Source organism: Proteus sp. CD3 (genome assembly GCF_008808075.1).
In the GTDB taxonomy this organism is placed as follows: Bacteria; Pseudomonadota; Gammaproteobacteria; order Enterobacterales; family Enterobacteriaceae; genus Proteus; species Proteus appendicitidis.
Map to the genome: position 1 here is coordinate 57,672 of NZ_CP019686.1, position 57,671 is coordinate 115,342.

Sequence of the window (57,671 nt, forward strand, 5' to 3'; positions counted from 1 at the left end):
AATCAGAGAACACAAAATGTGAGCAACGGATTAACGGAATATTGATATAGGATCGCAGAATATCTGTTCATCTCTGGCACAATAGCCCCTAATTTTATTTATAGGAGTCCGAACGTGTTTAATAAAATTCGTACCCACTTGGTTAAAGAGGGGCCTCGTTTTTTACGTTATCCCTTACAAGTCACCCCATTTGCTCTGCAACGCGATATTTTAGAACAGTTTTTAAGCTGGCAATTTCGTGAATCTTTAGCGGAAGGCGATTTGCACTTTCTAGAAAATAAATGGCTAAAAGTTGAGATAAGAGACTTACATTTACAGTGGTTTATCAGTGTTCGTGATGATAAATTAGTGGTTAGTCGCTTAGAAAAAGAAGATGTCAGCTTTAGTGGAAATGCAAATGATCTTATTTTAATTGCTGCGCGCAAAGAAGATCCTGACACCTTATTTTTCCAACGTCGTCTACAAATTGAGGGTGATACAGAACTCGGGTTATATGTTAAGAACCTGATGGACGCAATTGAATTAGACTCAATGCCATCTGTGTTGCGTTTTGGTTTATTACAACTGGCTGAGTTTGTAAAAAGTGGGCTTCAAGAAGAAACCGAAGACACTCTACACAGCCATGAACTGAGCTCAACTTCATGCTAATACGTGTTGAAATTCCCGTTGATATTCCAGCTATTGATAACCTTTTACGTCAAGCGTTTCCTACAGGTGCAGAAGCTGATTTAGTGGGACATTTACGAGAAGAGGGACTGCTGACATTAGGTATGGTCGCAGTAGATGATGAAGGCCATGTTATGGGTTACATTGGCTTTACTCCGGTTGATGTTGATGGTGTAGATTGCCAGTGGGTAGGGCTTGCACCTCTTGCTGTTGCACCTGATTTCCAGCGCCAAGGTATTGGACGCCAACTGATTAATGAAGGATTAGATAGCCTAAATGAATTTGGTTATGGCGCTGTGGTGGTGTTAGGTGAGCCAGAGTACTATCAAAAGTCAGGCTTTATTCCTGCAAAATCACAAGGGTTACATTGCAAATGGCCTGACACAGAAGAGGCATTTCAGTTCTATGCTCTCGATAATGGTAATGTTGAAAATATTCATGGTTTAGTGAATTTTTCGCCATTATTTGATGAGGTTTAGTCGAGCAGGTCGCTTATCGCGTTAAATATAACACAATGTCTGAAGGCTGGTCTTTGATCAGCTTTTCTTTTTGTGTTTTCTTCAATTGTTTTAATTGGTATTCAAGTTGAGAAGCGCGTTGTCGAGAGCCTATTTGGCAATGAAACTCTAATAACAAAGGTCCTTTTCCTTTGAGGGCTTTAGCGCCGGTTCCATTCTGGTGCTGAGTAAAGCGTCGCTCAACATTTGTCGTTATTCCGGTATAAAGATAGCCAAGACGATTTCTGACAATATAGAGTGACCACACTGTATCAGCCATCATTTTTTCCTTTTCGTGCTACTTTCTCTTTTGATAAATAATATTTCTTAATTTTTTAAGTGAGTAATTTATCGCGTTATCAAAATAAAATCTATTAGATATATCAATATGTTGTGAAATATTTGTGACAATAAGTTTTGTCATTTAAAAAATAACATTCAATTTTTTTGAAAATGAACAGCAATTATTGCTAATTTTAAAGTTAAACTAAAGCGCATAATATGATCCACATCACAGAGAGACACTCCGCGATAACTAACAAAATTAGAATTTATTTGGAGCATATTATGAAAAAATCTACATTAATCGCTGCTACATTAGCTTTAAGTGCTATTTCATTCGGTTCAATCGCATCTGATAGCGAATCAAAAAGCCCGTCAGTGAATGGTGAGTATATCACAATCACAGGTAACGATACTTTAGATGGTTTAACCACTAAGATTGCCCAAATCGCAAAAGATGAAGGTGCAAAAAGCTTTAAAGTTGTAGGCGCAACAGGTGATAATTACCTTACTGTAAATGCTGAAATTTATCGTTAATTTTAATTATTCTCGATAAATAACCTGTAATAAGAGACACGCGGTAAGACGCTCGTTTTGATGATATAATTATCAACTAAACAGCGTCTCTTTTTGTATCTATACAGGTTTATTATGTCTTCTTTAGATTCGATCAAAATAATTAAACAATATATTCGAAGCAACCATGTGTTTACCTTATGTACAACTCGTTCAGTAGGTGATATTTGGTGTGCAAATTGTTTTTATTGGTTCGATGAAAGCCAGATGAGACTTGTTTTTCTTTCTGAAAAGAAAACGCGTCATGCTCAAATGATGCAGGAAAATTTATTAGTTGCAGGGAGTATTAGTACGCAAGAAATTGCAGTATCTGATCTACAAGGTATTCAATTCACTGGCTCTGTTGCTTTACTGGCAGGTCAGGACGACATCAACGCAAGAAAACATTATTGTTTACGCTTTCCTGTCGCATTAGCCGCCATCCATGTACCTTTATGGGAATTACAATTACAAGAAATTAAGATGGTCAATAATCAGTTAGGTTTTGGGACTAAGCTGTATTGGCAGCGTGATTAAGCTGATTATCTTTTCTCACATTCCTTTTATTCCCAAAAATAATGATTCTTCTGTTCCCACCCTTTTAAAGACATACATGAAGTATAGAAGGTTCTTCTGTCTTCTTGATTAATGTCTTCAACATAGCTTTCTGTCATTGGTACGCGTTCAGTGTAGGTTTTTTTATCACCACAATGGTCTTTATCATCTTTACGACACGTCTTTTGCACATCACGATAAACAGTACGTTGTAGCACTTCTTTGCGGATAGGATAGCGAGTATTGGCATCGAGATCGCAAATTAGTTTTGCTTCTTGTAATGTGTAATCTGATGCACCTTTGGGTTCCCAAGTACTACTGCAACCCGAAAGTAAAATTATTGAAAACAAAGGGAAAAGTGCTAATTTCATATCAAATATCATCATAAAAAGAATAGTCAAGAGCGTTAATAATAAAACAAAACTAATTACTTTGACCATCTTTTTTGAAAATGATTCGCATTTGATAACGGGGGTGATTAAGTGAGAATGGTAAGAAAAAAGCCCATTATATAAATGGGCTTTTAAGGATCATTCAAATGATGAAAGATTTTTTTCTATCTCAGCATCTATTTCAGTATGCAGGAGATGTTTCGCACCGAGTTTCTTTTTCAGTTCAGTGCCTAGCTTCACGAGTTGTTCTCGATTCGCTTTAGACTGCTTTTTACCCCATTTTTTTAAATGGTAGTTCAGTTCATGATCTTCAGAAAAGCTTACATATTTATTATCACTTAAAGGCATACATCCTCCAGTTAATTCAATGTGTATTACTTCAATTTATGGATCACCTGATTACTACTACCACGCCACAGTAATGCGGGATCATAAAGTTCTTGTACGAACTTCCCATCAATCAGTACGTTAATAAAGTTAACGACTTCTTGCTGCTCTGGGGTTAAGTCAGCCAGTAAGTAGCCAGTCCAAACCCAAATATCTTTCTCAGGGCATTCCGTTTTAACGCGTTTTACCAATTTTAATATAGCAGAAAGATTTTGAGGGTGTAGCGGATCGCCACCTGAAAGTGATAATCCTTGTCGTTTAATACGGTCGTCTTGGAGATCCGCAATGATCTGATCTTCCACTTCTTGTGTAAACGGCTTGCCCGACGTTAATGACCACGTTGATTTGTTATAACAGCCGCGGCATTGGTGTATGCACCCTGAAACAAACAGGGTGCAACGTGTACCAGGACCATTTACCACATCAACAGGGTAATATTGATGGTAATTCACACTCTTAACCTAACTGACCATTTGCCAGATGTTTAACTCGACGTTTAACTTCTTCCTGTTTACCCGCATTAAATGGTCGTGAATCGGGGCTACCTAAATATCCACATACACGACGAATAACAGAGACTCTAGCAGGGTTGTGATTACCGCAACGTGGGCAAGTAAACCCTTTGCTAGTACAAGAAAATTCACCGGTATAGCCACAATCGTAACATTCATCAATTGGGGTATTTGTGCCGTAGTAAGGAACACGGGTATAGCTATAGTCCCATACATCCTCTAATGCTTTAAGGTTATGCTGTAAGTTTGGATATTCGCCGTAGCAAATAAAACCGCCATTTGCTAATGGGGGATAAGGTGCTTCAAAATCCAATTTGTCGTATGGATTGACTTTTTTCTCAACATCTAAGTGGAAGCTATTAGTGTAATAACCTTTATCCGTTACACCCGGTAAGATACCAAATTCAGCAGCATCTAAACGACAGAAACGGTCACATAAGTTTTCACTTGGGGTGCTGTAAAGGCTAAAGCCATAACCTGTTTCAGCTTTCCATTGGTCAGTGGCTTCACGTAGACGATTAATAATCGCCACTGCTTTTTCTCTTAAGGTTTCATCGTCAAAAACGTGTGTTTGAGTACCAAACAGTGCATTAATGGTTTCATGAACACCAATATAACCAAGAGAAATTGAGGCTCTGCCATTTTTAAAGATTTCAGCCACATTATCATCTGCTTTCAAGCGAACCCCGCAAGCACCTTCCATATAAAGGATAGGGGCAACACGCGCTTTGACGTTTTCTAAACGAGCAATACGTGTCATCAGTGCTTTTTTCGCTAATTCAAGGCGGTCATCAAGTAGTGACCAGAATGTCGCTTCATCACCTTGAGCTTCAATAGCAATACGCGGTAGATTCAGGCTGATAACGCCTAAGTTATTACGACCTTCGTGGATCATTTCGCCATTTTCTTCGTAAACACCTAAGAAACTACGGCAACCCATTGGAGTTTTAAATGATCCCGTCACTTTCACAACTTGATCGTAATTTAAGATATCGGGATACATGCGTTTACTTGCACATTCAAGAGCAAGTTGCTTGATATCGTAATTAGGATCACCAAACTTATGGTTTAAGCCATCTTTAATGGCAAAAACGAGTTTAGGGAAAACAGCCGTTTTACGGTTTTTACCTAAACCTGCCATACGGTTTTCAAGAATAGAGCGTTGAATTAAACGCGCTTCTTTTGATGTACCAAGACCAAAGCCAAAAGTGACAAATGGGGTTTGTCCATTAGCCGTATGCAGCGTATTGACTTCATACTCTAAAGATTGGAATGCGTCGTAACACTCTTTTTCAGTGCGTGCAGTGGCATAGGCTTCTTTGTCAGCGATCTGCCATTCTTCTGCCACTTTATAGTGTTTGTCATAACTTGATTTTACAAATGGCGCTAATACTTCATCGATACGGTTTATTGTTGTACCGCCATAAATATGGCTTGCCACTTGTGCAATAATTTGTGCAGTTACTGCTGTTGCTGTTGAAATAGATTTAGGGGGTTCTATTTCCGCATTTCCCATTTTAAAGCCATTGTTTAACATGCCTTTAAGGTCAATTAGCATACAGTTAAACATAGGGAAAAACGGGGAATAATCGAGATCATGATAATGAATTTCACCACGCTCATGGGCGAGTACCACATCTCTTGGCAGGATATGCAATTTTGCGTAATGTTTAGCCACAATACCCGCAAGTAAATCACGTTGGGTTGGGATAACTTTACTGTCTTTATTCGCATTTTCATGAAGAATAGAGACATCACTTTGTTCGATAAGACCTCGGATTTCCTGAGTTAGTCTTCCACGTTGCTCACGAGCAACATCTCGGTCATGACGGTATTCAATGTAGGCTCTGGCAACATCTTTATGTTCGCCAGCCATCAGCTGATTTTCTACGGCGTCTTGGATCTCACGGATATCGACATTCGAACGTCCTGCGAGAGATTGTGAAACGGATTGCGCGATAGAATCGCAATAATCATCATCAGTGATCTCACAAGCTACGGCGGCTCTTTTGATAGCATCGCTGATGCGGGTTTGGTCAAAAGAGACTTTACATCCGTCTCGTTTTATCACTATGGTTTTCACAATCTTGCTCCTTAACTATTTATCCACAGGCTCAAATCCCATAAAAACAGGTGATGGCACAGCATTCAGGCTTATTGTGGATAAGATGTGTATAATTACTATATGTTGTATGTCGATGTGTATTAAAGCACAATATATAGTTATTGGAAGGGAAATAATCTTCATTAAAACTGATCTACATCAAGGTATTTTTGCTACGTCAGGCATCAAGAGGGGTTAGCCGAATTGTAAATATGTGCCAAAAACAGAAGTGATAAATTATTCATCAAAAAGTGAGAACATAAAAAAAGCAAAGTGCTCATTAAGAGACCTTTGCTTTTTTATAATCCACTATTGAGACGAAATTAACGGATAGCGATAACTTCGATTTCTACTTTTGCATCTTTTGGTAAACGTGCAACTTCAACACATGAGCGAGCTGGGAATGCTGCATTATGCTCTTTAAAGAATGCTTCATAAGCGGCATTAATTGTGCCGAAATCATTTAAATCTTTTACGAAAACAGTGGTTTTGATGATATTAGCAACGGTTAAACCCGCTTTTTCAATGATTGCTTTTACGTTTTCTAAAGATTGACGAGCTTGCTCTGCGGCATTATCAGAAACAAATTCACCCGTTGCAGGATCAACAGGTAATTGACCTGAAGTGATCACTAAGTTACCTAAATCAACACCTTGTACATAAGGGCCGATTGCTGCAGGGGCTTTATCGGTATTAATTTCGTAAGACATGTAGAACTCCTGTTTTTATAAGATTAACGCTAACATTCGATTAGTGTGGCGCTATTATAGCCAGTGCTTTAGGTTAGCAATATGACAGATGTCAGGCTTTATCATAAAGTTTGTCAGTGTAAAAAGAAAATGAACTCATGCAATTACTGCGCTTTAAAGCGGGTTTTTACGGGAATGGTAGGGCTTTTTATAGAAAAATTTTCCCTAAAAATAAGATTGTGTGTAATTTTTATTTTTCAACAATATCCCCTTTATGCCGCTAACAGGGAATTATTCTATAATAAAGAAACATCGTGTTTATTATATTTGTCTTTATCGATGTATTCTTTATCGATGTATTCTTTATCGATGTATTCTTTATCATTGTATTGTTGAATACGATTTAGAACAATTGCAATAGGCGTCTATGACTCAATTCAATTCACTCTCTGGTATCACTGCTTTTGTTGCAACCGCTGAAACGGGCAATTTTACTGAAGCTGCGTCGCGTTTAGGAATAACTAAATCAGCGGTTGGAAAGAGTGTTACTCGATTAGAAGAGCACTTAGGTGTCAACTTACTATTAAGGACAACAAGGCGTTTAACGTTGACCTCTGAAGGTGAGTATTACTTACAACAATGTCAAATTGCACTTTCTATTCTTGAACAAGCGAATAATCAAGTTCAAGAAAATCAGTCTGTATTAACAGGAAAAATCCGTCTGGATTTACCCTCTGCTTTTGGTCGTAAATGTATTATGCCGGTTTTAATGACACTGATGGATAAACAGCCTCTGCTTAAAATGAGTGTCTCATTTAGTGAGCGTTATATTGATATGCACGAAGAGAGTGTGGATTTAGTCGTTCGTATTGGGCATTTACCGGATAGTAGCAATGTTATTGCACGGCAATTGACAACACAAAAGTTGGTTCTTTGTGCTTCACCTATTTATTTGAAAAAATATGGTATGCCTAAAGATATCGAGGCGCTATCAGAGCATCGTTGCATTGTAGGATTTCGACAAGATGCACCTTTTTATTGGATGTTAAAAGAAGCAGATACCTTTCGCCAGTACATTCCAACACCTTTCTATGAGCTTGCTGATGGTGATGCAATGCTTGATGCGGTGATCCATGGCTATGGTATTGCTCAACTTCCGTTATGGATGATTGGGGATAAACTTAAAGAGGGACAATTACAACGAGTATTGATCAAAACAGAAGGGTATCAATCTCCGATTAATATGATGTGGCATAAAGGGCAAAAAGTACCACCTAAAACACGTTATATAGCAGATGCATTGCTTCAGGTGGCAAAAGAAGGAGGATTTGACGAGTAACAATTTACTGTTGATAAACCATCTCATGGTTTGGTGATTGTAAACGTATTCGTAGCCAGATTGTTCCCCATGCAAGAGTGAAAAGAGTATACCTACCCAAATTATCATTTGTAATTCAAAGTGTTGAATTACCCAAGCTCCTACCATAGAACCCACGGTTATCCCTAGATTTGAGAAGGCGATATACAGGCTATTTGCAAATTCGGGGGCTGCTTTTGCATCTCTCATTAACCATGTTTGAGAAATAATTAGCCCAGAGGTATGCAACATGCCCCAAAGAATGATCAATGGGATCATTGCAAGTGCCTGAGCGCCGCTTAACCAAATAAATAAGTAGATAAAACAAAACAAGATTGGGTAAGTTATCGTTGTTTTAACCACATTTCGCTGTAAATAGTGACTAAAAATAAAGTAAGTGATTTAGCGGATATATCCAGGCTTTATGGTGACAAAAAGCGAGAGAAAACAAAAGATCGGCTTTGGCGATTCTAAGTAGAGAAAATATCTACAATAAGTGTGAATGGGTATTTTTTATAGGTGGAAAAGAGTTTGTTATTCAAAAGGTTAACTAATAAAAAACTATCTGCCCTGACTAGCAGAGCAGATAGTTAACAGAATTAACGAATAACCGCGTGGCGTTCGAACTCTTTTTCACAGTATTTGCAGGTTAATACAACATCTGAGGCCAGTTTTTTTACACGGAAACTACTTTGTACTGGCTCGTTATGGCTAATACAGTTGCTATTAGGACAAGGCACTACATCTTCAAGTAATTCAGGTAAGCTTAATGCCATCTTATTAATCACTTGATAATCATCGATAATATTTACTGTTGCTTGTGGGGCATACATTGCTAAACGGTTTGCTTGTTCTGGGGTTAAAAAGACATTTTCGATTTTAATTAAGTCTTTTTTGCCTAAATTTTCAGAAGGTAAATTAAAACCTACTGTTATTCTTTCATCCGTTTCAGTTAAACGAAATAGCGAAAGAATTTTAAAGCCCACCTGCGCTGGAATATGATCAATAACAGTCCCACGTTTGATAGCTTCAACTTTTAGTTTGTGATCATGTGTCATGGTGTGCTCCTTATTAAAGAACTAAGTTTTTATTCAGAACTAAGGCAAGTAATGCCTGACGTGCGTAGATGCCATTACCAGCTTGTTGGAAATAGTAAGCGTAAGGTGTTTTATCTACATCAGTAGTGATTTCATCAATACGTGGCAGTGGGTGTAAGATCTTGAGATTATCTTTCACATTCACCAGATCTGCACTGGTTAAGATAAATTGAGCTTTAACATTCGCATATTCAGATGGATCTAAACGCTCCTTCTGCACACGGGTCATATAAAGAATATCAAGCTCTGGCATTACTTCATCTACTGTTTCATGCTGGCTATATTCAACACCATTTTCATCCAGTAAGTGAAGAATATGCTCTGGCATTGCGAGTACTTTAGGGGCGATAAAGTAAAGATGGTTGCCTTTAAATTTTGCTAAGGCTTGTGCCAGTGAATGCACTGTTCGACCATATTTTAAGTCACCGACCATTGCGATATTGAGATTATCTAAACGACCTTGAGTCTCTTGAATGGTAAACAAATCCAGTAAAGTCTGTGTTGGATGTTGGTTTGCACCATCTCCTGCATTGAGTACTGGAATATCGCCAGCAAACTCAGAGGCTAAACGCGCAGCACCTTCTTGAGGATGACGAATAACAATGGCATCAGCGTAAGTGCGAAGAACCGAAATGGTATCTGCTAAAGTTTCACCTTTTTTACCCAGTGAAGTGTTGCTTCCATCAGAAAAACCAACAACAGATGCACCTAAGCGATGAATCGCCGTTTCAAATGATAAGCGAGTACGTGTTGAGGCTTCAAAAAAGCAGCTCGCAATCACTTTGTCTTTTAACAATTCGTTATTAGGCTGCTGTTTTAGTTTATTAGCAACGTGAAGAACAGACTCCAAATCTTCTCTGTCCAGATCATTGATGGAGATAATATGCTTTTGGTAGAGCGGATTAGTCATTTGAGTTCTCCTTTAGCGATGAATTGTGCGATAAGTGGTTTTTTACAGGCCAAAAAAAACCCCTCAATAAGAGGGGTTTTAAAAAATTGGGCTATTGGAAAAAAGAGAATGCGCTTGCGACCGGTTAAGGTGCTTGTTTTAGTAACAAATTGGAATAGGCGCTGTTTCATCTTTCCTCCTGACAAATTGTGGCGCATTATACGCATCTTAGATTTGCACGCAAGCGTTTGCTTTTGTTTTTTTCTAAAAAAAATTTTTTGATTTAAAAATCAATAAGCTTGAGATAAAGCAGAGAAAACACCTATTTTTTGATAAATAAAAAATAGGTGTTTTGCATGATTATGTATTTTAGAAAGGATTTGCAAGGGTCGCAACCATCACTGCTTTTATGGTGTGAAGACGATTTTCTGCTTCATCAAACACAATGCTGTGTTTCGATTCAAAAACCTCATTAGTGACTTCAAAGCCACCATATAGGTTAAATTCTTCAGCTAATGCTTTACCCATCGTTGTTTCTTCATCATGAAAAGCAGGTAAACAGTGTAGGAACTTAACCGCAGGGTTACCTGTTAATTTAATTACATCCATATTGACCTGATAAGGTTTGAGTAAAGAGATACGCTCTTTCCAAACTTCTTTCGGTTCACCCATAGAAACCCACACGTCAGTGTAAAGAAAATCTGCATTTTTAACGCCTTCAGCAACATTTTCAGTGAGCGTGATATTTCCACCATTTTTCTTGGCAATATTTTGGCATTGAGCAACTAAATTTGCTTCAGGCCAACATGCTTTAGGTGCAACTAAACGTAAATCCATACCGGTTAATGCTGCCGCTTCCAGCATAGTATTTCCCATGTTATTGCGAGCATCACCAAGGTAAGCAAACACGGTTTCTGATAACGGTTTAGTTTGATGTTCAGTGATAGTGAGCAAATCGGCTAATAGTTGTGTTGGGTGAAATTCATTGGTTAAACCATTCCAAACAGGGACACCTGAATATTGTGCAAGTGCATCTACCGTTTTTTGTCCGTAACCCCGATATTGAATACCATCATACATACGACCTAATACTCGAGCGGTATCTTTTATCGATTCTTTATGCCCAATCTGGCTTCCTCCCCCTAAATAAGTCACTCTTGCGCCTTGATCAAATGCAGCAACTTCAAATGCACAACGGGTACGTGTTGAGTCTTTTTCAAAAATCAGTGCGATATTTTTTCCCGTAAGATATTGCGTTTCTTGACCTGATTTTTTGGCTTTTTTCAATTGTGCTGACAATGTGAGTAGTTGCTGAATTTCTGCAGGTGAAAAATCAAGCAAACGTAAGAATGATTTTTGATAAAAAGGGTTCATAGAGTGATATCCTGTTATTGAATTTATATTCAATTTATATTAATAAATATTCATCATCAACCCCTAATGGAAAACTTTTAATTTAAACAGTATGCGATAAGGGCACCATATTAAGTATGGAGTGTTGATCCTGCCTGTGGGAGAATGAACAAGATACCTTTTCAGACTATTGCGGAGCATGATTATGGCGGACAGCAAAGAGTTAGCAGAACAACGTGAAGAAACACGTCTTATTATTGAAGAATTACTGGAAGATGGCAGTGATCCTGATGCACTGTATGCCATTGAGCATCATATTTCTTGTGAAAATTTTGAAACACTAGAAAAAGCTGCAGTTGAAGTCTTTAAGTTAGGTTACGAAGTGACGGAGCCTGAGGAAATCGAAGTCGAATCAGGTGAGATCCTAGTTTGTTTTGATGCGGTGAGTGAAAGTGGTTTGAATGCTGAACTTATTGATGCCCAAGTTGAGCAATTAATGAATTTAGCTGAAAAAATGGGTGTCTATTACGATGGTTGGGGGACTTATTTTGAAGATCCTGACGCAGAGTATGATGATGAAGAAGGTGAAGACGAAGACGACGAAGAAGAGTCTGATAAGTCATCACGCTTACATTAATTTTTGCTAAATGTTGTCCTTTTGTACCTGATTGATCAGTGCAATATAGCACCAGCCACAAAATTATTGCTTTGTGACTGGTGTTATTGTTTTTAAGGTAATGTCATTAATTCATGACACCAAATTTACCATTGTCATAATCATCAAAAGCTTGTTGTAACTCTTCTTGTGTATTCATCACAAAAGGTCCTTGCCCTGCGATAGGCTCATTAATCGGCTCACCTGTTAGAATTAAAACAAGGGTGTCACCCATTGATTCTAATGTCAGCGTATCGCCATGATTATCTAATATCACCATATCGTGTTGACGTGCAATTTCACTGTCATTGATATGTACGGCACCTTTTACTACAAACAGCATTGCATTATGACCTTCAGGAATACTGTAATGTGAAACCCCTGCGCGATTTAAATGCAGATCCCACACATTCAGCGGTGAATAGGTCATTGCCACACCTTTTGTATTGGCATAATTACCCGCAATCACTCTGACATAACCTTGGTTATTAGGTAATTCAACATGAGGGATATCCTCTGCTTTCAGCGCCTGATAACGAGGCTGTGTCATTTTGTACGCTGCCGGCAGATTCACCCAAAGTTGCACCATTTCCAATACACCGCCTTCTTTGGTCATTTTTTCAGAGTGATACTCTTTATGCAAAATGCCAGAGGCAGCGGTCATCCATTGCACGTCACCTGCGCCGATGGTTCCAGCATGACCTTTAGAGTCGTGATGAGAAACTTCGCCTTGATAAGCGATGGTTACGGTTTCAAATCCACGATGAGGATGCGCTCCTACACCACGGGCATTGGTAACAGGTTTAAACAGTGTTGGCTCGGCATAATCCATCAGCAGAAACGGGCTATGTTTTTCACCATTTTCTTGATAGGAAAATAAGGTGCTGACTGGAAAGCCATTACCTACCCAGTGTGAATTTGGCACTGAATAAATATGATTAATCTGTCTGATAGTCATGATTGTTCTCCGAGTTAAGGAAAGAAACCGCAATAACCAAGACACAGAAGGAGGTAATACAGATTATTGCGATTTCTTAATGACGATGATCATAAAGTGTTCGCACGATGAACAAAATAGGGGGAATTTGTTGATGGTGTTCAAAAAAAATGAATGATTTTAATAGGTAGAAATAAAAGAGATGTAATAAAGAAAATAGGAATAATAAATAGGCTATATTTAAATAATTGAATAAATAGTTTTTAGTGTAATAGATTTAATTTTTGATCTTTATTTTCAAGAAATGAAAAATAAAAAAACTACATTCTTTCTTAGCAACAATAAGTCAGAATGCAGTTTATTAATACATTTATTTCTTAAATCTTATTTGCTTGTGTCGCCACAACCGCCAATGATTTTAGAAATAGAAACTGCTGGGTGCAGTAAGTAGTCGTAGTTACAGTCTTTTTCTTTATTGTATACGCTACCAGTACAACCAGTCATTACTGTAATTACAGAAGCAATAAGTGCAATTTTAACAAAGTTTTTCATGAAAAAATTCCTTTTAAATTTTAGAGTTATAAAAGCCAATGCATGACTTTATCTGCATAAAGATATTAAATTAGCTATAAATAGCAATCTAAAAAATAAGGAAATTTAAAATAGAAAAGATGCTAAAAAATATTTAACTTAAGAAGTGAAATATAATTATCTAGAGTGAAATGAATAAAGAAATCAACTTGTGTATTTTAATGATATTTAAGATAAGAAATTAATAAATAATAAGTAGCTAATAATCTAATTATAAATCAATTTGAACAAATAGAGGGTAAATAGAGTTCTTTTATATCATTTTGAAAAATAGAATTTGTGTTTATAGATGCTATTTTTGATAATAAAAACCCGCATAAAAATGCGGGTAAAGTCGAACTTATTTTATTTATTGTATTACGTAGGGAACAGCAAGAACACTTAAAGTGGCTTCACCATCCGGATCTCACAATCACTATGACCCGTATTACCTAATGCTTCATCAATAAATTCGAATCCTAGTTTTTCGTATAAACCAACAGCTGCTTTTAAGATATCTGTGGTTTCTAAATAGCAACGGCTAAAGCCTTGCTCTTTACCAAATTCAAGAGATTGTAGAACGATTTTTTTCGCAATACCTTTGCCCCGTAGTTTGGATGAAAGATACATTTTTTGTAATTCACAGGTATTGCCATCACCGCCAGCAAGTGGTGCGACACCGCCACCGCCAACAACTTCTCCATCCATTTCAACAACCCAGTAAGCGCTACGTGGCTGGTGATAAACTTCATAGAGAGTATCTAAAATCGGATCAGCAACAGCAAAGCCTTTATCGGCAGTTAAACCGTGCTCTGCGGAGACTTCACGAATAACGCGTGCAATGCCAGCGTTGTCTTTTTCTTCAATCGCTCGGATAACAATGTTTGAGGTTATAGTTTGGGTTGCAGTCATAGTTGCACTCATCGTTTCACTTATTAGTAGATTATTTTTTTGATTACGTATTGAGAGAGCACCGGAAAGGAACTTCTTCATTGAAAGTAGCACGGATGGCTACAAAAACTATCTTAATTGATTAAGCGTGTTTGTAAACCGTTAACCCTTTTTCTTTGCTTACTTATCCCCTTTATTTCTAGCGTTATATTTTAGTGAGTGATTAAATTTAAGCGAAAATAAGGGGGGAGAAAGGCGGATTGGCGAGAATAGAACCGAGAATAACAAGAAATGAAGTGAAAAATGGTTTTATTTTTTAGCTGAATGATATTAAGTAAAAACCCGCGATAAACGCGGGTTTTTATTATTAATCTCAGTGTCTTTAAAGCGATTGTGCTTATAAAGAAGCGATAGAGATTTTCTGTGCGATCAGTTTTTCTTTGGCGCTTAAGCAAGTTGCTAAGCGTTCACGCTCTTTCGCTACGACTGCTTCTGGCGCACGGCTAACAAAGCCATCGTTAGATAATTTGCTATCTAAAGTTGTGATATCTTTCTCTACTTTTTCAAGCTCTTTATCTAAGCGTGCAAGCTCTGCATCTTTATCGATAAAGCCTGCCATTGGGATCAGCAATTCTGCACCGTTAACCAGTTTATTAACTGATAATGGCGCTTCTTCACCTTCTGCTAATGGACGGATATCCGCTAAACGACCCATTGCTTTTAAGAAACCAATATTGTCACTAACGCGGCGTTTAGCATTGTCATCGGCACCACGTAAGATAACTTCAAGTGGTTTACCCGGAGCAATATTCATTTCAGCACGGATATTACGAACCGCAACGATAACTTCTTTGATCCACTCAAGATCGTTAAGTGCTTGTTCATCCACCAGCGCAGCATCGAACTCAGGGAAAGCTTGTAGCATGATGGTTTCACCTTCAATGCCTTTTACTTCCTTCACTCGTTGCCAGATTGTCTCTGTGATAAATGGAATAATTGGATGAGCAAGGCGCAGTAAGCCTTCTAATACTTCAATCAGTGTATGACGTGCTGCGCGTTTTTGTGCATCATTACCTTTGTGTACCGCAGGTTTTGATAGCTCAAGATACCAGTCACAGAATTGGTTCCAAGTGAACTCATATAAAATACCAGCAGCGATATCGAAACGATAGTTGTCTAACGCTTCACGATAGGCTTTAACGGTATTGTTAAATTCAGCTAAGATCCAACGGTCAGCCAGTGAGAATGTCATCTCACCACCTTGGTAGCCACAATCTTGCTCTTCTGTATTCATCAGCACAAAGCGGCTTGCGTTCCACAGCTTGTTACAGAAGTTACGGTAACCAGATAGACGTTTCATATCCCAGTTAATATCACGACCCGTTGAGGCTAACGCGGCTAAGGTAAAGCGCAGGGCATCTGTACCGTGTGCTTCAATACCTTCTGGGAACTCTTTGCTAGTACGTTTAGCAATTTTTTCAGCCATTTGTGGCTGCATCATATTGCCAGTACGTTTTTCTAACAGGTTTTCTAATGAAATACCGTCAATCATATCCAGAGGATCAAGTACGTTACCTTTGGATTTTGACATCTTCTGGCCTTCTTCATCACGGATAAGACCTGTCATGTAAACCGTATTAAATGGCACTTGCGGTTTACCGTCTTCGTCTTTGATAAAGTGCATGGTCATCATGATCATGCGAGCTATCCAGAAGAATATAATATCGAATCCACTGACTAAGACATTCGTTGGATGGAATGTTTTCAGTGCTTCAGTATTTTCAGGCCAGCCTAATGTTGAGAATGTCCATAGTGCAGATGAGAACCAGGTATCCAGTACGTCATCATCTTGGCGTAATGCAACATCAGCTGCGATATTGTTTTCACGACGAACTTCTTCTTCGTCACGACCAACATAAACATTGCCTTGGTTATCATACCAAGCAGGGATACGGTGACCCCACCACAGTTGACGAGAAATACACCAATCTTGGATATCATTCATCCATGAGAAGTACATATTTTCATACTGTTTTGGTACAAATTGGATATCGCCATTTTTAACAGCTTCAACGGCTGGTTTTGCTAAAGGCGCTGCACGAACATACCATTGGTCTGTTAGTAAAGGTTCGATAACGACACCACCACGGTCACCGTAAGGTACGGTTAAATCGTGAGGTTTGATCTCTTCTAATAAACCTAAACGTTCAAATTCAGCAACGATGGCTTTACGTGCAGCAAAGCGTTCCATACCTTGGTAGGCTGCTGGAATTTCAGTGCTATAAATATCAGACTCAACACCATTGGTATCTAAAACTTCTGCGCTAACACGGATATTGCCATCAAAGTCCATGATATTGATCATTGGTAATTGATGACGACGTCCAACTTCATAGTCATTAAAGTCGTGAGCAGGGGTGATTTTTACGCAACCTGTACCTTTTTCCATATCAGCGTGTTCATCCGCTAAAATAGGGATACGACGGTTAACGATTGGTAAAATAATTTCTTTACCAATTAAATCTTTATAGCGAGGATCTTCTGGGTTAACAGCAACACCGGTATCACCTAACATGGTTTCAGGACGTGTTGTTGCAACAATGAGGTAATCTTTACCTTCAGCGGTTTTCGCCCCATCAGCTAAAGGATAACGCAGATGCCACATAGATCCTTTAACTTCACGGTTTTCAACTTCAAGATCAGAAATCGCTGTGTGTAATTTAGGGTCCCAGTTTACAAGGCGTTTACCACGGTAGATTAGATCTTCTTTATGTAAGCGAACAAAAGCTTCTTTAACCGCTTTAGATAATCCTTCATCCATTGTGAAACGTTCACGTTCCCAATCAACAGAGTTACCTAAACGACGCATTTGGTTAGAAATGTTACCGCCTGATTCCGCTTTCCATTCCCAAATTTTGTCGATAAATGCATCACGACCATAGTCATGACGATTTTTACCTTCTTCAGCGGCAATTTTACGCTCAACAACCATTTGGGTTGCGATACCTGCATGGTCAGTACCTGACTGCCATAAGGTGTTTTTACCTTGCATGCGCTGATAACGGATCATGGTATCCATAATGGTCTGCTGGAAAGCATGACCCATATGTAAGCTACCCGTGACGTTTGGCGGTGGGATCACGATACAGAAGCTTTCTTTTGTTGTATCGCCATTGGCTTTGAAATAGCCATTTTTTTCCCAATGCTGATACAGAGGTTGTTCAATCTCTGCTGGATTATATGTTGTGTCGAGCGATGGCTCTTTCGGTGCGGATTTATTTTCCATATTCTTTACGTATTCAATAGGTTGGCGGCGTAGCCATTGTCAAAGTAAAGCCGACGCTACGATAAATTTTATATCGTTCACGCGCCAACTGTTTCAATTGTTCATCAATAGGTACAAAGTCTATCACTTCATGGAAAGCTGTGGCAAAGTCTACGAATTGCGATTGCAAATTAATCAAGAGATCACGAGGTGCATTACCACGTTTTCCAGGCCAACATAATTCAACAGGAGAGCCATAACGAGGACCTTCACCTGCAAGATTATGAGGAACAAACTGATGAGGTTCTCTTGCCCATAATGCCTCATCAAGCAATTCAGCTTGAGCTTGAGACTCACAAACCAACAAAATACGTTTGCCTAATCGCCAATGTTCAGCAGTAAGTTGACAGGCAAGCCACTCATGAGCCTGTAAATCATCGTGTATTGATGGGTGTTCCATTAAATAAAACGTGGCGTTTTTCATGATATCCCGATAACAGAAGGGTATTGCGTTGCAATACCCTTCTTGGAGTCTGCTCTATTTACCATAATAATAGGGTAATACCTTAACCCTGATAATTATGCGGTATTACTCGTCGCTATTCAAACCCGCGCGGTTAAGTAAGAACTGAGACAATAAAGAAACAGGACGGCCTGTTGCACCTTTAGCTTTACCAGAACGCCATGCTGTGCCTGCAATATCCAAGTGAGCCCAGTTATATTTAGTTGCAAAACGCGCTAAGAAACAACCCGCAGTAATTGCGCCACCTAAACGGCCACCAGTATTGGCTAAATCAGCAAAATTAGATTCGATTTGTTCATAGAACTCTTCGCCTAATGGTAAACGCCAAGCGCGGTCACCTGCTTGCTCTGATGCATTCATTAATTCATGTGCTAATGGATTATGATTTGACATTAATCCGCTATAGTGATGCCCTAAAGCCACCATACAAGCACCTGTTAATGTTGCGATATCGATAACTAATTCAGGCTCAAAGCGCTCAACATAAGTTAACGCATCACACAGCACTAAACGACCTTCAGCATCGGTGTTTAATACTTCAACAGTTTGTCCTGACATGGTTGTTAAAATATCACCTGGGCGATATGCTTTTCCACCCGGCATATTTTCACAACCCGCAAGTACACCAATGACATTGATTGGTAATTGGAGTTCAGCAACAACACGCATCACACCATAAACCGTTGCAGCACCACACATGTCGTATTTCATCTCATCCATGCCATCAGCAGGTTTGATAGAAATACCACCCGAGTCAAATGTCAGCCCTTTACCTACTAACACAATTGGGTGAGTTTCAGGATCTTTATTGCCTTTATATTCGATAATCGACATTAAAGATTCATTTTGAGAGCCTTGTCCTACCGCAAGGTAAGCATCCATATTTAGCTCTTTCATTTGCTCTTCGCCAATAACGCGCGTAGAAACATTTGGAGAGGAGTCTGCTAATTGACGAGCTTGAGATGCCAAATAAGCAGCATTACAGATATTTGGTGGCATGTTAGCTAAATCTTTACATGCTTTAATACCTGATGCGATGGCTAAACCGTGTGCAATTGCGCGCTCACCACTTGGTAGTTCACGACGAGTCGGTACATTAAAGACCATTTTACGTAATGGACGACGTAATTCTGTCTTATTGCTTTTCAGTTGATCAAAGGTATAGAGGCAGTCTTTTGCAGTCTCAACCGCTTGACGCACTTTCCAGTAATTATTACGACCTTTAACATGTAACTCAGTTAGAAAGCATACGGCTTCCATCGAGCCAGTTTCATTGAGTGTGTTAATAGTTTTTTGAATAATCTGTTTATACTGGCGTTCATCCAATTCACGCTCTTTACCGCAACCAATGAGTAAAACGCGCTCAGAGAGAACATTTGGTACATGATGTAACAGCAATGACTGTCCGACTTTGCCTTCTAGTTCACCTCTGCGTAACAGGGCGCTGATATAGCCATCACTGATTTTATCAAGTTGCTCCGCGATCGGAGATAAACGACGAGGCTCAAACACCCCCACGATAATACAAGCGCTGCGTTGTTTCTCTGGGCTGCCGCTTTTTACATTAAACTCCATGCGTTCTCCTGAATATTAAAGACAAAAACGGAAAGTATCGTTTAGAATAGTGATCCGCATTAATCTACCCCATAGAAAGTTTACTTTTTATGTTAAGCTAAATGCATTAATTGAACACAACTAATTTAGCTAACTTATAAGCTTGTTCTTATTGGGAACCTGTTTATAGCATGTTTTGATATCATTTGGGCTGCAAGAATGTCTAACTGAGATGCACAAATGATAGATATACAACGAAGTTAGCGATTTTCCTGCAAAAAGACAAGTTTTCACAGGCATAACTAGCGTGATTATAATTCGATATTTAGCTCGGGAAACCCTTAAAAGTCAGATAGCCATCTTATTTATTTTGATGCTTATCTTCTTTAGCCAGAAACTGGTTGAAATTTTAGGGGCTGCTGTTGAAGGTAACATTCCTACAAACCTCGTGATTTCTCTGCTGTGGCTGGGAATTCCTGAGATGGCACAGCTTATTCTTCCATTAAGCCTTTTTCTTGGGCTTCTGATGACTTACAGCAAACTTTATGTTGAAAGTGAGATAACCGTCATGAATGCGTGCGGAATAGGTAAGAAAGCATTGGTGCAAGCTGCACTGTTGCTCTCATTACTCACCAGCGCATTAGCCGCAGGAAATGTCATTTGGCTTATTCCTTGGTCTTCGGCGCATCAAGAGCAAGTCCTTGAGGATGCTAAAGCAAACCCAAGTTTAGCTGCATTGATGGAAGGGCAATTTAAAATGTCCAGCGACCGCAATATGGTGCTCTATCTTGGTAGTGTAAAAGGGAATCAATTCCAAGATGTATTTCTTGCACAGTTGCGTCCAACACAAGATCAGCGTCCTTCTGTTGTGGTGGCAGATAAAGGCTATACCAAAGAATTACCTAACGGGAATCAGATAGTCGTATTAAGTGAGGGAACTCGCTATGAAGGTACGGCTGTACTACGTGATTTTCGTATTACCGATTTTAATGACTACCAAGCTGTTATCGGGCACCGTGAATCTACCATTCGCAGTAATCGCGTAGAACAAAAAACGATGACTGAACTTTGGCATTCAAATGAAGCAGAGTCTATCGCTGAATTCCATTGGCGCTTAACTTTGATTTTCTCTGTTATCATTATGGCGGTGATGGTCGTGCCTTTAAGTGAGGTAAATCCACGTCAAGGTCGCGTATTAAGTATGCTACCTGCCATGCTGCTTTATCTGGTGTTCTTCTTACTACAAAGTTCATTGCACTCTAACGGTGAAAAAGGAAAACTGGATCCCCTAATTGCAATGTGGAGTGTTAATGGCGCTTATCTTGCCTTGGCTATCTTATTGAATGTTTGGGATACCTTGCCTATGCGTAAATTCCGCGCTCGCTTTAAGAAAGGAGTTGCCTGATGTTTGGTGTATTAGATAGATATATCGGGCGTACTATTTTACAGTCAATTTTGATGACACTCTTTTTGCTGGTTTCATTATCCGGCATTATTAAATTTGTCGATCAACTTCGTAAAGTAGGGCAAGGGGATTTCACCACTCTCGATGCGGGTGTTTACGCGATTTTAAATATCCTTAAAGATGTGCAGATTTTCTTTCCTATGGCGGCATTACTTGGCGCGTTATTAGGATTAGGTGCATTAGCAACGCGCAGTGAGTTGGTGGTGATGCAAGCATCGGGATTTACCCGCTTGCAAATTGCAGGCTCTGTGATGAAAACCGCTATTCCATTGGTTCTGTTAACCGTGCTGATTGGTGAATGGGGTGCGCCACAAGGTGAACAATACGCACGTAACTATCGCGCCGAAAAAATCATGGGTAACTCTTTGGTTTCGACTAACCGTGGTATGTGGGCTAAAGATGGCAACCAATTTATTCATATCAACCGAATAAAGAGCCAAAATGAGATGCAAGGCATCACACTCTATGATTTTAATAATGATAGAAAACTAGAAACGGTACGTTATGCATCAAGTGCAATCTACGATGTGAATAAAAAAACGTGGATGCTAACGCAAGTCGAGCAATCAGATTTAACTGATCCACAAAAAATCACAGGTAAAAAACAGGTATCACTTGAATGGCCAACACGACTAACGCCAGAAAAATTAAGCGTTGTGGCGTTAGATCCAGATGCATTATCGATCAGCGGGCTTTATCAGTACGTTAAATATCTAAAACAGAGTGGGCAAGAGTCAGCAAACTATGAGCTGAATTTCTGGAAAAAAATCTTTGCTCCAATCTCTGTTGCGGTAATGATGTTAATGGCATTGTCATTTATTTTTGGTCCATTACGTACTGTACCAATGGGATTAAGAGTCTTAACGGGGATCTCTTTTGGGTTCTTATTCTATATCGTCAATGAAGTTTCAGGACGATTAAGTTTGGTTTATGGCATACCCGCAGTGATTGCCGCATTAGTACCGGGAATGCTCTTCCTAACGTTGAGTTTATGGTTATTGATGAAGCGTAATCGCTAAGTAAATCTCAGCCAGAAAAATAAAAAGCGCCTTATAAGGCGCTTTTTTATTGCTATTGAGTATGCGATCACTGATAAAAATCTTTTGCTAGCGCACGAACAAGAGCATTAGTCCCCTGAGTTACTTCACTAAATTTAGTGCCGTTAGGTTTACGGGTGATCACCACAAATACACCGATATTTAATTCAGGGATGGTTGCCATATAAGTATTAAACCCACCGCCGCCACCTGTTTTTTGGTAAATGGCGGGAACACCATTGGCGGGAGCCATATAAACCCAGCCTAAACCCACGCCATCAGCACGACCCGCCACATCCATTCCTTCTATTGAAGAGAGTCGATTACGAGGAAAGTAGACAGATTGCTCTTTACTTGCTGTTGCCTTTCTCATGGCGTTATGAGAAGTCAAAAAGCCTTGCATCCAACGTTGCATATCGGCAGGCGTTGAGTACACACCTCCACTTCCGGCCGCTGCGATGGTGTCAGAGCATGGGCTGGGTTTATATCCGACTAATAGTCGTTGGCATTGCGCTGGCGTTGGTGTCAGTGTGGTATTAGTCATGCCTGCGGGCTGAGTGACATATTGTTGTAAAAGTTGAGGATAACTTTTACCTGATGCTTTCACTAAGGCATCCGCTAATAGATCATAAGCTAGGTTTGAATAAGCTGCTTGATTGCCTGCGGTAGATGTCAGTGTCGCTTTTTTCAACCAGTTCCAGCGGTCGCCATGTGTTGGCCATATAAAAACAGGTCTTCCCCATTTTCCACCCGGTTGTTCTCGCGGAAAACCACTGGTATGACTCGCTAAATGATAAAGACGGATAGGGGATTGAGCGCTAACTAATGGAATATCTACACCATAGTAGCTGTATTTTTGCAGTGGATCGGTGACTAATAATTTTCCATCATCTTGTAACTTTAACATCACTTCACTGGTCATCAGCTTTGTGACAGAAGCGATACGGATCAGTGAGTTCATTGATGGTGCATTGCGGCTTTCAGGTGTTGTCGTCCCAAAAGAACGATTTAAGGTTTGAGAGTTATTGATCATGACAATAACCATGCCTTGAGGATTACTCTTTTGATAAATCTGTGAGGCATATTTATCAAACAGTGTTCTTGCATTGGTTACATTAGGGCTTAATGCCGTAGGCCATTGCGTTAATTCAGGTACACTGTTCTGTTGATTTAACATAGAAGGTTGTGTCGCTGGTGGTAATGACGAACGCTGGCTACATGCATTCAATGTCAATAAAGCGACTGGGATCATAAGATATTTTAGAAAATGTTTTTTCATTTTTACTTTCAACAGAAGTCAGTGAGGTGAAAGGAATGCGATCAACATAAAATGGTTTATGTTTTAATTTGGTGCCTTTCTTATCGCGCTATTTTTTCTTTATCATTTTTAATACGGCACCTAAGATAATACCAACAAATATGCCTGTTATAATCCAGCCAACAATGCCCATAACACCGCCTTCTAATCAGATTTAAACTAAATTTTGATTATATTATCAGAAATAAGAATGTCTATCAGTGCAAGAGCCAGTTATCACAAAGTTGGCATTAAATGTGTCAAATTGTCTCTAAGAAAAAGAGAGTGAAGAAAAACTGCATCATAAAAAGACATTTTCTTTATGTTTCTCCTTTAAAAGTGAGGGAAGTATTACCGTTAAGTTACAATCTTCCTCAATTTACCCCAATTTTTAACCTTATTATTAGCTTTTCTTTATTATTAAGTTAAGATATGTTTATCAAGAAAATGTTAATTAATGGTGCTATAATCCATTAAATTACTATAATGTAGTTTATTATTCTTTATTTTGTTTTAATTGGATTTGTTGTTGGATGTTTGTAAAAGGAATATAAGTGTGTATCATATTTTGTAATAATTTAATGATTGTGGGATTGTGAAATTAAATTTATTATAGCTTCATCAAGTCGAGAGACTGAGAATATAAGAGTTACAGAGCAAAGATATCACAGCAATAATAGAGTGAAGTAATAAGAGGTATATTATAAAATGACCTCTTCAATAATAAATAAGTTATATATTAGTAATAATGTTTCAACACCATTATATTAAATAGTAGTACCTTCGTTAACTCAGTAAATAAGTATCTTTATATTAGATAGTTGCGCCTTTATTAACGCAATAAATAAGTACCTTTATATTAGATAGCAGTACCTTCGTTAAAATAGTAAATAAGTACCTTTATATTAGATAGCAGTACCTTTGTTAAAGTAGTAAATAAGTACTTTTATATTAGATAGTTGTGCCTTTATTAACGTAGTAAATAAGTACCTTTATATTAAATAGTAATTTCCTATATAGTAGTAAGAAGTATCTTAGTAAAGTAGTCAATTCTTTATATCAATAATATGTAGTATAGATAAAGAAGTACATTATATTAATAAAACATAATTACCCTCTTCCTCACACCAGGGGAGAAAAGGGCCGTGACGCTACAAAAATAATTTATAGTCATTAAAATAAAATAAAGCCCTCGTTTAGCAGTACTATCGGATCAAAACACTAACCCAAGTTTTGATCCTTTTTTTATTTATCGTTATGCATATTAAAATATATCGATTAAATAAGTTAGTTTTAATAAATTTATATAATGACGATATAATCTTTAAAAGAAATAAGATAAGAAAAAAATAAGAAAAAAGTAGTAATAAGGTAAAAAATAAACGTAGATACAAAAAAACAAGATAATTGATTTATCGATACAACATGATTAAAGCATTAACGATAGATATCGTGATGTAACCTCTAGATCGTGTTTTATGATAGCAACAAACCCCAAATGCACTTTTTTTCGCCAATCAAACTGAAAACTAACAATAATTGTTGCGAGGGTTCTTCACGCAAGTATAATGGGCAGGTTTTCCAGACACACTTCAGTGCCGGAGTGGCGAAATTGGTAGACGCAGTTGATTCAAAATCAACCGCCTTCGGGTGTGCCGGTTCGAGTCCGGCCTTCGGCACCATAAGAACATCAAGAGACGTCAACGGACGTCTTTTTTTGTATCTGAAATCCCAGTTTTACAAGGCTTTTTCCCACTTTTCAGTCTTCCCAAGTATACTAAGGTCAACCCACATCAAGTACCTGCTGTTGGTATATGTGTTGGTATCTCTCGATTCGATAATAGTTTGTACCAACAGAAGGAGATAAATCATGGCTCTTACTGATGCTAAAGTCAGGGCTGTCAAGCCTCTGGATAAATCATATAAATTAACCGATGGTGATGGAAACAACGTATTACGTGTGATGGGGTATGACACTAAAACGGAGGTGTGTGGACATGGTTTCAGAACAATGGCCTGTAGTTCGTTAATTGAGTCAGGGCTATGGTCGAAGGATGCAGTAGAAAGACAGATGAGCCACCAAGAACGCAATTCAGTGAGGGAGAGCATATTGAGGAAAGACGGCTGATGGTGCAATGGTCGGCTGATTATTTGGATGCGAATAGGGTAGGGCATGTGGGGGCGTTTGGATTTGGGAAGTGAAAGCAGAATGAATTGTATACATAAATTTATATTGTTATAACGGGTTAATCTTTACGAATTTGAGCCGCCTTAAATAAAGTAAGCATAAAGGTGGCTTGTTGATAATTTTTTTTTGTTAAAATAGCTAATATATAAAGGATAGTTATCAAATTTAAATTGATAAATTATAGCATCCATTGATGCGAGAATTAGTAATATTAAGAGAACAAGAGTAAGTAATGACATTGATAAATCTTAAAGATTTAGAAGCGCACCTTTGGCATGCAGCGCACATAATTACAGGCCCAATTGATGCTTCAGATTATAAAACTTATATTTTCCCCATCCTTTTTTTCAAGCGTATCTGCGATGTATACGATGAAGAATTCGATGATGCTATGAAAAAGGTTGGCGATAAAGAACTTGCAAAAAGTAGTATCTTTCACCGAATCCAAATTCCAGAAGCTTGTCATTGGAAAGACGTATTTGCAGAAACCAAGGATATTGGTCAAGCATTGAAAGACTCATTTAGGGGCATTGAGCTTGCAAACACACAGCTTCATGGCATTTTTGGCGATGCTAGTTGGACAAATAAAGAGCGTCTTTCAGATGAGCTTTTATCTACGCTATTAAACCATTTTAATAAAATAAATCTCGGTGTTTCTAACGTTCGCAATGATGATATGGGCCGAGCTTATGAATACTTAATTAAACGTTTTGCAGATAAAGCAAACAAGAAAGCGGGTGAATTCTATACCCCGCGAACTATTATTCGTCTTATGGTTAATATTCTTGACCCACGAGCTAATGAAAGCGTTTACGACCCTGCCTGTGGTACAGGCGGCATGTTACTTGAAACTATACATCACGTTAAAGAAAATGGTGGTGATCCGCGTTTATTGAAAATTAAAGGCCAGGAGAAAAATCTGACCACCGAGGCTATTGCACGAATGAACTTGTTCCTACATGGACAAGAAGATGTTGAAATTGTTCGTGGTGACACACTTCGTGATCCTAAATTTTTAAAAAATGATCATTTAGAAACCTTTGATTGCGTTATCGCTAACCCGCCATTTAGTTTAAAGGAATGGGGGTATGATTTATGGGTAAACGATCCTTATGGCCGCAAGCAATATGGTTTAGCGCCTAAAACCAATGGTGACTTTGCTTGGGTACAGCATATGTTTACCTCACTCAATGACAATGGCCGCATGGCGGTAGTCTTACCCCATGGTGTCCTATTTCGCGGTGCTGCTGAAGGTGCAATTCGAACTAAATTACTGCAAGAAAATCGAATTGAAGCCATTATTGGTGTCGCTTCAAACCTTTTCTATGGAACTGGTATTCCTGCGTGTATTTTGGTGCTTCGTAAATTACGTCCAGAAGCACATAAAAACCATGTGCTTATAATCAATGCTGAAGAAATCTATACTAAAGGCCGAGCTCAAAATACCTTATCCAACGATCAAGCTGATGAAATTTATCGTATTTACTTAAATCAGCAGCAACAAGGGCCAGTAGCACAAGATATCGAAGGTGTTGCTCGTTGGGTAGCCTTAAGTGAGATTGAAGAAAATGACTTCAATCTTAATATTGCACGTTATGTACAAAAGCCACTTGAAGAAGAAACTATTACAGTGGAAGAGGCACTCAAAGATTTTCAACAAAAACTGGCTATTCTGGAAAAAGCAGAAGAGGAGCTAGAAGCCCTACTAATTAAAGAAGGGTTTAAAATATGAGTATGATGAACAATAAAAAACTGGAAGATCTACTATGGGGTGCTGCGGAATTTTTACGTGGGCAAATAGAAGCATCAGATTACAAGCAATATATCTTCCCATTACTATTTTATAAGCGTCTGTCAGACGTGTATTTAGAAGAATACAGTGAAGCGTTGGAGCTTCATGAGGGGGATATTGAATACGCGGCTCTGTCTGCGTTTCACCGTTTTGATATTCCTCAAGAAGCGAGTTGGGAAACAGTACGCAATACCAGTAAAAATATAGGTGAAGCAATTCAGAATGCACTGCGCTTAATTGAGGCTAATAACCCTCGTTTGCATGGTGTTTTTGGAGATGCCCAATGGACTAATAAGGAGCGACTACCTGATCATCTTTTAGCTGATCTTATTGAGCACTTTAGTAAAATTCCTCTCGGTATTAAATCTGTTGCCCAGGATGACCTTGGTGGAGCTTATGAATACCTGATTAAAAAGTTTGCTGACGATTCTGGTCATACTGCGGCAGAATTCTATACTAACCGAACCGTAGTACATCTGATGACGAGGATCATGCAGCTTAAACCAGGTGAAACAGCTTATGATCCAACGTGTGGTACAGGCGGTATGTTGTTAAATGCGGTAATGGATTTACGTTCACGAGGTGAAGAGTGGCGAAGCGTACATTTATATGGACAGGAAGTTAACCTGCTTACCTCCGCGATAGCACGAATGAATATGTTCTTGCATGACATTGAAGAGTTTGATGTATTGCGCGGTGATACCTTAGCAGAGCCTAAGTTTATTGAAAACGATCGCCTTAAGCAGTTTGATGTTATTTTTGCCAATCCTCCGTACTCTATCAAGAAATGGAATCGTGATAAGTTCGCAGCTGATCCATATGGGCGCAATCTGTATGGTATACCACCACAAGGCTGTGCAGACTACGCATTTTATACCCATATAATCAAAAGTTTAAAACCTGACACTGGTCGCGCGGCTATGCTTTGGCCACACGGCGTTTTGTTTCGCGATTCTGAACAAAGCATCCGTAAAAAGGTGATTGAATCTGACATTATTGAAGCGGTGATTGGCCTTGGGCCAAATCTATTCTATAACTCGCCTATGGAATCATGCGTGGTAGTGCTTAACTGTAATAAGCCAAGTGAACGTAAAAATAAAATATTGTTTATCAACGGTGTTGAGCATATCACTCGGGAACGCGCTCATAGTCGTTTATCAGATGATAATCTGTCCGTACTATGTGAGGCCTATTTTAATCCTGAGAAAAGAAGTGATATTGCCGCTTTGGTGGATATTGATGTTATCAAAGATAACCTTTATAACCTGTCGATCCCTCTATACGTTCAGGCCCAAATCAACGGTGAAGTGCATAATACTGAATATGCTATTGAAGCCTGGAAAATCAGCCGTGTTCAATTGAAAAAACAAACTAATAACTTATTCAAAAGCCTAGCAGAACTTGGATATAACATTGAAAGCAAGGTGGAGCAATAAATGACGGAGCAACAATTGCCTAAAGGTTGGCAAATAGTGACATTTGGCGATATCGCTAAACATATATCTAAACGAGTCGAGCCAAGTAAAACTGATCTTGAAATCTATGTTGGCTTAGAGCATTTAGATCCTGATAGTTTAAAGATAAAACGCCATGGCGTACCAAGTGACGTTGAAGGGCAAAAACTTTTAGTGAAAAAAGGCCAGATCATTTTTGGTAAGCGTCGGGCTTACCAGCGCAAAGTAGCAGTCGCCGATTGGGATTGTATATGTTCAGCACATGCAATGGTATTGGAAGCCAAACCTGAAAATGTCATTCCGGAGTTTTTACCGTTCTTTATGCAGTCTGATGTATTTATGAATAGGGCAGTGGCTATTTCTGAAGGATCGCTTTCGCCTACGATAAAATGGAAAGTACTAGCAGAACAAAAATTCCCGATTCCAAATATCGAAAAGCAGAGTGATTTAATTGATATTTATAAATCAGCTTATTGTGTGGAGGAGGATGCCATATCTTTGCATAATAGTGCTGAACAGTTATATACGAGATTAAGAGAAAATTTGATTTCTGGATTGAATATAGAACCAACATTAACATTGGGTGATTTAGGATACACATATGGAGGTCTTCAGGGAAAAAATGCAGCCCACTTTAATGATAATGGTAATGCGATGTATGTTACTTACATGAGTATTTTTTCAAATCATACCATCGATTGTAAGGATTTTTCACGTGTAATGGTTTCTGTGAGTGAGAGACAGAATAAAGTAAAAACAGGAGATGTGTTTTTTACTGTGTCATCCGAAACCCCTCATGAAGTTGGTTTGTCTTCGGTCTTATTGAATGATATTGAACAAGATGATTTATATCTGAATAGTTTCTGTGTTGGCTTTCGACCAAATACCGACAAAGTTTTACCTTCATTTCTTTCACACTATCTTAGATCTACTTTTTTTAGAAAAGAGCTAAGAAAATTAGCCCAAGGTATTACTAGATACAATATTTCAAGAAAAGAACTAATGAAATGTTCCATTAAGTTGCCTGACATGGATGCACAACGTTTGATTACGGAAATATTGGATAAAGCGTATAGATGCTTAATTGATGCAAAGGATAGAGCTAAAATAAATAGTTTACTGAAGCTAAGAGTGGTTTCAGATAGCTTGAGAGGATAAATATGTTTAACGAACAAACCGTTACAGAAAATGGGATTATTGACCGCTTAAAAGGATTAAGTGGAATTAATTGGAGTTATTGCTCCGGTGATAACTTACCTAAACAAGCGCAGGATATCTTTGTTGATGAATGGCTGAAAGATGCGCTTTGTTCGTTAAATCCTGATATTGACAAACAGTCTGACTATGCCGATGAAGTCATTTATAAGCTGCGTGGTGTGATATACGAAGCTCGCCATACTGGCTTGGTGAAAGCCAATGAAAACTTTCAAGAATGGTTGATGGCAGAAAAAAGTTTACCGTTTGGTGAAAATGGCGACCACATCACTATTAAATTAATTGATTTTAATAATATTGAAAATAACCATTTTGTCGTATCAAAACAGGTCCATTATATTGCTGCAACTGAGGTTTTTTTCGATATTGTCCTTTATGTAAATGGTATACCGTTGGTAGTCGGTGAAGTTAAAACTGCAACGAGGCCAAGTGTCACTTGGCAAGATGGCGCTGCTGACTTTATTGGTGGCAATAAGCACTATTGGAAAAATGTTGAACCTTTTTTTGTTCCCAATTTGTTATGTTTTGCTTCAGAAGGAAAAACGTTTGCTTATGGCGCTATTAATTCACGAACTAAAGACTGGGGGCCATGGCATAAAACTGAGCAACGAGATGAGATTTTACCTGGATTAGCAACCGTTTTGGATAGTGTTGAAGGGGTATTGAATCCTGAAACATTATTACAATTACTTGAATCATTTGCATTATTCTCTACTGTGAAAATAGGTAAAGGTATACCTCCAAAAAGAATCAAAATTTTACCTCGCTACCCACAGTTTGAAGCTGCAAAACAAATCGTTGAGCGTGTAAAAAAAGGCTATCCACGAAAGGGGCTTATTTGGCATTTTCAAGGCTCAGGTAAATCCCTATTAATGCTCTATGCAGCTCGTATGCTGCGTTCTGATAATGAACTTAAAAATCCTACAATATTAGTAGTTGTTGACCGCCGTGATCTGGATAGCCAAATTAATGAAACTTTTGGTGGAACGGACGTAAAAAATCTTATCAAAGTCAACAGCTGCAAAAAACTTAGTGAACACATTGAACAGGATAGCCGCGGTATTTTAATTACTACTATCTTTAAGTTTAAAGATGTGGAAATAGATGATAATAACCCTGATGGGCTAAATAATCGGGACAATATTATTGTTCTTGTGGATGAGGCTCATCGAACTCAAGAAGGTTCATTGGGAGATAAAATGCGCTGGGCGCTACCTAATGCACATTTTTATGGTTTAACAGGTACACCAATTTCTGGTATCGATCGTAATACTTTCAAACTCTTTGGGGCTGAAGAGGATGAGGGGCGCTATATGAACCGCTATAGCTATAAACAATCCATTCGTGATGGTGCAACCAATGCCGTTAAGTTTGAGCCTCGTTTGGCTGAACTTCGTGTTGATCGTGTAGCTATTGATGATGCTTTTGAAAAAATGGCTGAAGATAATGAGCTAGATGAAGAGGAGAAAATAGCACTATCTAAACGTGCCGGAAAGCTTGCGATTATGCTTAAAGCACCAAAGCGCATGGCTGCAATTAGCGAAGATATTGCTCATCATTTTAATAGCCATGTAAAACCTAAGAATATGAAAGGTATGGTAGTGGTATATGATCGTGATGCTTGCGTGCAGATGTACTATCTATTAGGTAAGAAATTAGGTTTTGGCGCAGTAGAAGTCGTAATGAATGTTGATCAAGCTCCTATCAAAGAGCTGGGGGGGAGCAAAGATGGTAAACAAAATAAAGATTGGATTAAATGGAATCGAGACCCTAATTTACCAATTCGAGAAGCAGATTTTGAACGTTGGCAAGAAATTGATAATGACGATCAAAAGCAACAAGAGCTGATTGAAGACTATAAAGATCCCAAACAACCAATACAGCTACTCATTGTTACAGCCAAGCTGCTCACGGGTTTTAATGCACCAATTTGTTACTGTATGTATTTGGATAAACCGCTACGTGATCATACGTTACTTCAAGCAATGTGTAGAACAAACCGTTTGTATGAAACAGATAATACAAAAAAACAAATGGGACTTATCATTGATTACTTGGGTGTATTCGAAAATTTACGTACTGCTTTAGCGTATAATCCTGATGAAATTGAAGGTGTTGTGGAAGGAATTGAGGCTTTTAAAGAGCTTTTACCATTACAACTTGATAAGTGTTTAGATTTCTTTCCAAATGTAGACCGAACATTAGAAGGATTTGAGGGCGTAATAGAAGCACAAGCATGCTTGCCTACAAATGAAAAACGTGATGAGTTCGCTGCTGTATTTGGTGTACTAGCAAAATTATGGTCCGCTATCAATCCTGATGTATTTCTTAATCCTTATCGTGCTGATTATAAATGGTTAGCACAAATCTATGAATCGGTACGTCCAGTCGGGAAAACTGGTTCTCTTGTTTGGGCTGCATTAGGGCCTGAAACAATTAGAATGATCCATGAGCATACCGATATTAAGCGCATCCGTAATGATATTGATGAATTGGTTATGGATGAACATTCTATTTTTACTCTCACAGATAAAGAGCAAGAGAAGCGAGCAGCGCAGCTTGAAATTGACTTGATGGGGCGTTTACGGGGGAGTGGTAACCCTAAGTTTATTGCCCTTGGTGAGCGCTTAGAGAGATTACGTCAAGATTATGAGGCCGGAGTTATAAAAGCGATTGATTGGTTGAAAGGGCTGCTTGATACAGCTAAAGATACTGTCCAAGCTGAGCGTGAGACAGGTGAATCGTTAGTAACTCAGAAAGATAAAAAACAAGCATTAACCAAACTATTCTTAGAAACTAGACCTGAAAGTACACCCAAAATGATAGGCGATGTTGTTGAACAAATAGATAAAATTGTGCGCTCAACACGTTTTGAAGGCTGGCAAACATCAAATAGTGGTCCAAGAGAAATTAAAAAGGCCCTGCTGGTAACATTGGCGCAATTTGGGTTAGGTAAAGATAAAGAGCTTTTTGTGAAGGCCTATAGCTATATAGAAGAGCACTATTAGGAAAATAAAATGCCTTGGACCAGTGAACATCTTAAGTGGTTAATTGATACAGGTAATGTGATTACGACCGCTTGTGGTAAACAAGTAAAGATTTTCTGCTTTGATTATGATTTGACTGATGAGGATACCTTGAGTAAATGGGCTAAACACTTTCGAAATCATTATTGCTTTGATCAAGATGTTGATGACTTGAAATCACCCAGCCAAACTCGTTCTGAGTATCTATTAAGTACGAAATTCCCTGGTAAAACAACCCGTCTTGGTCCTAGTGTACGATCTGGCGATTTCGCCGAAATATTAGTGGCTGACTATTTAGCTTATCTTAGGAGCTATATTGTTCCAAGAACTCGTTATGATCGAAAGGCCGTTCCAGATGAATCTACTAAAGGCTCTGATGTTTTGGCTTTCAAAATTGATCCTATTGATAGTACAAATGATGAGTTGTTGATCTATGAAGTCAAAGCAAAATTGACAGGAAAGCCGGAAGATAAGCTTCAAGAAGCAATTGATCATTCTGGTAAAGATGAGCTTCGTTTGGCTGAATCTTTGCATGGAATAAAACAGAGGATGTTTGATCGTAACGAACGCACTGGTATGGGGATGATAACCCGTTTTCAAGATTCTGTTAATAAACCGTATAAAAAGAATTTTGGCGCAGCGGCGATCTGCTCAGACTCTGCTTATGATGAGGCTACTCTAGCAAATGCGAGTTCATCTAAACATCCGCATGCCTCTGATTTAGAATTAATTGCTTTTCATGGAAAAGAGCTTATGAAATTAGCTCACATGTTATATGAGGTTGCGGCTAATGAAATTTAAAGGGCGATCTTTGAAGCTTCTGTCTATTACTAAATCAAAAGCAAAAATGTATGAATTTGGTTTAGACGAAGAGCACCATATTAACATGCCTGAGTCTCCTAATAAGCTTTTAATAATGACTATTGGGATTTTAGGTGATTTATGCCGAGAGGAACTCTCAGATAAGAGAAACGTTGAAATATATGAACAAAGTTCAACTGAGCTAAGAAATGTTGCTAGATACTTCGATGCATTGATTGAATCAAGACTACAGACAGAATATGACTATTATCTTTGTCTGTTAGGAGCATCATCATACTATCTCGCAGATATGCCAGGAAGCTCGATTGTATTATCGAAAAAATTTAATAAGTTAAAAGCTAAGTTAACAGAGTCTGGTTTAGAAAATTTATTGTCATGGCTGTTGGTTTCAAACTTTAATGCACCATTTCAATCTAATTCTGGTACCTCACTGAGTTCGTTGATGAATAGATTAACAGAGTCTATCAACGCCTATTTTAATTTAAGACTTAATGATAAATCGCTTATTCTAAAAATTGTTAATGACATCAGGAATTATTGTCATAATCGATGCTCAGATAGAGAGTTATTGTTATCAGATATCATCGTAGCAATTGTTCAACGTAAACTGAAAAATTCAGCATTGAATCTCTTGCCTGAGTATACAGCTCTTAGCCTAGATAATTGGTTACCTGCATTATCAAAACCTACATTTATGACTGAGTTTTGGCCAGCACAAAGATTACTTGGCGAAGCCGGGGTATTTAAAGGAACATCCGCAGTTATACAGCTCCCTACTAGTACAGGTAAAACAAAGTCAGCTGAATTAATCATTCGTTCATCTTTTTTGTCAGGACGAGCTTCAGTTGCCGTCATTATTGCACCATTTAGATCTTTATGTAGAGAGATTAGTGAATCATTATCAGAAGCATTTTCTAATGAAGATATTTTAGTTAATCAACTAAATGATATTCCACAAATAGATAAATTTGATGTAGAGCTATTTTCTCAGTTATTTGAGTCAGAGAATGAAATTACGGTAAATTCTACAATCATTGTTGCGACACCTGAAAAACTTGTTTATCTGTTACGTCAAAAACCTGAACTAGCAAAAATAATTTCATTAGTTATTTATGATGAAGGACATCAGTTTGATTCCGGGGCTAGAGGTGTCACTTACGAATTACTGTTAACCAACTTGAAATGTAAATTAGGAATAGATACTCAGCATATATTGATTTCAGCTGTTTTATCAAATGCTTCATCTATTGGTGATTGGTTATACGCTGGAGATGGAAGGGTTGTAAATGGAGCCGATTGTTTATCTACTGAACGCAGTGTTGCTTTCTGTAGTTGGAAACGAGGATTAGGCCAGTTTCACTATGTTGATCTATTGGATCCTAATATAGAAGAATTTTTCGTTCCCCGTGTTTTAGAATCTTTTCCTATACCGTTAAAAGGAAAAGAACGTAAACAAAAATTTTTTCCAAATAAAAGAGAGAAAACGAGTATTGCGGCATATTTAGGGCTTAAATTATCGGAACAAGGCTCTGTTGCTGTATTTTGTGGAACAAGAAAAACAGTAGCTTCGATTTGTAAATTGATAGTAGCTGCGAATGAACGATTACCACAGCTTCCAACACCTAGAGAATTTAGTAATTCTACTGAAATAGATAAGATAGCTAAACTCGCTAGCAAGCATTTAGGTAGTAATTTTCCAATTGTTAAAGCAATAGAAAAAGGAGTTCTTCCTCATAGTGCAGGGATACCAAATGGGATAAGAGTTGCGATTGAATTTGCAATGGAACATGGATTAGGAAAATGTGTAATTTGTACTTCTACCTTGGCGCAAGGTGTTAACTTACCGATAAAATATCTGGTTGTATCTGGAGTTTTTCAAGGTGAGGGTCGAATAGCAACTCGTGATTTCCATAATTTATTAGGGAGAGCAGGAAGAGCTGGTAAACATACTGAAGGAAGTATCATTTTTACTGATATTGAGTTATTTGATGAACGTAATTCTTCTAAGCGTTGGCAATGGGATCAAATGAAATATCTATTAGACTCTTCTCGGTCGGAACATTGCTTAAGTAGCCTGTTAACACTAGCTCAACCATTTGAAAATGATCAATTTAGTATTGATCCTATTAAATTTATAAAATTACCAGAAAAGGCTAAAAAGCTTTTTATTCAAGCGGCTAAAAATGAGAATATAGAAATATCTAATATTATATCTCAGATGGATATGAGAATGAATTATATTAGAAGTGTAGAAAGTTTTATTTTAGCTAATTTTGACAATGAAGAAATAATTTATGCTGATATTTTAACTAAAATTAGTAACAAAAAAACCATAGATGCTGTGTATGGGTTTGCATTACCTGAAGAATATGGAGGCAAACAATCTACTGAGATTTTATTTTTTATTAAAAATACATTAGCTTATTCCCTTGCAAACATGAAAGAAAAGGAAAAAATAATTCAAGTATTCCAGGTTATTAGCGAAAATGTTAATCAAATCCCTGCGGAAAAACGTAGATGTTATGGAAAGGCTCTTTTAGGTATCAGTGAACTAGAGTCGATTGAGGAATGGCTATTTACTAATATTGATGTTTTAAAGAATCAGACCGATATATTAGAAATATTAGAATATCTCTGGCCAATGATTGAAGGTTTTGTGGTAAATAATAGTTTGGATAAGTTAATTGGTGATAGATTGTATTTTTCCAAACTATGGTGTCAAGGAATGTCTTATCATGAAATATTACTTCGAGCAAATCAAAAAGAATATAAATTTAAAGCAGGTAAACAACAAAGGAACTTAACAATTGAGAATGTGATAGACATTTGTGATCATGGTTTAGGGTATAGCATTATGCTTATTATTGGAGCATGTGCAGATTTATTAGAAGGCTTGTTTGATAATCCTGACGTATCAAAGGAAATAAGGAAGTTACAAATGGTTATAAAAATTGGCCTAAGTGATGACCTTGCGATTTATTTATATTCTCTTGGTTTGGTTGATAGAATTGTTGCATCTGATATAGCTACGATTTTGAGAGCTTCTGGAAGCGATTTGATTTTTGATAAGAGTGTGATATTAAAGTACAGACATATTATAGAACCTGAACTAGCTAAATATCCTTCTGTGTTTTCTAAATCTTTTTATGGAATTTAATAATTTGGTGTATCTAAATAAATAGGACGTGGGCACTCAGATGTACAGCTCACTCCCCAGTAACTATCCTTACTATTATTTGGGTAGGAAGTGATGTTATTTGGAACTAATCAAATATTAAGTATCATTAATATTCATGACCATAAATTGATCAAAATATAAATCAAATTTTTGAGTTAAATATGTATTTGTATCATGTTTATTTTAAGAGATGTGGATATGGTTATTTAACTTCTATATGTTCAATCAAAAGTTATTTACTTCAACACTTTACGAAGTAAAAGATCAACTACGTATGCAACTATAGGAATTAAAAATATGCCATGTATTATATAAGATGTCATAAATATATGACCGAATATGCCAGTAATTGAGCCATTATTGGAGAACTGATTAGGATTAGCAATATAAATATTAATATACCAATTAATTACAGACAATATGTATGGTAATGCTACGTAAAATAAAAAACGATGGCCATTATTTATCTTATTTTTAATGTAAAAAAAGAATAAGGGGGCTATAGATAAAAGGTAAACAACAAAAATGAGGCTTAATAAATTTTGATGTTGAAATATAGGTGCTGTATTCATTGCCTTCGGATACAGTCTGAAAAAAAACTCATAAACCATTTCAAGGTAATAGAATAAAATAGCTAAAGATAATGAGATATAGGATATTTTAGTAGGCATCTTATATCACTGAGGCTCATGTTTTTTTTCTAATTTACGAAATAAGAAACTAAAAGTGTAAGCTGTTAGTGGTATTAACCACACACCATAGATTATGTAGGATACTATAAAAATAGCTTCAAACTCACCGTAACTACTGAGTTTTTTATAAAATTTAACACTGGGAATGTAATTTGTATAGATCCATGTCATGACAGATAGTAAATATGGCAGCAGTAAAAATGTAATGTGTTTATTGATTGTTTTATGGAAGAACAAAAGAATGGACATGAAAATGGCTAAACCAATAAATACAAACGTTAACATTTCTAAGTTCTGATGGATTAAGGCAAAACTATCAACCTGTCGAAAAAACGTAAAAAAAACTTGTTTAACCATTGTCAGATAGAAAACAAAAATGCCTAAACAAAGCGCTATATAGTTATTGAATCGATTATATTTAATAGGCACCATTTAGTTTCCACCAAGCATTACCAGGAAAATAAAGATCCATGAGTTCTGATTTTAGTGTCCATGGCGTTTTGATACCATTAGCTTCAGGTAGTCGCTCAAAAATTCCTCCGCTGCTTTTTAATGCAACAGATACTCGCTCAGCACAATAGAGTGGGCTGCCTCCCCCCATATCATCAATGATATCCCGTAATCGGTTGGCCTGTTCTCTTGGAACTGTAAATTGAATCACTGATACTTTTGGTCCATCGTATAAATGATAGGCAAGATAGTCATCCCATTCCCACATAGGGTAGGGGAATTGGTCAGATGAACCTCGATGAGTGGGAGCTCCATCTTCACATCCTCGAAGATAACAGCCAGTATAACCACCACCTGGATCATATAATAATGCATTCTCCCCATCATCAATAACTAAGCCAGCATGGCCTAAGCCATCCCTAGCTATCATTACATAGATATTAATTGGATCTTTTATAAATGCTTCGTTGATAGGTGAATTTGAGGTGATCACTGGTACATTATGAGTATTATTAAAAGCATTATGAGCAGTTGGTGACGGTTTAGGAGTCGCTATTAGTTGCTTTTGTTCAGTTTCAACAAAAGATCTTGCTTTGACCGACTCATCTTCTTTACTGTAGCAATCTGTGATGGAGTTTATCAGTCTTGCTTTACATGGACAGGAGCTAAAGCTATCCAGTGTCCCTGCCATCATTCGACCATTACCCCATACATTGCTAACACCACCAAGTATGTTGTAGGTTCCTGAATGTTTGCCACAGGTGACCAGATCGCCCTGACGTGCTGCAGATCTTCCATAAAATATAAAAGTATTATCACCCGTCAGAATCTGTCCACCACAAGTTGTTTTATCTCCAACTCGTAAAAAATAACCAATTGCCATGTAAATCCCTTTATTTTCACTTAAGTCAAATTTCATTGTTAATTAGAGACAGGCAATTGACAAGTTGTTTTTAACAATTATGCAGAATTACAATAGAAAGGAGTAAGATGTAGTATTCTCTTCCTCTAAAATGGGACAGTGATAATAATATTATTTTTACTTAATCAATCATTATTACTTGCAAGTTACGGCCTAAAGTCAATATAAAACGTATTTTTATTGCTGATCTTCTTATTTTCTGGCGGTGAAGGAAACTTTGTTTCTTTAATAATTTCAATGCCTATATCACAAAGTGATTTATCATTTTTCGTGTTTCTTTCATCTGGAACAGCTGAAATTAATCTTCCATCATCAGATAATGTCACCTTTATTAAGCATTCTTTGCCTTTATAATTCTCTTTTTCGTAGAAACTTGAGCTGATCGATTTTTTTATTTGTTCTACAAAGTTTATTACAGAATTATTATCGATAGGCGCTGCACTTAAATATCCAGAGAGAAGAAAACTGAAAAGAAATATATATTTCTTCATGTTAATTGATTTCCTTGTAAGTTATCATGATATTAATATGTGATAAATCAGTACTTTTATTATTTTTATTAAGTCGATATTAGGTTTAAAAATTATACCTTATTAATAATCAACTTACAGTGTGACTTATAAAAAAACGCTATTAAAATTAATTTAATAGCGTTATTGGTTTGTGGAGTGATCTTTTTATTTAACTTACGCTATTAAATCTAATTAAACTCAAGCACAAAATTTGCTGAGCCATTAACTTTACCTGGTTTTATTTCCTCACCATAACGGAAATATTCAGCTTTTAACGGCACACTTGTTGAGCCACTGGTTAAATCGGCCAGTTTAACAAATTGGTTATTCACTAAACGTGTATTATTGCTTAATGGCGATGTGACAACGAAGCCAATACCTTCTGCATTATCTCGGCCACCTTCATTATCTGCTTTAATAACCGATTCTTGACCTTCATAGCTTGCGGTATTATTTGCCATCAGCTTTATTTTGGCGGAAACATTGCCAGTACAATTAATTTTTAGATGATCTTCAGCGTAGGCTTGTTCAGTTGGAAAACCCATTTTAGGAAATGCAGATGTTGATATTCTAGGAAGATTCATAACAAGGTTCGTATTTTCAGTGCTACATGATGTTGGCGCACTAATAATATTAACAGAAAGGCGATAACTAAAACCTACCGCTGTTGTACCACCACCAGAATTAAAGCGATTAATTAACACAGAGCCAATATATTGGGTAGTGAAACGTTGTGACTTAGGATTATCTTTAGTGGAATAGACAATAACCGTCGCATCTCTTGAATAAAGTTTACTATCATTAACAGGGATCTCTTGCCCCGGCTGACTTCTAAAAGAGTGTTGTGTTTTATTGTCAATTAACACATAAGCATAATCATCTAAACCAACAATAGGGGCATTGCGGACAACATAATAAGCAGGTCTGCCATCAATATCCATATAATAGGTGGGTATAACACCACTGGCTTCACTATATGTTGCATAAGCATAAACTTCAGCGCCATCAGGACAATCTGCAACAGAAACGTCAGAGCCATCTCGTACAAAGGTAAAACGGCCTATTTCTTGGTTTTTTTTAATTGAACCTGTTAATTCAATCGTACCTGCTTTTGCATCCATAGTGCCGTGCTTAATACCGCCATTATTAACGCAGTTTGGCGCAGCATAGCTATAAAATGGAGTAGAAGATAAACCAAGTATAAAAGTAAGAAATAATAAATTATTGGTTTTCTTTTTGCAGTTGGTCATTTTATTTCCTTATTTACACTCGGCCGTTAAAATATATAACCCATTGGTTGGTGACTCATTTTTCGCATTGTAGTTGGCATGGCAGTTATAGGTTTTACCATCAGCTTTCCAAGAAACTTGGATATCACCTTGTGGTTTATCTGCAACAAAATAAAGCTGATTAAAGTTGGCTACTAATTGCTTTTCTGTTTGTCCAAGATCTGCTTGAGCACCCATTGGAATAACACGTTTATCAGGTGTTTCTAATGTGAGTAAGAATTTAAATCCTTTTTTAGCATCAAAGTCAGCAAGGATTAATGCGCCTTTAGTCGGAATAATATTACTCATTATGCTATTAGAAATCTCAGTATCTGCTGGGATAGATTTAGTATCAATGCTAATACTGTTTTTCTGATATGCAGACATACCCGAAATAACCGCTAAACCACTACCATTTGTTTTCACAGATTGGCCGTTAATCACTTCAACGCCAGCAGTATCTTTCGTCAGAATTAAAGCGTTTGTTTGTTGTAACGATGGTGTAAGTACAGCACCATATTGTGTCGCAACAAAAGCGCCACTAATTCCGTAGTTAAGATTTTGTCTATCTTTTGAGTATGAATAACCCGCATTTACAATAGCGCTTGATGTTTTATAAGAACCATTTAATCCGCCGCTATAGTTAACGCCTTTATTGCCATAACCTTGATAAACATCCCAGCTTGCTTGATTTCTTTCGCCATAAGTTCCACTTAAACGTGCAGTATGCAAGGTTTGGTCATTATTATTGGTTGAGACAGCATAGTTTGCCCATACATAGTTTTCATTCCACGTTAATGGGATACTAATATTCATACTTAGATCATAAGTGTTTTTATCGTTATTATCGAATCGATTACCATCATAATAAGTATAATAAATACTGTAGTTAATTTTGTTTATTGAGCTATTAAAACCAATGTTATAAGAGCTAATGTTTTTGCCGTCAGCATATTTATAAATAATAGAGTTTAAGTTTATTGATGAGTTATTTGAAAATAAAGGTTGACTAATTGACATCGTATATTCATTTTTTAGCCCATCATTTGTCTGATACTCTTTATCTTTGTACTCCATTGCCTCATTGAAGTTAAGAAAATTAGCATCAAAATGGCGATAACCCACTACAGAAACGTTGGTATTAGTTAATTCAATATTTTTTGAATAATTAACTCTAAAGGCATTACCATTTAAAGACTCATCATGATTAACCGTTGATTTGGCATAGAGCCAATCGGCGGTAATTGCACCATAACTACCAAAGTTAATTCCACTACCTAAACCAAAAGACTGGTATTTTTCAGCAACCAGTAAGCCGCTATAAAGTGTGACGTAATCCGTTAAACCGTAAAAAGCTTCAGTTTGGGCTAAATAAGTGCCATCACCACTATTGTGGCTGTCATATTTACCTGTTGAAAAGCTATATTTTATTTCGCCTTTTCGTTCTAGACTGGCAATAGAAGAAAAAGGCACAATGAAATTCTTTTCGGAGCCATCAGATCCTTTGACATTAATATATAAATTTCCTCCGCTACTCATTGGGGAGTAATCAATAATATTAAAAGGTCCTGCGGGCACGCTCTTTTTATAAATAATTTGCCCATTTTGCGTAATAGTCACGATGGATTCTGAATTAGCGATGCCAACTACACCTGGGGCATAGGTTCTATTTTGGTAAGGCGTCATTAGGCGGTCTGTCATTAACTTCAATCCACGATATTTAACAGAGTCAAATAACTGAGATGAACTGTAAAGATCACCAACCTGTAATTCACTTTTTAACGCATAAATGTCTCTAGAAAGAACGTTACTTAATGTATTCCATCTATTTTCACCATTCTCATTTCTTGCCCATGTCGAATAATTATAAAAACGCCATGCACCAACGTTAACTTGGCTTTGGATATTGCCATAATAGCTATCGTTTGTTTCACCGTTACTGCGACGATTAAATGATGAAAATGAATAGTTAACTAAAGCTGCAGGAATACCTGAATCCCAATTATTAACTTCGTTAAGTTGGAGCCTATTTTCGTTAATATATTTTTGCGGTATTGTCAGAACATAATGACTTCTGTTTAAATCAAGTACGCCAACGGTATGCTCAATAAGACTAATATTAATAAATTTGTCGTCTTTATTAATCAATTCACTCGGAATATCAATACCTGCCTGATACCATTTATCAGCCGTTAATAATGGAACTAAGACTTTTTTATTATCAGCATCATCCATTAATGCGAATTCTACTTCACGATTGAAAATACGATTTTTATTAATAAAGAAATCAACGTAATAGTGACCAGGCGCGATAGATGACTCTCTAAACACACTGAGATCTTCATTGGTAACTTGTTGTGAACTACCTTCAATATTCAATAGATTAGGTGGATAATAATCATCTGCTGAAGTATTGAAGGAGGTAAATAAACCTCCTACTATCAATAAATAGAGTGAGGATTTATTAAAATAATTATCCATTCCTTTTTCCATTTTCATATTAAATTAAATCTCTTAGTTATAATTTAAAATCTACTGGAACACCTTTTCCAAAATCATCAATATAAAGAAGTTGAATTTTACTTTGGCTATTCGGTATTTTATTTGTTTTTATTATGGTTTCGGATTTTGGTGGTAAATAACCAGGGTTCTCTTCTATTTCATGATTATCGATAGATAATTTTCCAATATTCACAAATAAAGGAGAGTTATTAACAACGACTAAATTTCCATTTTTAATTGACCATTTAAGCGATTTTATTTCTTCTTCAATATTAATATTGCTAAGAGATTGCGGGCGATAAATTAATTTTATTTTGTTAGTCATGGAATAACGTAAAACATTTTCTAAATCTTCATTGCTTGGCGCGACAAATTTTACGTTAATCCAATACATTGACTCAACATCATTAGGTAATGTTGTATTTTTAGTGACTTGTAGCGTATTTTTTTGCTGTGCAACAAGTTTTAATAATGGAGGGGTGATCACAAAGTTTTGTGTGACCTTGCCATTAAGATCTTCAATCCAAGATTGTAATAAATAGTTGGTGTCTTTATCGGTATTAAATGCAACAAAGCCCTCGTTATTACTCTGTTCATTATAAATAACACGGGTAGTTTCTAAGCCAAAACCAGCAAAGCTTGATGATACAGTGCTAAATATGAGTCCTAACCCTAAAAGTATTTTTTTAAAAGACATAACGATGACAACCTTTATTTAAAAACGCAGGTTAAATCATTAACCTGCGCTTAATTATTATTGATAAGTGATAGTGTAATTCAGTGTTGCATCAGCTTGACCTGCAGTAACAGTGCTTGCGGTACTAATATATTTAGCAACAAATTCAGCCGTCCAAGAAGAGTCAGCACCTGTTACATCAATAGTTTCAGATTTACTTCCGTTAATCACCAATGGTGTAGATGGATTTTTAACGTTATAAATACGGATACCTACGTTTTGAGCTGTTTTAGAATCCGTTGGATTATCTAATGCTAAAGTTTGGTCTGAGCTGCTATCTGCTTTACCATCTAATTTAAGCGTCACTTTCCCTACTGGTGGACAGTTTTCTAAAGTAATTTCAATTTTACCATTACCATTTTCGCCACCCACTTCCGAATCTTTTCCACTAAATGCGCTGGTAGGATAACGACCCATTAATATATTCGCATTAGGTGAATTAGTGTCGTTAATATCGATAATGCAAGAAGAAGAATAGATTAATCCTTTAAAGGATAAAGTACCTGTCTGCGTTTCAGCTGCTAATACACCCGTACTTGCCGTTATTGCAGAAACAAGTAAAGTGATAGGAAGAAGTTTTTTTGTCGAAATAGTCATTTTATGACCTCTATAGATTTATATAAATAGTAGTTGTTTTCTCAATGAAAACAGATTAAATGCTATTTAATTTAGAGATTAACTTACTATTACCAATTATAAATTTAGTAAAAGCATTGAAATATACAAGTGCTTTAAACAGATAAATTAAATAACAAGATATAATCTTTTATAAAATAGCTTGTTAGTATTAATTAATTAGATAAAGGTCATATTTAGATGAAATTATCATTTTTTAAATAATACTGATTACGTTATTACGTTCTAATTGGTTTTGACTGGGAAGCAGTTTAATGGCTTTATTTAATGATGTCTTGTGGACAATGTTACAAAATTTTCTTATGAAAAATAAAATAATCGTTAACATTACAATGAAATTAGAAATAAAAATTCAATATTTTCATTTAGTTGTCTTAATGTGCAATTAAAGTACCACTATAAAATAGTTTAAGTTTATTTAATTGATAATATATTTAGTTACAAATATAGAGTAATTTTACATAGTAAAATGACAAAAGTTTAAATAATTTGGTATATATTGGGTGTATAGAGAAAATTGTCATACATATATAAGTAAAAATCCATAAAATAAATAGTCTAAAAATGATTACTAGTGTTAGTGGAATAAAGACAGGTAATTATCGAATTATAACTTGTTCATTCTTCTGTATAGCGTAGCAATACTTATTCCTAAAATTTCTGCGGCTTTTTTCTTTCCATCAAGAGTATGCCCTGTTTTCTCTAATATTTGCATGATGGTTTGATGTTCTAAACGGTGTCTTTTTATTTTTAAATTATGTTTCTCTTTATTTAATTGGGATGGGTTATCATTATTTTTTTTATTCTCTTTCATAGGCTCTAATAAATATTCATTTTTATTATTTATCGTTCCTGTTTTTTCTAACAAATATGGTGGCAGATGGCTTAGGTTTAAATCAATAGTATCGCCTTGCATAACATACATATATTCAATCACATTGCGTAGCTCTCTGATATTGCCGGGCCAATCATAGGAATATAAGTAGTTAATAACAACGTTAGGGATTTTTGTAGCCGGTCGTTGATAGGTTGACGCCAGATCATCAGCAAAGAATTGTGCAAGTTCTGCAATATCTTCTCGATGATCACGTAATGCAGGCGTATGGATTGGAACGACATTCAGACGATAAAACAGATCTTCACGAAATTGCCCTTTATTAACCATTTCACGCAGATCTTTGTTGGTAGCGGCAATGATCCTTACATCAATATTGATCATATTATTAGAGCCAACACGAGTGATGCTTTTTTCTTGAAGCACTCGTAAAAGTTTGGCTTGTAGATGTAAAGGCATATCCCCAATTTCATCTAGGAATAGGCTTCCACCATGCGCTAATTCAAATTTACCAATACGCCCTTTAGGATCAGCGCCACTAAATGCACCGCGGACATAACCAAAAAGCTCACTTTCTAGCAGTTGTTCTGGGATAGCTGCGCAGTTAATGGTAATAAAAGGCTGTTTTGTGCGTAGGCTTTGTTGGTGAATAGTGTAAGCAACCACTTCTTTACCTGAACCGCTTTCTCCTGTGATAAGTACACTAGCATGGCTAACAGCCACTTTGCTTAACATGCTTTTTAATTGGATCATATTTTGCGAGTTGCCAATTAAAGGCGAGTGAGGATTTTCATCAACAGATAAGGTATTTACTTGCGTCATATAATCGCGGGCATCATGGAAAATAACCATAGTGAGTTGGTCATTATCCATAGACGAAAAGGTGATTTTTTTACACAGAACATGATAGCGCTGTTGATTTAATATTAGCCACGCTTCTTCATCACCATAAAGAATATCGCCAGTCATATCGATATCAAGAGACTGCCCAATTAATTCACAATCAAAAAAACGTAGAGCAGAAAGATTGGCATGCCAAATTTTTCCTAAGCTATCAATAGCGATAACACCTCTATCCATCACATCAATTAAGTTTCGAAAAGTACCAAACCGCTCTTGCTCTCTAAGCCTTTCAAGGCATTCAAAAACACGACTTGAAATCATTTCTGAAAATTGTTCGATAAAAGTGATAAAGGCTTGTTTTTGTTTCATCAAAAACATTTTCTGTTCTCGGTTAGAACAGATAATACCAATTACACCAATAACTTGGTTATTGAGAAAAATTGGTGCATTAAGATCAAGCTCTTCGGTGCAAGTTAAGCGATTTTGACATAGCTGGCAGAGCGCGTTTTCTTTTGGATCTTCAATCAGAATAGTTTGCTGGACTTGCAGTACATGGCGATAAATATATCCATTACTAGAGACATCTTGATTGAGCATATAGCGATAACGACCTGTACCTGCAATACGAATTAAGTTGTTATCAATAATTTCAACATCAGTACCAGTGATACCCGCAATGGCATCGGTGTATTTGCTGATTTCATCTTGTAGGGTACTTAGTAATGAGTGCATCACATTCTCACCTTAAAATTATCAATATTGATAATAAATTATCACCATCTGTTTGGTGTGTTTAATTTAATTATTATTTATTAGTTAGTTATGTTGTTTTTGTATAAAGCTCACACAGTTTCTTATTATTGATAATTTATCACCTAAATAAAACCGCCTAGATCACAGCTTTTCTGCATCATTAATTTCATTTCTTAATCGTTAAAACAATAAATATATTTTAAATCAAATGGTTATATTTTTATTAAATGCTTTTTGAATGAGTTGGCATACATATTGCGATATAGGGGATAACCCTATGTATTCCGATTAATCGCGATATTGGGTTATCGCGAATTTTAAAGTGTGATTAAGAGGTAATTCCATGCAGGAGCAATTGCAGTACCTGATTAACCAAAGTTCATTTACGCGAAAACCAACCGCGGAGCTTGCCCCTTTTCATTATGAAGAGTTAGTCAAAGCGTTAGATTTTCACAGAACTATTCCAGGATACGCACCTACACCATTATTTCATTTACCCCAGTTAGCCAAAACCTTAGGGATTGGTGAGTTATATCTCAAAGATGAGTCTTTTCGTTTTGGTTTAAAAGCATTTAAAGCGTTAGGTGGTGCTTATGCGATGGCACGCCATATTGCTGATTTCCTTGAAATGGACATAAGTGAATTACCTTATGAGGTAATGATCAGTGATGAGATCAGGAAAAAGTTAAATGGCGTGACTTTTGCGACAACCACTGACGGGAATCATGGACGTGGCGTTGCTTGGATGGCAAGACAGTTAAAGCAAAACGCTGTGGTTTATATGCCAAAAGGATCATCTCAAGAACGTTTAGATGCCATTTTACGTGAAGGTGCAGTCGCTGAAATCGTTGATATGAACTATGACGATGCAGTGAGAATGACGGCTGAAATGGCTGAAAAATATGGCTGGATTGTGGTTCAAGATACTGCATGGGATGGCTATGAAGAGATCCCACTTTGGATCATGCAAGGCTATGGCACTTTAATGCTGGAATCTCTCGCGCAATTACATGAAGTTCCCCCGACGCATATTTTTGTGCAAGCCGGTGTGGGTTCTTTTGCGGGTATGGTGCAAGGCATGGTAACCGCAGCTTATGGCAAACAAGCACCGAAAGTGATTGTGGCCGAAGCGCGCATTGCTGACTGTTTATATCAATCTGCGGTATCAGGAAAAGCGGATGCTATTCCTGTTGGTGGGGATTTACAAACAGTTATGGCAGGGCTTGCTTGTGGTGAAGCGAATAGTATTGGTTGGAATTTATTGCGCGATTATTCAGCGGCATTTTTCTCTTGCCCTGATGCCGTCGCGACGAGGGGAATGCGGATTTTAGGGAACCCTTTACCCGGTGATCCGCACATCATTTCTGGTGAATCTGGTGCTGTGACAACAGGCTTGCTCTCTATTTTGATGCAATCGCCTGTCTATCAGAGTGCGAAAGAAGCGCTGGGATTAGATGAAAATGCACGAGTGCTTGTGATAAGCACTGAAGGTGACACTGATCCTGAACGTTATCGCGATATCGTGTGGGATGGTGAGTTGCCTAGCTTCAAACAATTTTAAAAAACAAATAAGTCTTTTGGAGTGAACAAGTATGTTATCAGCAAACCGATTTGATGAAGTTATTAAGAATTGCCAATTATTAATCCAACAAAAAAGCTATTCAGGTGAAGAAGGTAACGTTGTTAAAGCCATAGAAGAAATGATGAAAAACTATGATTTTGACGATATTCACATTGATAAATACGGCAATATCATTGGCGGAATTATAGGTCAACACCCAGGGAAAACCCTTATTTTTGATGGTCATATCGATACTGTACCGGTGAGTGAGCGTGACTGGAAAGAAAAACCTTATGGTGCAGAAATCAAAGACGGCAAGATTTATGGTCGCGGCACCAGTGATATGAAAGGTGCCGTCGCTGCCATGATTTCAGCGATAGGTTTTTATGGTCAAGATAATCAGCGCAATTTTGCTGGTCGTATTTATGTCTCTTGTATTGTGCATGAAGAGTGTTTTGAAGGTGTTGCCGCAAGACTCGTTTCTGAGCGCTATAAACCAGATTATGTGGTGATTGGTGAAGCCTCTGAATTAAACCTCAAAATTGGGCAACGCGGTCGTGCTGAAATTGTGGTTGAAACCTTTGGTAAACCCGCTCATTCAGCCAATCCAGATGCAGGGATCAACTCTGTTTATAAAATGGCAAAACTGATCGAGAAGATCAGAACCTTAACACCATCGGTTCATCCTGTATTAGGAAAAGGGATCTTAGAACTAACAGATATTAAATCATCACCTTATCCGGGCGCGTCGGTTGTGCCTGAATATTGTCGCGCCACTTACGATCGCCGTTTGTTAGTGGGTGAAACGAAAGAAGAAGTGCTTGCACCATTACAAAAAGCGATTGATGAACTTGCTTCTCAAGATGCTGATTTTAAAGCAAAAGTCTCTTATGCCTACGGCACTGAAAAATGTTACACCGGAGCCACTATTGAAGGTGAACGTTTCTTCCCTGGTTGGGTATTAGAAGAGAGCGATCCTTATGTACAAAGCGTTTTAAAAGGGCTGCACGAGTCAGGCTTTAAACCGACTGTCACACAATACTCTTTCTGTACTAACGGTAGCCATTATGCGGGTGAGGCGGGTATTAAAACTATTGGTTTTGGCCCCTCTCGCGAGAACTTAGCGCACACCATTGATGAATATATTGAAGTTGAACAGTTAAAAGGTGCTGCGAGTGGCTATTACAGCATTATGAACAGCCTTTATCACCTTTAATTCTTACGAAATAAATCCTTACTAGAAGAGTATCTGGCGAAACAGCCAGATGCTCTTTGGAGAAATAACAGAATGAAAACAATATTTAAAAACGCCACTGTTATTGATGGAACAGGGGCAAGCGCATTTCAAGCTGATGTTGTGGTTAATGAAGGGAAAATAATAAAAATCGGCCAGTTTGATGCAAAAACAAATGATCAGATTATTGATGCAACAGGGAAGATAGTTTGTCCCGGTTTTATTGATACTCACACTCACTCTGATCTTTCTGCTCTGCTTAATCCCGCTTTATCTGCCAAAATTCACCAAGGGATCACCACTGAATTGTTAGGGCAAGATGGTGTCGCGTTAGCACCATTACCAGAACAATATATTTCAGCATGGCGTAAGAATATTGCGGGTTTAGATGGTGATTCTGACAGTATTGATTGGCATTTTAAAAATACTGAAGGTTACTTAGGTATGTTGGAAGCGAGAGGCTCTGCAACGAATCTTGCTTACCTTGTCCCTCATGGCAACATTCGAATGGAAGCGATGGGATTAGAAGGTAATCCTTCTACTCGTGAAGATGTCGCCAAGATGTGTGAGATCTTAGAGCGTGAGTTAAAAGCAGGGGCGTTTGGTTTATCAACTGGATTGATTTATATGCCTTGTGCCTTTGGTGATACCGCTGAAATGATCGAACTTTGTAAGGTTACAGCAAAACATAATGGCATTTTTGTTGTTCATCAACGTAGTGAAGCTGACGATATTATTCAATCAACTCAAGAGCTTATTGATATCGCCAAAGCATCAGGTGTTTGGTTGCATATTTCCCATATGAAAGTTTGCGGTAAGAAAAACTGGGGATTAATTGACGAAATGCTTGGTATGTTAGAGCAAGCGCAAAAAGAGGGCATTCGTATCTCTTTTGACCAATACCCGTATGTGGCAGGCAGTACCATGCTTGGGGTGATTTTACCGCCTTGGGTTCACGCAGGCGGTACAGAGAAATTATTAGAACGCTTGGCTTCTCCTGAACTGCGTAAAAAGATGATTGAAGATATCGAAAAAGGCATCCCGGGCTGGGATAACTTTATTGATTTCGCAGGGTTAGAAAATATTTATGTGACTAGCTCTAAAACAGAAAAAAACCAAGATGCTGTTGGGCTTAGCCTTGTAGAGCTAGGCAAATTGAGAGGTAAAGATCCGTATAACGCAACCTTCGATCTGCTATATGAAGAAGAAAATGCGGTAGGCATGGTGGATTTTTACGGTACAGAAGAACACGTTATCAAATTCTTGTGTCGCCCTGAACAAAACGTCTGTACTGATGGATTAATGGGGGCAGGTAAGCCTCATCCTCGTGTATTTGGTGCATTTCCGCGTGTTTTAGGGAAATACGTCAGAGAAGAAAAATGCCTCACTTGGGAACAAGCCATCCGCAAAATGACAGGTAAACCAGCTGAAGTCCTTCGATTAACCGACAGAGGTTTAATTAAAGAGGGATATGCCGCTGATATTGTGATGTTAGACCCTGAAACCATTATTGATAAAGGCACGTTTGTTGAACCAAACCAATACCCTGAAGGGATCGATTTGGTGATGGTCAATGGTCGTATCGCATTAATTAATGGGGTCGAAAGCTACGCCTGTAGTGGTCATGTTTTAAGAGCATAACGACACAAAAACACAATAACGCTCTTAAACGTTAAATCTTATCTCTGTTTATCACGGTTGTTCTTCAACCGTGATGGTTTCCCCTTACCTGAGGAACAGGAAAATGAGTTCAAATATTATTCCAAATCTTCAACAGAAGAAAACATGGAAAGCTCGTTACACCGTTTTATCCTTAATTTGGTTAGCATGGTTACTTTCGTTCTTAGATAGAATGGTAATGAGTGTTTCATTACCCTTTATTGGACGTGATCTTAATCTTGATACCACACAACAAGGCTTAATCATCAGTGCGTTCTTTGTCGGTTATGCGGCATTTCAAATACCGGGCGGTTTCTTAGCTGACCGCTTTGGCGCACGTAAAATTATGGCAATCGGCATTGCATGGTGGTCAGTCTTCACCAGCTTAACGGGGATGGTATTTACATTACCATTAATGTTAGCGGTGCGATTCTTATTTGGTATTGGTGAAGGTTGTTTTCCATCCGCTTCTTGGAAAATGATCTCAACTTATTTCCCATCTAAAGAGCGTGGTCGTGCAACGGCAATTCAATCAACAGTAAATACCTTAGGCCCTGCATTAGCGGTTATTGTTGCTGCGAGTATCATCGGTGCTTTTGGCTGGCATATGGTGTTTATTGTTTTAGGTATTCCCGGTCTATTAATTGCAGCGGGTATCTATTTCTTCACTCGTGATAATCCTAAAGATCACCCAAGTATCACCCAGCAAGATCTCGATGAGTTAGCCGCAGATGGTACGTTAACGGATAAACCTGTTGAAGCAGTACCTTTTAAAGATGTGTTAAAGATGCCAGTACTATGGCAAATGGCAGCAATTTGGTTTTTGTTTGATATTACCTTTTGGGGATTCTCAACATGGTTACCAAGTTATTTAATTACTGTTCGTGAATTCTCTTTGGCTAAAACAGGGGTAATGGCGGCGATCCCATTCTTATTTGGCGCTGGTGGTACATTATTAGGGGGTTATGTTTCTGATAAATGTAAATCACAGCGTAAATGGTTATATATGATTACCGCAGTGATTGCAGCAGGCTTTTTATATATGACATATACCGTTGAAAGTGCTGATATGGCTGTTGTATACCAGTGTATTTCAGCATTATTTATGTTCTTCGCCATGGCAATGTTCTGGGGTATTTTAATGGATACTATTCCAAATAAAATCATGGGTCGTGCTTCAGGGATTGTTAACTTTGGTGGTCAAATGGCGGGTGTTGTTTCTGCACCGGTTATGGGCTTTTTAATTAAAGCAAGTGGTGGTAGTTACGACAGCGCATTTATGTTTATGATTATTGCATTAGTTGCTTCTGCGGTTGTAACGTTCACGGTTAAAATGCGAAATACACCAGCAGCCATTTAATTAATAATAGTTATATTTTAATAAGTGTGATTTATTAAAAGAAATAAGATTAATTAAATAAAATAAATGTATTAACTGTAAGATTTATTTATTAAAACTCACTATATGCTTTATTGATTTTTTAATTTAAAAAATCTTATTGCAGGGTATTTGGGTCTCAAAAAAGCCACGATTAAAAATCGTGGCTTTGCTTTTGTTAGATGAATAACATTATTTGCTTATAAGAACAAAATCGTTACCACTAAAACAGAGTGTGGCATCGCCACGAATAACTCGGTGATGGGCAATATGGCGTTGGCTATTTAATGAAGCGTGTTGTTTCATCATATAAGCCTCTAAATGCCATGCAATAAGTTGTTTAGCGAGCTTTTTATTTGCGTGCTGGCTACGTTCTGATTGCACTTTTACACTAATACCAGTGGCAATATGTGTTGCTCTGACTGCCGATTCTGTTTTATTAACATGCTGACCGCCGGGACCATTTGAACGCATGGTTTCAAAGACAATTTCTTTGTCATTAATTTCATCAGGTTGTTCAAAACAAGCAACACCAATAAACCAATTTTTACGTTTATGCCGAGGTCGTAATGTGCTTGCACATTGCCATTGTACAGAGCCTGCCCACTGTTGCGCGATAGCCTGTGCATCAGCACCTTCAAGAGATACTAACGCTGATTTTAAGCCATGACGTGAAGGCTCTTTTTCAAGAACTGTGACGTTCACTTGCTGTTTTGTGGTTGATTTCAAAAAGTAATTTAACGCTTTTTCAACGGCTAAACAGCACTCTTCAGGGCCTTGTGCGGAGGTGAATTGTAATAACATTACGCCATCTCCCCACTTGTTTTATAGGTGATCACCGGTTTTAAACGCGCGATGACGTCGATTAATCCAATATTCACCATGCTTTCAATCACTGTTTCAATCGATTTATAAGATTGTGGTGCTTCTTCATAAATCAGTTGTTTATTGGCACAAATAATACGGCTACCTAATGCTGTTCGTGAAAGTTGTAAAGGTGTAAAACGGTGTGATAATCGCCCTTTACACTCTGTACGCATCCATTTTCTACCTGCACCATGAGGCAATGAATGAAGGCTTAATTCGCTTAATTCAGACATAAGCGGCTTCACAATATAGCTATAATCACCGCGTGATCCCGGAATAACCACCATATCGTGATGTGCGGGTGTTGCACCTTTACGATGTAACCAACCTTGTTGACCATGTAATTCACAAGGCTCTACAAGATTATGATTTACATCAGAAATTACTTCACCTTGAGTACGAATTTGGCGCATCATTCTTTCACCAATAAGGCGGCGATTAATCTTTGCGTAATCAAGTGCATTATTGTGGGCTTGCAAATATTCATTTGCTGCTTCGGTGTTAGCAATAAGCCCTTTATGACCAAACTGCTCAGTATGGGCGCGTAAGATAGATTGTCCTAAACCTCTCGATCCGCTGTGAACTAATAGCAATAACTGTTTTTTATTGATACCACTTGCAGCGAAAAGCGTTTCATTAATCACTTGGTCAATTTGTTGGAATTCAGCGAAGTGATTACCACCACCAATAGAGCCTAAAGAGCCAGCGAAAGGATGGTTTTGCATTTCAGTCGGTAGATGCGCTTCTAGCCATTCTGAAGGTGCGATATCACTCATTTCACTCAACTGTTTTTCCGCTTTATCTAAGTTGAGTTTGCTGTTTTTAAACTCAGTTTGAAAGAGCGTCATACCACAGCCAATATCATTACCGACTAAAGCAGGGTAAAAGCGATTAACAGAAAAAAAGGCAGCGCCAATGGGATAACCACGACCAGGATGCAAATCAGGCATACCTGCAACATAAGCCATATCAGGAAGTTGAGCGGTTGTTTCTAATTGTTGGATTGCTTTGCTTTCAATCCAAGTATTATCCGATGCGATATAACAAACGCTATCAGATAAATAATGAACACACTTGTCCATATACCAATCCATATAATGTAAAGGATAAAAAATAAATTGATTGGCGGACAGCAAAAAGAAGGAAAAAAGGATTACTTCTGAGATTGTCCGCAAAGAGTATTCATATTTGTCGTTGTCATGGGATACCTCCTTGCAGTTAATTGAAATGGATGAAAAATAATAAATCGCGGGCATATTAACCACTTTTTTTTGCATTGGCAATCAAAAAGTGGTGTGATTTTTCTTTATTTTTTAAAAAAAGAATTAATCGATTTTATTTAATTTAAGGTTAGCTTTTCTTTATTATCTATTTAAGTTAGCTCTCTATTATTTAATTTAATAAATCACTTTTACGGAATTTTTTCGGCAATAATCTTCGTAATCATCCGTTAATTTTCTATCTGTGATAACAACATCAAACTGAGCTAAATCGCCCATATTGCCTGTCGCTGTTTCATCAAAATAGTGATATTTGGTGAGTAAAATCTTACGAATAGATTTATCCATCGCTTTTTTCTTCATGTACAGATCGTCGATGTTATAACAGGTAACGCCAAAATCGAGATGAACACCTTCGGCTGAAATAAAGGCTTTTTTAGGATTAATGCTATCAAGATAAGAAGTCTGGGTAGGATTGTAGAATGAATCACTTTTAGGACGGTATTCACCTCCGCAAAGTAATACGGTGGCATTTTTTTTCTGACTTAATGCCAAAAATACGCGGTGAGAATAACAGATCCCCATGAAATGCAGATTATCGGGAATTAGCTCAATCAGTGTAGGAATAAACTGTCCGTTATCGAAAAAAAGAACATCACCGTCAGACACCATGCCAGCAGCAAGATTAGGAATATGAAGTTCTTCAGTTTGATCCGGCGTAATAATATCAGAGGATGTTGAGATTAACCCTGAATGGGGCTGGGCTAAGGCAACAATGTAGCCACCTAATAATGACATCGGAAAAGGGTTTTCGGCATCAGAACTAAGGTCGCGCCTAATTGTCATTTCAGAAACTTCAAGGATCCTCGCGGCGTCTTTAAGATGTATGCGACCTGAGCGTTTTATACATTCACTGAGGCGGCGCAAACGTTCGTGCTGTTTGGTCTCTATCACCGAAGGATCCTTGTGTTATCGAATAGCGTACTCCAAGAAAATATACGCTAAATAATTAGTAGTTTGATTCAGGAGCATCTGAATCTGTTGCGATAGCGACACTTGCACTCGCACCGATACGTGTTGCACCTGCTTTGATCATGTTTAATGCTGTTTGGCGATCGCGAACACCACCTGATGCTTTCACACCAACTTCATCACCAACAGTTTTGCGCATTAAAGCAACATGATGTTCTGTTGCGCCCATTGTACTGTATCCTGTTGATGTTTTCACAAAATCAACGCGGATCTCACGACACATTTCACAAACTAAACGTACTTCGTCATCAGTTAATAAGCAAGTTTCTAAAATAACTTTCAGAGTTGTATTACCACAAGCGGCTTTTACTGCTTCAATATCTTGTTTTACGAAGTCTAAACGACCGCTTTTTAACATACCGATATTGATAACCATATCGACTTCTTGTGCGCCTTGACGAATAGCTTCAGCCGCTTCAAATGCTTTTGTTGCTGTTAAACCCGCCCCGAATGGGAAGTCGATAACACAACAGACTTTTACATCACTTCCTTCAAGGCAAGTTCTTGCTAAAGGGATGTAAGAAGTGTTAATACAAACGGAGAAGAAACCGTGTTCAACTGCTTCAGCACACAATTTCTTGATTTGTGCTTCAGTTGTATCTGCTGCAAGAAGGGTATGATCGATATAATTAGCTAATGGACGCATAGTATATTCCTTAATAAGAAGATTGTTATTTATCACTCATGTTAGTTTGGCAACATATTAGTGCTGTTTTAACGAGATAACAATCACAAATGATATTTAAATAACATGATACTGTTATACATCTATCAAAATGTCACTATTTTCACATTTATAAATTTTACATAAGAGCAAGAGGCGCTATGGATATCGCAGTGATTGGTTCAAATATGGTGGATTTGATCACCTATATAGATAGGATGCCAAAAGAGGGGGAAACCCTTGAGGCGCCAGCATTTAAGATTGGTTGCGGTGGTAAAGGGGCAAATCAAGCGGTTGCTGCAGCTAAATTAAATTCAAAAGTGATGATGTTAACAAAGGTTGGTGATGATATTTTTGCGGATAACACCATCATGAATTTAGAATCTTATGGCATTAATACACGCTATGTTGAAAAAGTGCCCGGTACAACAAGCGGTGTTGCACCTATTTTTGTGACTTCTCAATCATCAAATAGCATTTTAATTGTGAAAGGTGCTAATCAGCATTTATCGCCAGAGGATATTGATAGAGCAACAGATAGCCTGAAAAAATGCAAAATAATCGTACTACAATTAGAAATCCCGCTTGAAACGGTGTATCACGCTATCGAGTTCGGTAATAAACACCATATTCCTGTGTTATTTAACCCTGCACCGGCTTCAAAAGCATTAGATCTTGATATTGCGGCTCGTTGTGACTTTTT

47 protein-coding genes, 1 tRNA gene and 1 pseudogene (1 of these 49 only partly in view) are annotated in these 57,671 nt (G+C 37.5%); 21 read left to right on the forward strand and 28 right to left on the reverse strand.

Going from position 1 to position 57,671, the window contains the following annotated elements:
* The first annotated feature begins 114 nt into the window (after positions 1-114).
* Complete coding sequence (gene ubiT / locus BTA34_RS00290) at positions 115-648, forward strand: ubiquinone anaerobic biosynthesis accessory factor UbiT (RefSeq protein ID WP_151434037.1); 534 nt, start codon at positions 115-117, stop codon at positions 646-648.
* On the forward strand, positions 642-1,145 hold the full coding sequence (locus BTA34_RS00295; RefSeq protein WP_109372669.1) for a GNAT family N-acetyltransferase: 504 nt from the start codon (positions 642-644) through the stop codon (positions 1,143-1,145). Before ubiT ends, BTA34_RS00295 begins: the two co-directional genes overlap by 7 nt.
* A gap of 13 nt (positions 1,146-1,158) precedes the next feature.
* On the opposite strand, the gene BTA34_RS00300 is transcribed toward BTA34_RS00295, so the two are convergent.
* A complete protein-coding gene (locus tag BTA34_RS00300) occupies positions 1,159-1,443 on the reverse strand; it encodes a GIY-YIG nuclease family protein (RefSeq protein ID WP_151434038.1) in 285 nt (94 codons plus the stop codon).
* A 287-nt stretch (positions 1,444-1,730) separates the two neighbouring features.
* Here BTA34_RS00300 and BTA34_RS00305 point away from each other — a divergent pair, with 287 nt between their 5' ends.
* Positions 1,731-1,982, forward strand: coding sequence for a YdgH/BhsA/McbA-like domain containing protein (locus BTA34_RS00305; RefSeq protein WP_151434039.1), 252 nt, complete (start codon positions 1,731-1,733; stop codon positions 1,980-1,982).
* A 114-nt stretch (positions 1,983-2,096) separates the two neighbouring features.
* A complete protein-coding gene (locus BTA34_RS00310; RefSeq protein WP_151434040.1) occupies positions 2,097-2,537 on the forward strand; it encodes a YhbP family protein in 441 nt (146 codons plus the stop codon).
* A gap of 26 nt (positions 2,538-2,563) precedes the next feature.
* On the opposite strand, the gene BTA34_RS00315 is transcribed toward BTA34_RS00310, so the two are convergent.
* The 5 genes from BTA34_RS00315 to BTA34_RS00340 all read right to left on the reverse strand — a co-directional run bounded on the left by BTA34_RS00315 (position 2,564) and on the right by BTA34_RS00340 (position 6,660).
* Positions 2,564-2,926 (reverse strand): hypothetical protein, encoded by a 363-nt coding sequence (locus tag BTA34_RS00315; RefSeq protein ID WP_265576136.1) that lies wholly within the window; start codon positions 2,924-2,926, stop codon positions 2,564-2,566.
* 159 nt (positions 2,927-3,085) lie between these two features.
* The gene (locus tag BTA34_RS00320) at positions 3,086-3,295 is read right to left on the reverse strand and encodes a hypothetical protein (protein WP_151434042.1); all 210 of its coding nucleotides are present in this window, start codon (positions 3,293-3,295) and stop codon (positions 3,086-3,088) included.
* A 26-nt stretch (positions 3,296-3,321) separates the two neighbouring features.
* The gene (gene nrdG, locus BTA34_RS00325; RefSeq protein WP_098941341.1) at positions 3,322-3,786 is read right to left on the reverse strand and encodes an anaerobic ribonucleoside-triphosphate reductase-activating protein; all 465 of its coding nucleotides are present in this window, start codon (positions 3,784-3,786) and stop codon (positions 3,322-3,324) included.
* Positions 3,787-3,790: 4 nt separating this feature from the next.
* Entirely contained in the window at positions 3,791-5,929 is a 2,139-nt protein-coding gene (nrdD, locus tag BTA34_RS00330; protein WP_151434043.1) for an anaerobic ribonucleoside-triphosphate reductase, read from the reverse strand.
* Between the two features lie 344 nt (positions 5,930-6,273).
* A complete protein-coding gene (locus BTA34_RS00340) occupies positions 6,274-6,660 on the reverse strand; it encodes a RidA family protein (RefSeq protein WP_006535650.1) in 387 nt (128 codons plus the stop codon).
* A gap of 406 nt (positions 6,661-7,066) precedes the next feature.
* Between BTA34_RS00340 and BTA34_RS00345 the strand changes: the two genes are divergently transcribed.
* Complete coding sequence (locus BTA34_RS00345; protein WP_151434044.1) at positions 7,067-7,978, forward strand: LysR substrate-binding domain-containing protein; 912 nt, start codon at positions 7,067-7,069, stop codon at positions 7,976-7,978.
* A gap of 617 nt (positions 7,979-8,595) precedes the next feature.
* Here the strand turns inward: BTA34_RS00345 and pyrI are convergent.
* The 4 genes from pyrI to argF form a co-directional block, all read right to left on the reverse strand.
* The gene (gene pyrI, locus BTA34_RS00350; RefSeq protein ID WP_109372664.1) at positions 8,596-9,054 is read right to left on the reverse strand and encodes an aspartate carbamoyltransferase regulatory subunit; all 459 of its coding nucleotides are present in this window, start codon (positions 9,052-9,054) and stop codon (positions 8,596-8,598) included.
* Between the two features lie 13 nt (positions 9,055-9,067).
* Positions 9,068-10,003, reverse strand: a complete 936-nt coding sequence (gene pyrB, locus BTA34_RS00355) for an aspartate carbamoyltransferase (protein WP_151434045.1) — start codon at positions 10,001-10,003, stop codon at positions 9,068-9,070.
* Entirely contained in the window at positions 10,000-10,173 is a 174-nt protein-coding gene (locus BTA34_RS18240) for a hypothetical protein (RefSeq protein ID WP_162558370.1), read from the reverse strand. The genes pyrB and BTA34_RS18240 overlap by 4 nt, the downstream gene beginning before the upstream one ends.
* A gap of 178 nt (positions 10,174-10,351) precedes the next feature.
* The gene (gene argF, locus BTA34_RS00360) at positions 10,352-11,356 is read right to left on the reverse strand and encodes an ornithine carbamoyltransferase (protein ID WP_151434046.1); all 1,005 of its coding nucleotides are present in this window, start codon (positions 11,354-11,356) and stop codon (positions 10,352-10,354) included.
* Between the two features lie 184 nt (positions 11,357-11,540).
* Between argF and rraB the strand changes: the two genes are divergently transcribed.
* Positions 11,541-11,972: a ribonuclease E inhibitor RraB gene (gene rraB / locus BTA34_RS00365; RefSeq protein ID WP_151434047.1), complete on the forward strand. Its 432-nt coding sequence runs from the start codon at positions 11,541-11,543 to the stop codon at positions 11,970-11,972.
* A 106-nt stretch (positions 11,973-12,078) separates the two neighbouring features.
* Here the strand turns inward: rraB and BTA34_RS00370 are convergent, their stop codons facing one another.
* The 6 genes from BTA34_RS00370 to pepA form a co-directional block, all read right to left on the reverse strand.
* On the reverse strand, positions 12,079-12,948 hold the full coding sequence (locus tag BTA34_RS00370) for a pirin family protein (RefSeq protein ID WP_151434048.1): 870 nt from the start codon (positions 12,946-12,948) through the stop codon (positions 12,079-12,081).
* A gap of 363 nt (positions 12,949-13,311) precedes the next feature.
* Positions 13,312-13,479 (reverse strand): YhfL family protein, encoded by a 168-nt coding sequence (locus BTA34_RS00375; RefSeq protein ID WP_036914671.1) that lies wholly within the window; start codon positions 13,477-13,479, stop codon positions 13,312-13,314.
* 420 nt (positions 13,480-13,899) lie between these two features.
* Entirely contained in the window at positions 13,900-14,409 is a 510-nt protein-coding gene (locus BTA34_RS00380; protein ID WP_151436705.1) for a GNAT family N-acetyltransferase, read from the reverse strand.
* 376 nt (positions 14,410-14,785) lie between these two features.
* Positions 14,786-17,674, reverse strand: coding sequence for a valine--tRNA ligase (locus tag BTA34_RS00385; RefSeq protein WP_151434049.1), 2,889 nt, complete (start codon positions 17,672-17,674; stop codon positions 14,786-14,788).
* A gap of 13 nt (positions 17,675-17,687) precedes the next feature.
* Positions 17,688-18,137 carry a DNA polymerase III subunit chi gene (locus tag BTA34_RS00390; RefSeq protein ID WP_023583544.1) on the reverse strand — a complete coding sequence of 150 codons (450 nt, stop codon included), beginning with the start codon at positions 18,135-18,137 and terminating at the stop codon, positions 17,688-17,690.
* A 105-nt stretch (positions 18,138-18,242) separates the two neighbouring features.
* A complete protein-coding gene (pepA, locus tag BTA34_RS00395; RefSeq protein WP_151434050.1) occupies positions 18,243-19,751 on the reverse strand; it encodes a leucyl aminopeptidase in 1,509 nt (502 codons plus the stop codon).
* A gap of 286 nt (positions 19,752-20,037) precedes the next feature.
* On the opposite strand from pepA, the gene lptF reads away from it, so the two are divergent.
* On the forward strand, positions 20,038-21,135 hold the full coding sequence (gene lptF, locus BTA34_RS00400) for an LPS export ABC transporter permease LptF (protein ID WP_151434051.1): 1,098 nt from the start codon (positions 20,038-20,040) through the stop codon (positions 21,133-21,135).
* The gene (gene lptG, locus BTA34_RS00405; RefSeq protein WP_151434052.1) at positions 21,135-22,214 is read left to right on the forward strand and encodes an LPS export ABC transporter permease LptG; all 1,080 of its coding nucleotides are present in this window, start codon (positions 21,135-21,137) and stop codon (positions 22,212-22,214) included. The genes lptF and lptG overlap by 1 nt, the downstream gene beginning before the upstream one ends.
* Positions 22,215-22,281: 67 nt before the next feature.
* Here lptG and ampH read toward each other — a convergent pair whose 3' ends face one another.
* Positions 22,282-23,511, reverse strand: coding sequence for a D-alanyl-D-alanine-carboxypeptidase/endopeptidase AmpH (gene ampH / locus BTA34_RS00410; RefSeq protein ID WP_151434053.1), 1,230 nt, complete (start codon positions 23,509-23,511; stop codon positions 22,282-22,284).
* 1,615 nt (positions 23,512-25,126) lie between these two features.
* On the opposite strand from ampH, the gene BTA34_RS00415 reads away from it, so the two are divergent.
* The 8 genes and pseudogenes from BTA34_RS00415 to BTA34_RS00450 all read left to right on the forward strand — a co-directional run bounded on the left by BTA34_RS00415 (position 25,127) and on the right by BTA34_RS00450 (position 37,183).
* Positions 25,127-25,211 (forward strand) — tRNA-Leu (locus BTA34_RS00415).
* Positions 25,212-25,456: 245 nt separating this feature from the next.
* Positions 25,457-25,731 (forward strand): annotated as a pseudogene (locus tag BTA34_RS00420) (tyrosine-type recombinase/integrase); the annotation flags it as partial.
* A 218-nt stretch (positions 25,732-25,949) separates the two neighbouring features.
* A complete protein-coding gene (locus tag BTA34_RS00425) occupies positions 25,950-27,449 on the forward strand; it encodes a type I restriction-modification system subunit M (protein WP_151434054.1) in 1,500 nt (499 codons plus the stop codon).
* 5 nt (positions 27,450-27,454) lie between these two features.
* Positions 27,455-28,945 carry a type I restriction-modification system subunit M gene (locus BTA34_RS00430; RefSeq protein ID WP_265576350.1) on the forward strand — a complete coding sequence of 497 codons (1,491 nt, stop codon included), beginning with the start codon at positions 27,455-27,457 and terminating at the stop codon, positions 28,943-28,945.
* On the forward strand, positions 28,946-30,121 hold the full coding sequence (locus tag BTA34_RS00435) for a restriction endonuclease subunit S (protein WP_151434056.1): 1,176 nt from the start codon (positions 28,946-28,948) through the stop codon (positions 30,119-30,121). It abuts the gene before it with no gap.
* A gap of 2 nt (positions 30,122-30,123) precedes the next feature.
* The gene (locus BTA34_RS00440; protein WP_151434057.1) at positions 30,124-33,186 is read left to right on the forward strand and encodes a type I restriction endonuclease subunit R; all 3,063 of its coding nucleotides are present in this window, start codon (positions 30,124-30,126) and stop codon (positions 33,184-33,186) included.
* A 9-nt stretch (positions 33,187-33,195) separates the two neighbouring features.
* Complete coding sequence (locus BTA34_RS00445) at positions 33,196-34,005, forward strand: Hachiman antiphage defense system protein HamA (protein ID WP_151434058.1); 810 nt, start codon at positions 33,196-33,198, stop codon at positions 34,003-34,005.
* A complete protein-coding gene (locus tag BTA34_RS00450; RefSeq protein WP_151434059.1) occupies positions 33,995-37,183 on the forward strand; it encodes a DEAD/DEAH box helicase in 3,189 nt (1,062 codons plus the stop codon). Before BTA34_RS00445 ends, BTA34_RS00450 begins: the two co-directional genes overlap by 11 nt.
* A gap of 1,131 nt (positions 37,184-38,314) precedes the next feature.
* On the opposite strand, the gene BTA34_RS18500 is transcribed toward BTA34_RS00450, so the two are convergent.
* The 7 genes from BTA34_RS18500 to BTA34_RS00490 form a co-directional block, all read right to left on the reverse strand.
* Entirely contained in the window at positions 38,315-39,229 is a 915-nt protein-coding gene (locus BTA34_RS18500) for a PAAR domain-containing protein (protein WP_416202672.1), read from the reverse strand.
* Between the two features lie 185 nt (positions 39,230-39,414).
* Entirely contained in the window at positions 39,415-39,759 is a 345-nt protein-coding gene (locus BTA34_RS00465) for a cell envelope integrity TolA C-terminal domain-containing protein (protein WP_151434060.1), read from the reverse strand.
* Between the two features lie 209 nt (positions 39,760-39,968).
* A complete protein-coding gene (locus BTA34_RS00470; protein WP_151434061.1) occupies positions 39,969-41,030 on the reverse strand; it encodes a fimbrial protein in 1,062 nt (353 codons plus the stop codon).
* Between the two features lie 9 nt (positions 41,031-41,039).
* A complete protein-coding gene (locus tag BTA34_RS00475; protein ID WP_265576137.1) occupies positions 41,040-43,547 on the reverse strand; it encodes a fimbria/pilus outer membrane usher protein in 2,508 nt (835 codons plus the stop codon).
* Between the two features lie 19 nt (positions 43,548-43,566).
* On the reverse strand, positions 43,567-44,247 hold the full coding sequence (locus BTA34_RS00480) for a molecular chaperone (protein WP_151434062.1): 681 nt from the start codon (positions 44,245-44,247) through the stop codon (positions 43,567-43,569).
* A gap of 57 nt (positions 44,248-44,304) precedes the next feature.
* The gene (locus BTA34_RS00485) at positions 44,305-44,883 is read right to left on the reverse strand and encodes a fimbrial protein (protein WP_151434063.1); all 579 of its coding nucleotides are present in this window, start codon (positions 44,881-44,883) and stop codon (positions 44,305-44,307) included.
* 646 nt (positions 44,884-45,529) lie between these two features.
* Complete coding sequence (locus tag BTA34_RS00490) at positions 45,530-47,332, reverse strand: sigma-54 interaction domain-containing protein (RefSeq protein ID WP_151434064.1); 1,803 nt, start codon at positions 47,330-47,332, stop codon at positions 45,530-45,532.
* Positions 47,333-47,696: 364 nt separating this feature from the next.
* Between BTA34_RS00490 and dpaL the strand changes: the two genes are divergently transcribed.
* The 4 genes from dpaL to BTA34_RS00510 all read left to right on the forward strand — a co-directional run bounded on the left by dpaL (position 47,697) and on the right by BTA34_RS00510 (position 53,167).
* Complete coding sequence (dpaL, locus tag BTA34_RS00495; RefSeq protein WP_151434065.1) at positions 47,697-48,914, forward strand: diaminopropionate ammonia-lyase; 1,218 nt, start codon at positions 47,697-47,699, stop codon at positions 48,912-48,914.
* Between the two features lie 31 nt (positions 48,915-48,945).
* Positions 48,946-50,130 (forward strand): YgeY family selenium metabolism-linked hydrolase, encoded by a 1,185-nt coding sequence (locus BTA34_RS00500; RefSeq protein ID WP_151434066.1) that lies wholly within the window; start codon positions 48,946-48,948, stop codon positions 50,128-50,130.
* Between the two features lie 72 nt (positions 50,131-50,202).
* Positions 50,203-51,789, forward strand: a complete 1,587-nt coding sequence (locus tag BTA34_RS00505; RefSeq protein ID WP_151434067.1) for an N-acyl-D-amino-acid deacylase family protein — start codon at positions 50,203-50,205, stop codon at positions 51,787-51,789.
* Positions 51,790-51,892: 103 nt separating this feature from the next.
* The gene (locus BTA34_RS00510) at positions 51,893-53,167 is read left to right on the forward strand and encodes an MFS transporter (protein ID WP_151434068.1); all 1,275 of its coding nucleotides are present in this window, start codon (positions 51,893-51,895) and stop codon (positions 53,165-53,167) included.
* A 210-nt stretch (positions 53,168-53,377) separates the two neighbouring features.
* Here BTA34_RS00510 and prfH read toward each other — a convergent pair whose 3' ends face one another.
* The 4 genes from prfH to deoC form a co-directional block, all read right to left on the reverse strand.
* Complete coding sequence (gene prfH, locus BTA34_RS00515) at positions 53,378-53,989, reverse strand: peptide chain release factor H (RefSeq protein WP_109372630.1); 612 nt, start codon at positions 53,987-53,989, stop codon at positions 53,378-53,380.
* Positions 53,989-55,134, reverse strand: a complete 1,146-nt coding sequence (locus tag BTA34_RS00520) for an RNA ligase RtcB family protein (RefSeq protein WP_151434069.1) — start codon at positions 55,132-55,134, stop codon at positions 53,989-53,991. The genes prfH and BTA34_RS00520 overlap by 1 nt, the downstream gene beginning before the upstream one ends.
* A 315-nt stretch (positions 55,135-55,449) precedes the next feature.
* On the reverse strand, positions 55,450-56,226 hold the full coding sequence (locus BTA34_RS00525; RefSeq protein WP_151434070.1) for a DeoR family transcriptional regulator: 777 nt from the start codon (positions 56,224-56,226) through the stop codon (positions 55,450-55,452).
* A 55-nt stretch (positions 56,227-56,281) separates the two neighbouring features.
* The gene (gene deoC, locus BTA34_RS00530) at positions 56,282-56,950 is read right to left on the reverse strand and encodes a deoxyribose-phosphate aldolase (RefSeq protein ID WP_151434071.1); all 669 of its coding nucleotides are present in this window, start codon (positions 56,948-56,950) and stop codon (positions 56,282-56,284) included.
* Positions 56,951-57,129: 179 nt separating this feature from the next.
* Between deoC and rbsK the strand changes: the two genes are divergently transcribed.
* Positions 57,130-57,671 carry the 5' portion of a ribokinase gene (gene rbsK / locus BTA34_RS00535; protein WP_151434072.1) on the forward strand. It continues 379 nt past the right edge of the window, so 542 of the gene's 921 nt are visible here — the first part of the coding sequence; the start codon lies at positions 57,130-57,132; its stop codon lies off the right edge, out of view.

Coding starts and splice junctions, on each gene's coding strand:
- BTA34_RS00380 (WP_151436705.1), bottom strand. CDS start 14,409: ATGACTGCAACCCAAACTATAACCTCAAACATTGTTATCCGAGCGATT.
- BTA34_RS00435 (WP_151434056.1), top strand. CDS start 28,946: ATGACGGAGCAACAATTGCCTAAAGGTTGGCAAATAGTGACATTTGGC.
- pyrI (WP_109372664.1), bottom strand. CDS start 9,054: ATGACACATGATCACAAACTAAAAGTTGAAGCTATCAAACGTGGGACT.
- BTA34_RS00510 (WP_151434068.1), top strand. CDS start 51,893: ATGAGTTCAAATATTATTCCAAATCTTCAACAGAAGAAAACATGGAAA.
- pyrB (WP_151434045.1), bottom strand. CDS start 10,003: ATGACTAATCCGCTCTACCAAAAGCATATTATCTCCATCAATGATCTG.
- BTA34_RS00440 (WP_151434057.1), top strand. CDS start 30,124: ATGTTTAACGAACAAACCGTTACAGAAAATGGGATTATTGACCGCTTA.
- BTA34_RS00480 (WP_151434062.1), bottom strand. CDS start 44,247: ATGTCTTTTAAAAAAATACTTTTAGGGTTAGGACTCATATTTAGCACT.
- prfH (WP_109372630.1), bottom strand. CDS start 53,989: ATGTTATTACAATTCACCTCCGCACAAGGCCCTGAAGAGTGCTGTTTA.
- BTA34_RS00305 (WP_151434039.1), top strand. CDS start 1,731: ATGAAAAAATCTACATTAATCGCTGCTACATTAGCTTTAAGTGCTATT.
- BTA34_RS00345 (WP_151434044.1), top strand. CDS start 7,067: ATGACTCAATTCAATTCACTCTCTGGTATCACTGCTTTTGTTGCAACC.
- BTA34_RS00430 (WP_265576350.1), top strand. CDS start 27,455: ATGAACAATAAAAAACTGGAAGATCTACTATGGGGTGCTGCGGAATTT.
- BTA34_RS00490 (WP_151434064.1), bottom strand. CDS start 47,332: ATGCACTCATTACTAAGTACCCTACAAGATGAAATCAGCAAATACACC.
- BTA34_RS00385 (WP_151434049.1), bottom strand. CDS start 17,674: ATGGAAAATAAATCCGCACCGAAAGAGCCATCGCTCGACACAACATAT.
- BTA34_RS00445 (WP_151434058.1), top strand. CDS start 33,196: ATGCCTTGGACCAGTGAACATCTTAAGTGGTTAATTGATACAGGTAAT.
- BTA34_RS18500 (WP_416202672.1), bottom strand. CDS start 39,229: ATGGCAATTGGTTATTTTTTACGAGTTGGAGATAAAACAACTTGTGGT.
- lptG (WP_151434052.1), top strand. CDS start 21,135: ATGTTTGGTGTATTAGATAGATATATCGGGCGTACTATTTTACAGTCA.
- BTA34_RS00370 (WP_151434048.1), bottom strand. CDS start 12,948: ATGACTATCAGACAGATTAATCATATTTATTCAGTGCCAAATTCACAC.
- BTA34_RS00505 (WP_151434067.1), top strand. CDS start 50,203: ATGAAAACAATATTTAAAAACGCCACTGTTATTGATGGAACAGGGGCA.
- deoC (WP_151434071.1), bottom strand. CDS start 56,950: ATGCGTCCATTAGCTAATTATATCGATCATACCCTTCTTGCAGCAGAT.
- BTA34_RS00485 (WP_151434063.1), bottom strand. CDS start 44,883: ATGACTATTTCGACAAAAAAACTTCTTCCTATCACTTTACTTGTTTCT.
- BTA34_RS00475 (WP_265576137.1), bottom strand. CDS start 43,547: ATGAAAATGGAAAAAGGAATGGATAATTATTTTAATAAATCCTCACTC.
- BTA34_RS00500 (WP_151434066.1), top strand. CDS start 48,946: ATGTTATCAGCAAACCGATTTGATGAAGTTATTAAGAATTGCCAATTA.
- BTA34_RS00450 (WP_151434059.1), top strand. CDS start 33,995: ATGAAATTTAAAGGGCGATCTTTGAAGCTTCTGTCTATTACTAAATCA.
- BTA34_RS00520 (WP_151434069.1), bottom strand. CDS start 55,134: ATGGACAAGTGTGTTCATTATTTATCTGATAGCGTTTGTTATATCGCA.
- BTA34_RS00375 (WP_036914671.1), bottom strand. CDS start 13,479: ATGAAAAACTTTGTTAAAATTGCACTTATTGCTTCTGTAATTACAGTA.
- BTA34_RS00295 (WP_109372669.1), top strand. CDS start 642: ATGCTAATACGTGTTGAAATTCCCGTTGATATTCCAGCTATTGATAAC.
- pepA (WP_151434050.1), bottom strand. CDS start 19,751: ATGGAGTTTAATGTAAAAAGCGGCAGCCCAGAGAAACAACGCAGCGCT.
- BTA34_RS18240 (WP_162558370.1), bottom strand. CDS start 10,173: ATGAAACAGCGCCTATTCCAATTTGTTACTAAAACAAGCACCTTAACC.
- BTA34_RS00470 (WP_151434061.1), bottom strand. CDS start 41,030: ATGACCAACTGCAAAAAGAAAACCAATAATTTATTATTTCTTACTTTT.
- BTA34_RS00320 (WP_151434042.1), bottom strand. CDS start 3,295: ATGCCTTTAAGTGATAATAAATATGTAAGCTTTTCTGAAGATCATGAA.
- BTA34_RS00390 (WP_023583544.1), bottom strand. CDS start 18,137: ATGAAAAACGCCACGTTTTATTTAATGGAACACCCATCAATACACGAT.
- BTA34_RS00315 (WP_265576136.1), bottom strand. CDS start 2,926: ATGAAATTAGCACTTTTCCCTTTGTTTTCAATAATTTTACTTTCGGGT.
- BTA34_RS00300 (WP_151434038.1), bottom strand. CDS start 1,443: ATGGCTGATACAGTGTGGTCACTCTATATTGTCAGAAATCGTCTTGGC.
- argF (WP_151434046.1), bottom strand. CDS start 11,356: ATGAACCCTTTTTATCAAAAATCATTCTTACGTTTGCTTGATTTTTCA.
- BTA34_RS00425 (WP_151434054.1), top strand. CDS start 25,950: ATGACATTGATAAATCTTAAAGATTTAGAAGCGCACCTTTGGCATGCA.
- BTA34_RS00340 (WP_006535650.1), bottom strand. CDS start 6,660: ATGTCTTACGAAATTAATACCGATAAAGCCCCTGCAGCAATCGGCCCT.
- ampH (WP_151434053.1), bottom strand. CDS start 23,511: ATGAAAAAACATTTTCTAAAATATCTTATGATCCCAGTCGCTTTATTG.
- rraB (WP_151434047.1), top strand. CDS start 11,541: ATGGCGGACAGCAAAGAGTTAGCAGAACAACGTGAAGAAACACGTCTT.
- BTA34_RS00310 (WP_151434040.1), top strand. CDS start 2,097: ATGTCTTCTTTAGATTCGATCAAAATAATTAAACAATATATTCGAAGC.
- BTA34_RS00465 (WP_151434060.1), bottom strand. CDS start 39,759: ATGAAGAAATATATATTTCTTTTCAGTTTTCTTCTCTCTGGATATTTA.
- dpaL (WP_151434065.1), top strand. CDS start 47,697: ATGCAGGAGCAATTGCAGTACCTGATTAACCAAAGTTCATTTACGCGA.